Annotated in this window: 60 protein-coding genes and 3 pseudogenes; 11 read left to right on the top strand and 52 right to left on the bottom strand. The window is 35.7% G+C overall.

Going from position 1 to position 54,306, the window contains the following annotated elements; all coding sequences use genetic code 11:
• The 8 genes and pseudogenes from AC1DTM_RS03900 to spoVFB all read right to left on the bottom strand — a co-directional run.
• Positions 1–326 (bottom strand): annotated as a pseudogene (locus tag AC1DTM_RS03900) (cell division protein FtsK); the annotation flags it as partial.
• Positions 327–540: 214 nt separating this feature from the next.
• Positions 541–744 carry a YlzJ-like family protein gene (locus AC1DTM_RS03895; protein ID WP_002111349.1) on the bottom strand — a complete coding sequence of 68 codons (204 nt, stop codon included), beginning with the start codon at positions 742–744 and terminating at the stop codon, positions 541–543.
• Positions 741–1,490 (bottom strand): translocation-enhancing protein TepA, encoded by a 750-nt coding sequence (tepA, locus tag AC1DTM_RS03890; protein ID WP_002146116.1) that lies wholly within the window; start codon positions 1,488–1,490, stop codon positions 741–743. The genes AC1DTM_RS03895 and tepA overlap by 4 nt, the downstream gene beginning before the upstream one ends.
• A gap of 102 nt (positions 1,491–1,592) precedes the next feature.
• On the bottom strand, positions 1,593–3,263 hold the full coding sequence (locus AC1DTM_RS03885; protein ID WP_016105958.1) for a ribonuclease J: 1,671 nt from the start codon (positions 3,261–3,263) through the stop codon (positions 1,593–1,595).
• A 608-nt stretch (positions 3,264–3,871) separates the two neighbouring features.
• Positions 3,872–4,750 (bottom strand): 4-hydroxy-tetrahydrodipicolinate synthase, encoded by an 879-nt coding sequence (gene dapA, locus AC1DTM_RS03880; protein WP_002160752.1) that lies wholly within the window; start codon positions 4,748–4,750, stop codon positions 3,872–3,874.
• An 11-nt stretch (positions 4,751–4,761) separates the two neighbouring features.
• Positions 4,762–5,994: an aspartate kinase gene (dapG, locus tag AC1DTM_RS03875; protein WP_002160751.1), complete on the bottom strand. Its 1,233-nt coding sequence runs from the start codon at positions 5,992–5,994 to the stop codon at positions 4,762–4,764.
• 23 nt (positions 5,995–6,017) lie between these two features.
• Positions 6,018–7,064: an aspartate-semialdehyde dehydrogenase gene (gene asd, locus AC1DTM_RS03870; protein WP_002014577.1), complete on the bottom strand. Its 1,047-nt coding sequence runs from the start codon at positions 7,062–7,064 to the stop codon at positions 6,018–6,020.
• Positions 7,065–7,214: 150 nt separating this feature from the next.
• Positions 7,215–7,403, bottom strand: a pseudogene (gene spoVFB, locus AC1DTM_RS03865) (dipicolinate synthase subunit B); the annotation flags it as partial.
• A gap of 364 nt (positions 7,404–7,767) precedes the next feature.
• Here spoVFB and AC1DTM_RS03860 point away from each other — a divergent pair.
• Genes AC1DTM_RS03860 through AC1DTM_RS03845 form a run of 4 tightly spaced genes read left to right on the top strand, consistent with a single transcriptional unit; the run spans position 7,768 to position 10,300 of the window.
• Positions 7,768–8,043, top strand: a complete 276-nt coding sequence (locus AC1DTM_RS03860; RefSeq protein ID WP_016105960.1) for a TIGR04197 family type VII secretion effector — start codon at positions 7,768–7,770, stop codon at positions 8,041–8,043.
• 41 nt (positions 8,044–8,084) lie between these two features.
• Positions 8,085–8,441 (top strand): DUF3958 family protein, encoded by a 357-nt coding sequence (locus AC1DTM_RS03855; protein ID WP_477000048.1) that lies wholly within the window; start codon positions 8,085–8,087, stop codon positions 8,439–8,441.
• A 3-nt stretch (positions 8,442–8,444) separates the two neighbouring features.
• Positions 8,445–10,061 (top strand): T7SS effector LXG polymorphic toxin, encoded by a 1,617-nt coding sequence (locus AC1DTM_RS03850; protein WP_477000047.1) that lies wholly within the window; start codon positions 8,445–8,447, stop codon positions 10,059–10,061.
• Between the two features lie 20 nt (positions 10,062–10,081).
• Entirely contained in the window at positions 10,082–10,300 is a 219-nt protein-coding gene (locus tag AC1DTM_RS03845) for a bacteriocin immunity protein (protein ID WP_003193833.1), read from the top strand.
• Between the two features lie 47 nt (positions 10,301–10,347).
• Here the strand turns inward: AC1DTM_RS03845 and AC1DTM_RS03840 are convergent, their stop codons facing one another.
• From AC1DTM_RS03840 to AC1DTM_RS03730, 23 genes are all read right to left on the bottom strand, one after another.
• A complete protein-coding gene (locus AC1DTM_RS03840; protein ID WP_016105963.1) occupies positions 10,348–11,421 on the bottom strand; it encodes an N-acetylmuramoyl-L-alanine amidase in 1,074 nt (357 codons plus the stop codon).
• Positions 11,418–11,657, bottom strand: coding sequence for a holin (locus AC1DTM_RS03835; protein WP_088099448.1), 240 nt, complete (start codon positions 11,655–11,657; stop codon positions 11,418–11,420). Before AC1DTM_RS03835 ends, AC1DTM_RS03840 begins: the two co-directional genes overlap by 4 nt.
• On the bottom strand, positions 11,657–11,893 hold the full coding sequence (locus AC1DTM_RS03830) for a hemolysin XhlA family protein (RefSeq protein WP_088099449.1): 237 nt from the start codon (positions 11,891–11,893) through the stop codon (positions 11,657–11,659). Before AC1DTM_RS03830 ends, AC1DTM_RS03835 begins: the two co-directional genes overlap by 1 nt.
• 55 nt (positions 11,894–11,948) lie before the next feature.
• Positions 11,949–17,138, bottom strand: a complete 5,190-nt coding sequence (locus tag AC1DTM_RS03825) for a phage tail spike protein (protein WP_477000046.1) — start codon at positions 17,136–17,138, stop codon at positions 11,949–11,951.
• Entirely contained in the window at positions 17,135–18,586 is a 1,452-nt protein-coding gene (locus tag AC1DTM_RS03820; RefSeq protein WP_016105967.1) for a distal tail protein Dit, read from the bottom strand. Before AC1DTM_RS03820 ends, AC1DTM_RS03825 begins: the two co-directional genes overlap by 4 nt.
• Before the next feature lie 41 nt (positions 18,587–18,627).
• Positions 18,628–22,206, bottom strand: a complete 3,579-nt coding sequence (locus AC1DTM_RS03815) for a phage tail tape measure protein (protein WP_199715257.1) — start codon at positions 22,204–22,206, stop codon at positions 18,628–18,630.
• Between the two features lie 232 nt (positions 22,207–22,438).
• The gene (locus tag AC1DTM_RS03810) at positions 22,439–22,801 is read right to left on the bottom strand and encodes a hypothetical protein (protein ID WP_002128744.1); all 363 of its coding nucleotides are present in this window, start codon (positions 22,799–22,801) and stop codon (positions 22,439–22,441) included.
• 4 nt (positions 22,802–22,805) lie between these two features.
• Positions 22,806–23,393 (bottom strand): major tail protein, encoded by a 588-nt coding sequence (locus AC1DTM_RS03805; RefSeq protein WP_088099453.1) that lies wholly within the window; start codon positions 23,391–23,393, stop codon positions 22,806–22,808.
• On the bottom strand, positions 23,394–23,723 hold the full coding sequence (locus tag AC1DTM_RS03800; protein ID WP_199715256.1) for a hypothetical protein: 330 nt from the start codon (positions 23,721–23,723) through the stop codon (positions 23,394–23,396).
• The gene (locus AC1DTM_RS03795) at positions 23,720–24,064 is read right to left on the bottom strand and encodes an HK97 gp10 family phage protein (RefSeq protein WP_199715255.1); all 345 of its coding nucleotides are present in this window, start codon (positions 24,062–24,064) and stop codon (positions 23,720–23,722) included. The genes AC1DTM_RS03800 and AC1DTM_RS03795 overlap by 4 nt, the downstream gene beginning before the upstream one ends.
• 1 nt (position 24,065) lies before the next feature.
• A complete protein-coding gene (locus AC1DTM_RS03790) occupies positions 24,066–24,416 on the bottom strand; it encodes a phage head closure protein (protein ID WP_070139875.1) in 351 nt (116 codons plus the stop codon).
• Between the two features lies 1 nt (position 24,417).
• Positions 24,418–24,711: a hypothetical protein gene (locus AC1DTM_RS03785; protein ID WP_078176046.1), complete on the bottom strand. Its 294-nt coding sequence runs from the start codon at positions 24,709–24,711 to the stop codon at positions 24,418–24,420.
• Positions 24,712–24,716: 5 nt separating this feature from the next.
• The gene (locus AC1DTM_RS03780) at positions 24,717–25,871 is read right to left on the bottom strand and encodes a phage major capsid protein (RefSeq protein ID WP_199715254.1); all 1,155 of its coding nucleotides are present in this window, start codon (positions 25,869–25,871) and stop codon (positions 24,717–24,719) included.
• Between the two features lie 3 nt (positions 25,872–25,874).
• Complete coding sequence (locus tag AC1DTM_RS03775; RefSeq protein ID WP_199715253.1) at positions 25,875–26,621, bottom strand: head maturation protease, ClpP-related; 747 nt, start codon at positions 26,619–26,621, stop codon at positions 25,875–25,877.
• Positions 26,621–27,763 carry a phage portal protein gene (locus tag AC1DTM_RS03770; RefSeq protein ID WP_206771785.1) on the bottom strand — a complete coding sequence of 381 codons (1,143 nt, stop codon included), beginning with the start codon at positions 27,761–27,763 and terminating at the stop codon, positions 26,621–26,623. The genes AC1DTM_RS03775 and AC1DTM_RS03770 overlap by 1 nt, the downstream gene beginning before the upstream one ends.
• 11 nt (positions 27,764–27,774) lie before the next feature.
• Positions 27,775–29,442 (bottom strand): terminase TerL endonuclease subunit, encoded by a 1,668-nt coding sequence (locus AC1DTM_RS03765; protein ID WP_199692814.1) that lies wholly within the window; start codon positions 29,440–29,442, stop codon positions 27,775–27,777.
• A complete protein-coding gene (locus AC1DTM_RS03760; protein ID WP_000301149.1) occupies positions 29,439–29,750 on the bottom strand; it encodes a P27 family phage terminase small subunit in 312 nt (103 codons plus the stop codon). The genes AC1DTM_RS03765 and AC1DTM_RS03760 overlap by 4 nt, the downstream gene beginning before the upstream one ends.
• Before the next feature lie 124 nt (positions 29,751–29,874).
• Positions 29,875–30,210 carry an HNH endonuclease gene (locus AC1DTM_RS03755; RefSeq protein ID WP_199692816.1) on the bottom strand — a complete coding sequence of 112 codons (336 nt, stop codon included), beginning with the start codon at positions 30,208–30,210 and terminating at the stop codon, positions 29,875–29,877.
• Positions 30,203–30,376, bottom strand: a complete 174-nt coding sequence (locus AC1DTM_RS03750; RefSeq protein ID WP_199692817.1) for a hypothetical protein — start codon at positions 30,374–30,376, stop codon at positions 30,203–30,205. Before AC1DTM_RS03750 ends, AC1DTM_RS03755 begins: the two co-directional genes overlap by 8 nt.
• Before the next feature lie 6 nt (positions 30,377–30,382).
• Positions 30,383–30,601, bottom strand: a complete 219-nt coding sequence (locus AC1DTM_RS03745; protein WP_199692818.1) for a hypothetical protein — start codon at positions 30,599–30,601, stop codon at positions 30,383–30,385.
• 16 nt (positions 30,602–30,617) lie between these two features.
• Positions 30,618–30,863: a hypothetical protein gene (locus tag AC1DTM_RS03740; protein ID WP_199692819.1), complete on the bottom strand. Its 246-nt coding sequence runs from the start codon at positions 30,861–30,863 to the stop codon at positions 30,618–30,620.
• A 66-nt stretch (positions 30,864–30,929) separates the two neighbouring features.
• Entirely contained in the window at positions 30,930–31,262 is a 333-nt protein-coding gene (locus AC1DTM_RS03735) for a hypothetical protein (protein ID WP_199692820.1), read from the bottom strand.
• Between the two features lie 1,846 nt (positions 31,263–33,108).
• A complete protein-coding gene (locus AC1DTM_RS03730; protein ID WP_477000045.1) occupies positions 33,109–33,828 on the bottom strand; it encodes a hypothetical protein in 720 nt (239 codons plus the stop codon).
• A 341-nt stretch (positions 33,829–34,169) separates the two neighbouring features.
• Between AC1DTM_RS03730 and AC1DTM_RS03725 the strand changes: the two genes are divergently transcribed.
• Positions 34,170–35,087 (top strand): excalibur calcium-binding domain-containing protein, encoded by a 918-nt coding sequence (locus AC1DTM_RS03725; RefSeq protein ID WP_048517245.1) that lies wholly within the window; start codon positions 34,170–34,172, stop codon positions 35,085–35,087.
• A gap of 196 nt (positions 35,088–35,283) precedes the next feature.
• On the opposite strand, the gene AC1DTM_RS03720 is transcribed toward AC1DTM_RS03725, so the two are convergent.
• Together AC1DTM_RS03720 and AC1DTM_RS03715 are read right to left on the bottom strand one after the other, a co-directional pair.
• Positions 35,284–35,826, bottom strand: coding sequence for a site-specific integrase (locus AC1DTM_RS03720; RefSeq protein WP_088099465.1), 543 nt, complete (start codon positions 35,824–35,826; stop codon positions 35,284–35,286).
• Positions 35,823–36,293, bottom strand: a complete 471-nt coding sequence (locus AC1DTM_RS03715; RefSeq protein WP_016105984.1) for an ArpU family phage packaging/lysis transcriptional regulator — start codon at positions 36,291–36,293, stop codon at positions 35,823–35,825. Before AC1DTM_RS03715 ends, AC1DTM_RS03720 begins: the two co-directional genes overlap by 4 nt.
• A gap of 282 nt (positions 36,294–36,575) precedes the next feature.
• Between AC1DTM_RS03715 and AC1DTM_RS03710 the strand changes: the two genes are divergently transcribed.
• Entirely contained in the window at positions 36,576–36,875 is a 300-nt protein-coding gene (locus AC1DTM_RS03710; RefSeq protein WP_016105985.1) for a hypothetical protein, read from the top strand.
• A gap of 118 nt (positions 36,876–36,993) precedes the next feature.
• Here AC1DTM_RS03710 and AC1DTM_RS03705 read toward each other — a convergent pair whose 3' ends face one another.
• The 3 genes from AC1DTM_RS03705 to AC1DTM_RS03695 form a co-directional block, all read right to left on the bottom strand.
• Positions 36,994–37,179, bottom strand: a complete 186-nt coding sequence (locus AC1DTM_RS03705; RefSeq protein ID WP_016105986.1) for a hypothetical protein — start codon at positions 37,177–37,179, stop codon at positions 36,994–36,996.
• A gap of 1,029 nt (positions 37,180–38,208) precedes the next feature.
• Positions 38,209–38,511, bottom strand: a complete 303-nt coding sequence (locus AC1DTM_RS03700; RefSeq protein WP_088099820.1) for a hypothetical protein — start codon at positions 38,509–38,511, stop codon at positions 38,209–38,211.
• A 166-nt stretch (positions 38,512–38,677) separates the two neighbouring features.
• On the bottom strand, positions 38,678–38,845 hold the full coding sequence (locus AC1DTM_RS03695) for a hypothetical protein (protein ID WP_165762460.1): 168 nt from the start codon (positions 38,843–38,845) through the stop codon (positions 38,678–38,680).
• 849 nt (positions 38,846–39,694) lie between these two features.
• Here AC1DTM_RS03695 and AC1DTM_RS03690 point away from each other — a divergent pair.
• On the top strand, positions 39,695–40,054 hold the full coding sequence (locus tag AC1DTM_RS03690; RefSeq protein ID WP_002142892.1) for an FtsB family cell division protein: 360 nt from the start codon (positions 39,695–39,697) through the stop codon (positions 40,052–40,054).
• A gap of 335 nt (positions 40,055–40,389) precedes the next feature.
• On the opposite strand, the gene AC1DTM_RS03685 is transcribed toward AC1DTM_RS03690, so the two are convergent.
• From AC1DTM_RS03685 to AC1DTM_RS03640, 10 genes are all read right to left on the bottom strand, one after another.
• Positions 40,390–40,581 (bottom strand): DUF3954 domain-containing protein, encoded by a 192-nt coding sequence (locus tag AC1DTM_RS03685; RefSeq protein ID WP_002192662.1) that lies wholly within the window; start codon positions 40,579–40,581, stop codon positions 40,390–40,392.
• Positions 40,582–40,650: 69 nt separating this feature from the next.
• Positions 40,651–41,013, bottom strand: a complete 363-nt coding sequence (locus tag AC1DTM_RS03680) for a hypothetical protein (RefSeq protein ID WP_002192661.1) — start codon at positions 41,011–41,013, stop codon at positions 40,651–40,653.
• Entirely contained in the window at positions 40,988–41,176 is a 189-nt protein-coding gene (locus AC1DTM_RS03675) for a hypothetical protein (RefSeq protein ID WP_002128777.1), read from the bottom strand. Before AC1DTM_RS03675 ends, AC1DTM_RS03680 begins: the two co-directional genes overlap by 26 nt.
• A 2-nt stretch (positions 41,177–41,178) precedes the next feature.
• On the bottom strand, positions 41,179–42,501 hold the full coding sequence (gene dnaB, locus AC1DTM_RS03670) for a replicative DNA helicase (protein WP_002192660.1): 1,323 nt from the start codon (positions 42,499–42,501) through the stop codon (positions 41,179–41,181).
• A complete protein-coding gene (locus AC1DTM_RS03665) occupies positions 42,498–43,448 on the bottom strand; it encodes a DnaD domain-containing protein (protein WP_016105988.1) in 951 nt (316 codons plus the stop codon). The genes dnaB and AC1DTM_RS03665 overlap by 4 nt, the downstream gene beginning before the upstream one ends.
• Before the next feature lie 278 nt (positions 43,449–43,726).
• Positions 43,727–44,011 carry a hypothetical protein gene (locus tag AC1DTM_RS03660; RefSeq protein WP_002088134.1) on the bottom strand — a complete coding sequence of 95 codons (285 nt, stop codon included), beginning with the start codon at positions 44,009–44,011 and terminating at the stop codon, positions 43,727–43,729.
• A gap of 178 nt (positions 44,012–44,189) precedes the next feature.
• Positions 44,190–44,411 carry an RNA polymerase subunit sigma gene (locus AC1DTM_RS03655; protein WP_199714947.1) on the bottom strand — a complete coding sequence of 74 codons (222 nt, stop codon included), beginning with the start codon at positions 44,409–44,411 and terminating at the stop codon, positions 44,190–44,192.
• Between the two features lie 13 nt (positions 44,412–44,424).
• Positions 44,425–45,012 carry a sporulation sigma factor-processing peptidase gene (locus AC1DTM_RS03650; protein WP_199714948.1) on the bottom strand — a complete coding sequence of 196 codons (588 nt, stop codon included), beginning with the start codon at positions 45,010–45,012 and terminating at the stop codon, positions 44,425–44,427.
• Between the two features lie 90 nt (positions 45,013–45,102).
• Positions 45,103–45,351, bottom strand: coding sequence for a hypothetical protein (locus AC1DTM_RS03645; protein ID WP_199714949.1), 249 nt, complete (start codon positions 45,349–45,351; stop codon positions 45,103–45,105).
• A 52-nt stretch (positions 45,352–45,403) separates the two neighbouring features.
• Positions 45,404–45,592, bottom strand: coding sequence for a helix-turn-helix transcriptional regulator (locus tag AC1DTM_RS03640; RefSeq protein ID WP_098448364.1), 189 nt, complete (start codon positions 45,590–45,592; stop codon positions 45,404–45,406).
• A 154-nt stretch (positions 45,593–45,746) separates the two neighbouring features.
• Here AC1DTM_RS03640 and AC1DTM_RS03635 point away from each other — a divergent pair, with 154 nt between their 5' ends.
• From AC1DTM_RS03635 to AC1DTM_RS03620, 4 genes are all read left to right on the top strand, one after another.
• Positions 45,747–46,181 carry a helix-turn-helix domain-containing protein gene (locus tag AC1DTM_RS03635; RefSeq protein WP_098448363.1) on the top strand — a complete coding sequence of 145 codons (435 nt, stop codon included), beginning with the start codon at positions 45,747–45,749 and terminating at the stop codon, positions 46,179–46,181.
• A 13-nt stretch (positions 46,182–46,194) separates the two neighbouring features.
• Entirely contained in the window at positions 46,195–46,623 is a 429-nt protein-coding gene (locus AC1DTM_RS03630) for an ImmA/IrrE family metallo-endopeptidase (protein WP_199714950.1), read from the top strand.
• A gap of 42 nt (positions 46,624–46,665) precedes the next feature.
• The gene (locus tag AC1DTM_RS03625) at positions 46,666–47,661 is read left to right on the top strand and encodes a hypothetical protein (protein WP_246907755.1); all 996 of its coding nucleotides are present in this window, start codon (positions 46,666–46,668) and stop codon (positions 47,659–47,661) included.
• A gap of 137 nt (positions 47,662–47,798) precedes the next feature.
• Positions 47,799–49,346: a recombinase family protein gene (locus AC1DTM_RS03620; protein ID WP_199714952.1), complete on the top strand. Its 1,548-nt coding sequence runs from the start codon at positions 47,799–47,801 to the stop codon at positions 49,344–49,346.
• Positions 49,347–49,378: 32 nt separating this feature from the next.
• Here the strand turns inward: AC1DTM_RS03620 and dpaB are convergent.
• The 6 genes and pseudogenes from dpaB to AC1DTM_RS03590 all read right to left on the bottom strand — a co-directional run.
• A pseudogene (dpaB, locus tag AC1DTM_RS03615) lies at positions 49,379–49,804 on the bottom strand (dipicolinate synthase subunit B); the annotation flags it as partial.
• The gene (gene dpaA / locus AC1DTM_RS03610) at positions 49,801–50,703 is read right to left on the bottom strand and encodes a dipicolinic acid synthetase subunit A (protein WP_002160749.1); all 903 of its coding nucleotides are present in this window, start codon (positions 50,701–50,703) and stop codon (positions 49,801–49,803) included. The pseudogene dpaB and the gene dpaA, both read right to left, overlap by 4 nt.
• 267 nt (positions 50,704–50,970) lie before the next feature.
• Entirely contained in the window at positions 50,971–51,222 is a 252-nt protein-coding gene (locus AC1DTM_RS03605; RefSeq protein ID WP_002160748.1) for a YlmC/YmxH family sporulation protein, read from the bottom strand.
• 135 nt (positions 51,223–51,357) lie between these two features.
• A complete protein-coding gene (locus AC1DTM_RS03600; RefSeq protein ID WP_002111360.1) occupies positions 51,358–52,599 on the bottom strand; it encodes a M16 family metallopeptidase in 1,242 nt (413 codons plus the stop codon).
• A gap of 86 nt (positions 52,600–52,685) precedes the next feature.
• Positions 52,686–53,585: a polysaccharide deacetylase family protein gene (locus tag AC1DTM_RS03595; protein WP_002111361.1), complete on the bottom strand. Its 900-nt coding sequence runs from the start codon at positions 53,583–53,585 to the stop codon at positions 52,686–52,688.
• A gap of 154 nt (positions 53,586–53,739) precedes the next feature.
• A partial coding sequence (locus AC1DTM_RS03590; protein ID WP_477000044.1) for a S1 RNA-binding domain-containing protein occupies positions 53,740–54,306 on the bottom strand: 567 nt, incomplete at its 5' end.

Below are 54,306 nucleotides of genomic sequence, written 5' to 3'. Positions count from 1 at the left end.
AGGTTAAATAATGTAATATGACTAAACATTAATATTGCTAGTACAATTAAATAAACACCTATTAACCGTTTATTTAAAAGGTTTGGCCATCCACGCTTTATTACAAATGCAACAGATAAAGCTATTACACCTAACACACCAATTATGTACCACTCACCAAAGAAGAAGCGAAAAAATAACACAAACGATTTACCTACAACACCTAGCTGTAAAATCGTAATAATTGAAAGTGCAAAAAGAGTCAACCCGACGATTTCATAATACAAAGTTGGCTTTATCGTACGTCTTGCCTTTGCCTTCGTCCCTCTTTGCTTTTGTTTTGCCATTTCTTCACCTCGTGTTCTAAAAATTAAGTACAACTTCCTTATAAAAAAGTTCTACTTATATGTCTTTCTCTCTATTTTTCAGGTCTTTATATCTTCTATTTTTACACTTCTTGTAAAATGTTAAATAAACAGAAGAAAGCAGCCTACTCATGGCTGCTCAACCGTCTTGTTTTGTATATTATACCATAGCTCCTAAACAAAATCCTTCTTTTTGCTAAAAGGTAATTTTCTGTCCAGGCTCAAAATCTAGGTAGTGAGACGGATTCGTACTTAATACACGTACAATAGAGTAACATTGATTATCCTCCTCAGAAACCACTAATTCCACGCCATTTATATTCACAACTTTTTGGCTTTCGCATTGTGAATAATCGGCCGGATACACAAGTTGCTCCGGCATAATTGTATATAAAATCATTGTAGCATTGTCCCTTCTGCACTATTATCCATGCGTTCATCAATTAATTCGTTTAATTTTCGAAGTGCGCTACCAATACCACCGACACCATCTATAAGACCATACTTCACTGCATCTCCACCTATTACATTCGTCCCAATATCTCGCGTCAAATTCCCTTTTGCAAACATAAGCTCTTTAAAACGATCTTCCGTTACTTTCGAATGCTTTGTCACAAATCGAATGACTCTTTCTTGCATTTTATCCAAATACTCAAATGTTTGCGGCACACCTATAACAAGACCTGTTAAACGAATCGGATGAATTGTCATCGTCGCTGTTTCGGCAATAAATGAATAATTAGTCGAGACCGCAATCGGTACACCGATTGAATGCCCTCCTCCTAAAACAAGAGATACAGTTGGTTTTGAAAGCGAAGCCACCATTTCAGAAATCGCTAACCCAGCTTCAACGTCACCTCCAACTGTATTTAATATTAACAGTAAACCTTCAATTTTTGGATTTTGTTCAATCGCGACAATTTGCGGAATGATGTGTTCATATTTTGTTGTTTTATTTTGTGGTGGCAACTGAATATGACCTTCCACCTGCCCAACAATTGTTAAGCAATGAATACGCGATTCATTCATTTGTGGTACATTCGTCTGTCCAAGTTGCTGAATTTTCTCCACTATAGAAGCCTCTTTTGGAACTTCTTTCGGCTCAGCTTCTTTTTCTTCATTTGTATAACGATCACGTTCTGTCATATCGCATCCCCTTTCACTCGTATATAACTATTATTTCTTAAGTTATAAATTTCATTCGATAGGGTTAAAAAAGAAAAAGATCACCTGTAAAGGTGACCTTCTTTATACTTCCATAATAATCGGTAAAATCATTGGCTTTCTCTTCGTTTCTTCGTACAAGAACTGGCCTAATAATTCACGAATATTTTGTTTCAACATAGACCATTCAATTGTATACTCTTTAATTGATTGTTCAACAATCATACGTACAATATCTGTGGATCGTTCGATTAATGCTTCTGATTCACGAACATATACAAAGCCGCGTGAAATAATTTCTGGACCAGAGATTATTTTCTTTTCATCCTTACCTAGTGTTACAACAACAACTAAAATTCCATCTTGAGATAACATCTTTCTATCTCGAAGAACGATGTTACCGACGTCACCTACACCTAATCCATCAATTAAAACATTGCCAGCTTGCACTTTACCAACTAATTTTGCTTCATCGTCACCAAAAGCAATTACATCACCTTTTTCTACGATAAAGATATTCTCTCTCGTAATACCTACATCTTCCGCTAAATATGCATGTGCTTTTTGCATACGAAACTCACCATGTACGGGTACAAAATACTTCGGCTTCATTAAATTTATCATCAGCTTTAATTCTTCTTGGCTACCGTGACCTGAAACGTGAACTTTTCTTTCACCGTAATAAATAACCTCAGCACCAGCTCTAAATAACAAGTCAATAATTTTTGATACAGATATTTCATTTCCTGGAATTGGAGAAGCTGCAATAATAACAGTATCACCTTTACGAATTGAAATTTGTTTGTGAGCTTGCTTCGCCATTCTAGAAAGGGCTGCCATCGGTTCCCCTTGACTACCAGTCGTTAAAATAGCTACCTTTTTTTCCGGGAAATTGTCTATTTCTTGTAATGAAATAACCATACCTTCTGGAACATCTAAATAACCAAGACGTCTTGCAATATCTACCACTTTTACCATGCTACGTCCTACTACTGCTACCTTCCTTCCAGTTTCRGCAGCTGCATCAAACACTTGTTGAATACGATGTACATTGGAGGCAAATGAAGCAACAATAATACGTCCTTCTGAACTATAGAATACTTTAGAAATCTCTATACCAACTTCTTTTTCCGAACCTGTATAACCAGGACGTTCAGCGTTTGTACTATCAGATAACAAGCAAAGCACGCCTTCATTTCCAATTTGCGCCATTTTCCCAATATCTGCTCCACTATTTCCGATTGGAGTTTGATCAAATTTAAAGTCTCCTGTATATACTACAGCACCTTTTGATGTATGGAAACAAACACCCACAGAATCCGGAATACTATGTGTCGTTCCGAAGAATGACACAGTTGTTGAATTAAACTCTACTGTTGAATTCGAGTCAATTGTTTGTAAGTCTACACGGCCTAACATTCCTGCTTCGCCAAGCTTTTCTTGTATAAGTCCTACCGTTAATTTCGTCGCATATACTGGAATAGATAATTTACGAAGCACATAAACAATTCCACCAATATGATCTTCATGACCATGGGTAATAAATAGTCCTTTTACTCGCTCTTGATTTTCTACTAAATATGTAATGTCAGGAATAACAATATCAATCCCAAACATTTCATCTCCCGGGAACATCAATCCTGCATCTACAATAAAGATTTCAGAATCAATTTCAACACAGTACATGTTTTTTCCGATTTCACCTACTCCGCCAAGCGCAAATACTTTAACAGACTCATTCTCTTTTCTCTTCATGTTGTTGCCTGGTTTAAAAATCTTGCAAACACTGATTTCACTAAAATTGCAGAGACACCAGGGGAAACTCTACAACCACCATATATTCACCGTCCAAGACGAATGTCCTTACCGTTATGCGATATCATGTCCTTGTTAATTTTTTAAACCAGGTTTCACCTCTCTTTCATTATATAAATCAAATATCTTATTCGATATGATATGAAAATTTCATTGAATCGTAATTTTTACCAATTTTGCTAAGCATACCCGTACTAAGCTACTTAGCCATATTATACCTGATACAAGAAATAGAACACAAGTTAAATTATGCGAAAGACAAGAGAAGACGCTAAAGTGAGGCTGTAATTTTCGGGGGGGATTTTCATATCATACTCACTATTTTTCCTACGTAATAGGAGTTTAATGGAAAAATATTCATGTAAGTTCTTTACATAAACATGAAACGATATTCACTAAAAAAATCTTATCTCTGTACTCCGTTTCTAACTAATCCTACACTCTGCCATCGCCTTCTTATTACAGCCTATTAACTATAGCTAATTTTCACCACTTACATATAGTTAGTCAAAATAAAAATGACCTAGTTTCACACTAGGTCATTTTTATTAACGAGGAATAGATTGCATTACAGATTGTAACGTTACTCTTTCTTCTTCCGTTAATGGAAGAAGTGGTAAACGTACAGAACCTACATCTAATCCAACCATTTGTAATGCTGTTTTTACTGGTGTTGGGCTTGGCGCCATAAATAGTGCATCCGTTACTTTTACTAGTAATTGATGTAATTTCTGCGCTTTTTTGAACTCTCCAGCTTGGAATGCAGCAATCATTTCTTGCATTTCATTCCCGATAACATGAGATGCTACAGAAACAATACCTTTTGCTCCAATTGCCATAGCTGGTAATGTTAAACCATCATCACCGCTGTATACTGCAAAGTCGTCCGCTGTTTTTTCAATGATTTCTGTCATTGTTAACACATCGCCGCCTGCATCTTTAATCGCAACAATGTTTTCTATTTCTGATAAACGAACAACTGTATCAACGGAGATTTGTACAATAGATCGCCCTGGAACATTATATAGCATTACCGGAAGCGGCGTACTTTCAGCGATTGTTTTAAAGTGCTGGTACATCCCTTCTTGACTCGGTTTGTTATAATACGGTGCCACTAGCATAACTGCATCAACACCAACTTCAGTTGCCTTTTTTGTTAAATCAACAGAAGCATGCGTATTATTGCTACCTGTTCCAGCGATTACGGGCACCCTTTTATCGACAACAGATACGACATGGCGATATAACGCTACTTTTTCTTCTGATGTTAATGTAGGAGATTCTCCAGTCGTTCCTCCTACCACGATTGCTGTTGTACCGTTATCAATTAAATAATTTACCAATTTCGTTGTCTTTGCAAAATCGATATTATCGTTTTTATCAAACGGTGTTACCATCGCGGTTGCAATTGTCCCAAAATCTATCATGATCTCACTCCTTATTGTTCCAGTTGCTTTTCTTTTGAAAGCTCAAATGCACTATGTAATGCATTCACAGCCTCCACTAAATCGGCTTCTTTTACAAGAACCCAAATTGTCGTATGACTATCTGCTGATTGCAGAATTTGAATACCTTTTTCCGCTAAAGCTGTGACAATTTTCGCTGTAACCCCTGGAATACCTGCCATTCCAGCACCAACGATAGAAACCTTCGCACAATGCTCTGTTACAACTGGATCATATCCAAGTTGCTTTAAAACCTCAACTGCACGCGCTGATACACTATCCTTTACTGTGTAAGCTACACCGGTAGGAGAAATGTTAATTAAGTCCACACTAATCCCTTCATTAGCCATTTCTTTAAACACGTGTTGTTGTAAATCATATGCAGTTTCTTTTGCAAGCACTTTAATTTGCGTTACATTTGACACATGGGCAATCCCTGTAACAGGACGCTCTTCTACATCCTGCCCTTTTGTAGCACCATCATATGCCGCAATAAGCGTACCTTCACTATCAGAATACGTAGAACGTACACGAAGTGGTACTTTTGCATGCATCGCAATTTCAACCGCACGCGGATGAACAACTTTCGCACCTTGATAAGCCATGTTACAAATCTCGTTATATGTTACAGTTTGAAGATGACGCGCATCTTTTACGATACGAGGATCCGCAGTCATAACACCTTCAACATCTGTGAATATATCGATATATTCAGCATGAAGCGCAACACCTAATGCTGAAGCTGAAGTATCACTACCTCCGCGGCCAAGTGTTGTCGTATCTCCATTTTTCGTTTGACCTTGGAATCCAGTAACGACGATAACATCTACATTTGCTAACTCTTCATGTATACGATCGCAATTCATTTCAATAATCTTAGCATTCGTAAAGTCATTATTCGTTACAAAACCAGCTTGTGCACCATTTAATGCTGCTGCTTTTATACCATTCTCATTCAACATGTTAGAGAAAACAATTGCTGAGATTAATTCTCCGCATGATAATAATAAATCTTGCTCACGTTTAGAAATATTAGATTCCTCTTGATTTACAAGACTTAATAACGTATCAGTTGCGTACGGTTCACCTTTACGGCCCATTGCTGATACGACAGTAACTACTTTATAACCAGCAGCTAACGATTTTTTTATATGGTGAAGCGCATGCTTACGCCCATTGTCATCACGTACTGATGTTCCACCAAATTTTTGAACAATAATTTTCATATTTTGCACCTTCTCTTAGCCGTTTACACTAATTGTAATTTTACTAAGCGCTCTGCAATTTGAACAGAATTCCATGCAGCGCCTTTTAATAAGTTATCAGATACGACCCAAAGATGGAATCCTTTATCATTATTTAAATCTTTACGGATTCTTCCAACGAATACTTCGTTTTTACCTACTGCAGTAGCTGGCATTGGATATAACTGCTCTGCTGGATTATCTTGCAGTACAATACCTTCTGCATTTGCAAGTAAGTTTTTCATTTCTTCTACTGTTACGCCTTCTTTATCTACTTCAATGTACACAGACTCGGAATGACCCGATACAACTGGTAAACGTACACATGTCGCAGCTACTTCTAATTCAGGCATATGCATAATTTTTTTCGTTTCATTAATCATTTTCATTTCTTCAAATGTAAATCCATTATCTTGGAATTTATCAATCTGTGGAATAGCATTAAAAGCGATTTGGAAATGCTTTTCGTCACCTGATACAGGTAAAACATTCGCCTTTACTTCTTCGCCATTTAAGATTGCTTGTGATTGTTCATGAAGTTCTTCAATAGCTGCCGCACCAGCACCTGATACAGCTTGATATGTGGAAACGATTACTCGTTTTAAACCATATTGCTGGCGAACTGGCTCAAGAGCTACTACCATTTGAATTGTAGAACAGTTTGGATTTGCAATAATACCATTATGTTCTTTTAAATCATTTTCATTTACTTCAGGTACAACAAGTGGCACGTTTTCTGTCATACGGAATGCACTTGTATTATCAACAACAATTGCACCGCGCTTTGCTGCTTCTGGCGCTAATTGTTTCGATACAGATCCACCTGCACTAAATAGTGCAATATCTACTCCTTCAAAACTTTCAGGAGTTGCCTCTTGAACTGTAAATTCTTCGCCTTTAAATACAAGTTTCTTACCTGCAGATCGTTTAGATGAAAGTAACGTTAACTTCCCAATTGGAAATTCTCGTTTCTCTAAAGTATTTAACATTTGTTCACCAACTGCGCCGGTTGCTCCAACTACAGCGACATGAAAAGTTTTTTGCTTTTCCATCACTATGCCCCTTTCTAGATACCAATCCTTCTATAACTTAGAATTAGAAGGAGCTTACAATGCCCCCTCTAATCTTAATAACGTTAATTTTATCATATTCTACAGTAAGAATGATGGTTTCAACAAAAATTGTACGTTTTTTTTCGTTTTTTAATTCATATATCTGAATTTTTCTACAACAACAGGTTGTAATTGTTTTCCTTGTAACGCTTCTAATACTGTATCTTCAAGTAACTCCATACGAGCTACCATTGAGTTCGGTTTTTTCTCTGGTGCATCTTGGCCGAATGGTACGAAGTAAATGTCTTTTGTAGCCATTAGGCGCATTAGGTTGACGCCAACATGGTAGCGACAATGAAAATGTGTAGTTTTTTCATTACCTTCTATTATATATGTAAACAACATGAGAAATTAGATTTGTTTAATTCCCTAAATTGTACATATAAGTCATTAGCATCAATTTATTAATTTCCCCTTAGTGTTTTACCTCTACGTTATACTACATTACCTATTGAGAACTATAACAAACACATTTGTTGTAAAATACATTTTTTTTGAGGAAACTTTAACCATTCATTGTTATAATTATATCTGCAATATTTTCCCAGGAGGGTTCCCATAAAGAGCAATAGGATAATGGACATACATACTAGGCACTCCCCTTCTTTAATACGTTCATAGAAATATAGAAAGGGTTTATACGATGGGACAATTTCAAAGTAATTTTCAATCGGCACAACAAATAGCTACGCAGATGAGAGCAGCTTCGGATACAATTCAAAGTGCAACAAATCGTCCTATAACAAAGGCGACGCGTACAACACTATCTGTTAATTCCAAAGCACAAGAAGCGAATCAACAAATGTTAGATTTTACGAAACAATTTTCCACTGCCTTTCAACAAGCGGTCGATAATATTCATTCGGTAGCCAAAGAGTTCGAGAGAATGGATTACGAACTTCACAACATTTTTCGCTAATGTGACCATCTTTGTAAAGATAGAATGGTAGGAGGAAAAAGATGGATCGAGATATCGAAAACCAAATTAAACAGTTAAATCAAAAGTTACGAAATGTATTTGAAGAGCAGGACCGAAATCAATTCGCGATTCAAACTCAGGAACAAGTGGAAGCAGATTTTTTTGAATGGAGAGGTCGAAACCGTCGTTTGTTTGATCGAATTTTAGGAACTTGGCATGGTGATAGAGAAATGTCTCAGTTTTTTATGAATACGTATCAAGATGCACAACATATTGAACGAAAAGTYACATTTGAATTGGAAAACAAAAAAGAAACATTGCTTAAAGAAAGACGAGAYCTTAGTGATTTAGAAAACGACCTTTCCTATCARCAACAACAATTAGYAARGGAGGTTTAATKCATGAGTTTAAATATGTATTTGGGAGAAGTACAAARCCARACTCAAAGCATGAAYGCTGTATGTACCGCTACCATTCAAGGTATGGAACAAGCCATTCAGTCGATTGACGCTTTTGCAATTGATACTGTTCTACAAGGACAAACATATAGCAGTGCAAAAGCATTTTTTGTACAAACCTTTCGTCCTTTAGCACAAGGGATCATTTATTTATGTGAAGAATTAATTGTTCAGAATGATGCCTTTCCAAGTCAATTTGCATCAAAGGTAGCTTCAACTGATGTTATCGAACAAGAAATAAGAGAACAAATACAGAAAATCAATCAATCGATTGCAAGTATAGAAGCGATAGATGTAGCTATGCCAATGCCAATGTCTGGAATAGACGCAATTGTGGCTGTTTTAGTTGCGATGAGAAAAAAACTTGAAGAAAAACTAGAGCATTTATATGAATTCAATTATACTTCTAGTAGTAATTATGATACTGCACTCCAACTAGCCGCTAACATTGCGACGGGTTTAGCGGAAGTCCAAAGTGGAAAAGGTTTTAGTCCCGTAAGTGGTACATTTAGTACACAGGGATTGAATATGGACTGGACGACTTCCATTCAAAAAATGACAGAAGCTAAGGCACGCGAAGCGGATAATTTTGTAAATAACAATTTATCAGATGATAATATCGAAGAAGGTACAATGTATGATACCCCCCCTGAAAAATCTATGCTTAGAAAAATTTGGGATGGTATATACGTTGGTTCTGGGGAAGTTATTGGAGGTATTGTAGAAGGGTTTGATTCATTAGATGATACAGTAACAAAAGAAAATATTAAGTATGCTATAGGTCACCCTTTAGAGACGGCATATACTATGTGTAATACTTTTTCGGATTCATTTATGAATGATGTTTGGCATGGTGATTTAGAAAGTGGTACAAAGTGGGGAACAAATATTTTTATGGGATTTGGGTTAGGATGGATTGGGGATAAAGGGATAAGCAGAGTAGGGAAAGTAACTACACTCGGTGAAGGTACGAATCTAGCAAAATTCTCAGAAGGTATCTCGTCTGTTTCGAATCAAATACCATTGAAAGATAGATTTGCTTTTGCTGGTGGAAATATCATAACCAAGATACCTCAAAGCGAACTAAATCAAGCCTATTATAATTTTGCAAAGACTACAATTTCTAGTGCGGAAAAAAGAAAATCTCCAGGAACAGTAACTTCAAGTTTTAATCTTGAACGAAGTTTAGGGACTCAAAAGAAATTAATGTATAATAATGGTTCAATTGGTGTTATTCCGCAAGAAATTCGAAATAAGTTGGTTGGAAAGGAATTCAAATCATTCGATGAATTTAGAGCTGAGTTTTGGAAAACAGTTGCTGATTCGAGCTACGCAAACGAATTTAATCGCATGAACAGGATGAGGATGCTGGAAGGTAAAGCGCCTTATACTCCCGGATCAGAGCAGTATGGAGCACATAAAGTGTATGTCTTACACCACAAGCAACCTATTCATCAAGGGGGCGATGTCTATAACCTTGATAACTTAATTATTGTATCTCCTAAGACTCACCAAACCATCTTAGACCCTGCTTATCATTTTGGAAAAAAAGGGTTATAAATTTATAAGGGGTAGATAACATGAACAGTAAAATGACTAAAGATGAGCTTATTAAACTTGTAGAACAAATATGTGATCCTAAATTACCAGATGAGTTGGGTAGTAAGTATATTGATATCTTAAAGGCGAATGTGCCTCACCCAGCTCCGAGTGACTTGATTTTTTGGGATTTTAGAGACTTAACTCCAGAAGAAATAGTAGAGATTGCTTTGAACTACAAAGAAAAAGAAGAGAAATAAAATATTAAAGGACAAGCTGCCCACCTAAAAATGGGCGGCTTTCTTCATTATCTAAATCTAAGCCAACTTACATAAAAATCACTAGCCGTAATATAGTACTTATGCCCCTTCGAATTATAAACACGATACTGTGGATACCCATTGACATTTACCTTTGCGTCGATTGTAAATCCAAATCCTACGTCAACTGTACCAGCAGCATCTTTATCCTGCCAAGAAGGAGCATCATAGAAACGTAGATTGTTAACTTTTGAAACAACACGCTTTCCAACAATAGAAGAATCTACTGTGCTTTTCTTATTAAACTTCACATAAGATGGATCGTTTTTAATCCATTGTTCACCGCCAAGGTTTAACCAACCATCCTTTTCAGCCCACACAACATAAGCTTCTGGTTTGTTTAGCTGACGAATCTTAGAATAGCTTGTATCTGGTCCTTTACGTAAGTTAACGTTGTAACCCTCAATATAAGCAATACCGTCTGTTACAGCCGTTGGGACCTCTGCTGGTTTAGACGGCTTTTCAGGTACAGAAACTTCTGCATTAGAATTATTGTATGCACGTTGTACATCTGCTCTAAATTGAGCTTCTGAAACGCCATGAGATTTTAAGTAATCAAGTGGATCTTCATGATCTGTTCCACCAAGGTATTTCGTTACATCGTAGTGAGTCCATAATCCTTTTTCTACAGATAAATTGTTATCTTTTAAGATTTTCGCTAAAAGTTTTACGTATTTTTCATATGAACGCTTGAATTTTGTATAGTCTGCTGTTTCACATAACTCTACATGTACAAATCTTTTATTTGCTCCTGGTCCTGCGCCATAAGCAATGTATTTCGTATCAGCAATTTGGATTGTTTCATTCCAATCAACTGCATAATGTACGAATGCTGAACGCCATGTACGAGACTCATATTTTTGAATATTAATAGCTGGTGCTTCTGGTGTTGCTGTAGAATGTGCTACTACGCCCTCATAAGCACCTACACCATTACGATATGGTTGTTTAGGTAAATCAGGAATAATAAGTGTTCTATCAGCAAAAGCACTTGTTGCAATAGATAAAACTAAAATAACCGCAAAGACTACAGAAGAAATATGTTTTAATGTCTTTTTCATTTTACATCAACATCCTTTTTCATAATTTTTGTGTGATCAAATAGTCCACTTGCTGACAATCCAATGATGATTCCTTGAAATACATTTGTTTTGATATCTCCGCCCAAAAATAAAACGCCTAGCACAATGCCAAGCGTTACATTCAATAACGGAACGTATTTTGTTTGTAATCCAATTGTTTTCGCAATCTGTGAAAGACCAACTACAATTCCAATCATTACAGTGATTTCAAACATTACATACCACCTCCTTTCATTAAGAAAGTGAGCGCTGCGCCTATAATACCACCAACAATAAGGCGTAAAATCCATGTAGTATTGGCGCCGATTTTATCAAGAAGCTTAGTTATATTTACAATGTCCTTTTCATTGACTGTAGTACGTGTTTCTAAGTTTCTGATATCACGCTGCATATCTTTTTGGTCTGATTTAATTTGTTGGATTTCTTGCTTTAAATCTTGTAATCCTTCCACTTTGACCACCCCTTTTAGGCAATAAAAAAAGACCAGCTTATCGCTGCTCTGGTTTCTAATTTATTAATTTTTGGATTAATAACTCTTCTAGCCGTGCGATTCTGTCCTCTTGTTTTTGAATCGCTACTGCTTGTACTTCTAACTTCTCAGCTTGAGTCTTAACAGTTTCCTCAAGAACTAGGTGCTTCTTGTAGACTTCCTGAGTACCTGCAATACCTATTGTGATAAGAGGATACATGTTGACTGTCTTTTTATGCTCAGTAGCGAATGGCTCAGGGACTTCCTCAGCAACGAATCCGTATTGATGCGCAATGTCCTCGTAAGTTGGCATTTTCTCACCTGAGCCACTGTTAATTATCTCCTGGCGCTTCTCGTACAGCTTATTTACATCAGCTTTCATGTAATACTGGCGAGGTGTAAGCTCCATAAGTTTGTCTAGTGGATTAATAGCTTCAATGTCTTTAATTGCAGTCTTGAGTTGACGTGTAGAGCGTTGAGATAGTGATCCGTAAGTTAAAGTCCCGCAAGATACTCCAGCGTAGTCATTACCTTTATTGTTTTTAACCTGCAAGCCTTCCATAGTGTACGGATACGCACGAGCTACACGGAGAGTTAATTGGTTACCTATATTTAAGTCTACATCACCTGAGTTGATACCGTTCTCCGACATCTTCAATGTCCACTTATCGACAATATCTCGTCCATTATTAAACAGGTAAGTAGCGGTATTTGAGTTAAAATTCATATAAGTAGCAGAGTCTATCGATATCCCATTAGAGCTATTTGAACGTATTTTGATATCGCCTTTAATGGCGTTCATTTCAATAGGTCCTTGTGAGCGTATCTCCATCTTGTCCATGTAACGGTAAAAGTTAATGTATGAGCTCTTATTGATGTCATTGCCAGTTTTACCGCCTGAAGCGATACCAATAGATGCTACTGCGTTTGTCCATGCAGTTCCTTGTACAACGTGGTCAATTACAAGAGATCCCTCAAGTTGTTTATTTACCGCATAGTCATTCCCAAGGACTAAAGCAGATTGGATTCCGCTATCTGTACGTGAGATAAATCCAAAGTATCCACGGGGCTGAGTGCCATTCATTAACGTTAGATGTTGTTTCTCTAGCTTCAGATAGTTCCCCGATGTATCTGCATTCGTGTAAATCTGCGTCCCTCTCAAGATACCTGAGTTGATGGACTCTGCCGTCACGGCACCAACAAGGTTTATCTTATTAGCTTGGATCAAAACGGCTTGAGCTGTTTGGTTAATCGTTGAAGCTATGTCTCCTGATTTAACTCGTGAACTTATTTCTTCGGCTTGTAACTTTATTTCTGACTCATGACGTTCTACTATAGCTTTACTTCCAAAGCGTCCGTCTGAGTCAATTTTGTTGTACACTTCAGTTTTCTCAGCTCGTAAGGAAATAGCTTTGGTGTTCTGATTGATATCAGTCTGCATCGTAGTTACTTTTTGATTAAACTCAGAAGTAGCAACTTTCTTAGCGACTTCCCCAATGAGCTGATCGTAGTTAGTAATGTCTTTAGGGTTTTCCATGAAGGTAGACAATTCAGAGCCTTGTACTACCATCGGCTGAGATAACCATACACGTCCATTCTTCCTTACATATATACGGATATTAACCTCATTAGCTGGCTGTGTAGGAGCTTCTAACTTTACAGATAATTGAGTCCATGTGTTACTTGGTAGCTTCTTATCAAAGTAAGTAAGCTTGGTTGCAACTTGAGTGCTACCATTACGGAATGTCATCTCAATAGCTCCACCTTCATCGATACCGTTTGCATTGTCAGTGAATATCCATACTGAGAAGATGTAAGCTCCTGAGCCATCTACAATAGGCATCGATTGGCTAATGTTTGTAAAATTAGCGTCTGTCAACCCTGAGCATTCTATCTTTACAGAGTTATAGCCTTCATGATGTCTAGCATTCACAGCCATAACTGTAGCGTTTGCGTTGGTCCCACGAGCTTCCCATTTAGCTATAGACGGCTTAGTAGATGTTACTATTCCCGTAGTAGGATGAATAGTTCTATCTTCAAAGGCAGAGTTAGAAATCATATTGACTTTTCCAATATTTCCGATGTAGTCTCTCATCTCAGTATCTGTTACGCTAGAGCTAATCTCATTGCTCAGTTGAGTTATCTTACTTGTATTGGTTTGAATCTGAGCTCCTTGTGTACCTTGAGTTTTCCCAATAGAGCCAATTTCAGCGGTGTTCTTGTCCACTGTTTGCTGTATAGCGTTTGTTTGACTTGATAAGCTTCCAACTGATTGATTTAATGATGAAATAGTAGCGGTATTGCTATCTACAGTTTGCTTAATCTCATTAGTCTGCTTTGTAGTAGCTACTTCTGAGCGGTTTCTGTCCCATGCTGTAGAGATTGATCCGTGCTCAAGTTTTAAATCCTTGAAGGCAAGCTTCTTCCCTGTTGAGTTTGCACCCATAGGATATCTAACTCGTAGTATAATCCCTTTAGCGTCAGATTTAAGCTTGAAAGTATATGAACCTCTAGTGAATCCTGTATTGTCTACCTTAATAGGGAGTTGCCCTGACTCGTTCCATCCCGTGCCGGTAGATTGAAATACTACTAAATGAGCATATCCTGAGTCACCTTTAAGGTCTGCTGAGAAAGTGAACTCATCTCCAGCGTTGAGCCCTCTTAGGTCAGTTAACTTATAGCTACCAACTTGATAGAATGAATCAGCTCCGTCAATAGAAGTCAGCTCTATATAATTATCTTTGAAGACGTGAGAAGAACGTCCAAAAGAGTGACCTCCTACATCGTTCGGAAACTCAGGATACTCGTTGTTTGCTGAAGAATTAACTAGAATGTTTTCATTTCCATTCTCGACGGCTACTTGAAGTTTTGTAATCGTAGCAGTATTGCTCTCAACTGTCTGTTTAATCTCATTAGTAGTCTTAGTGAAATCTCCAGTTGAGACAGCTTCTTCAATAGCAGGATTCCATGCAGTGGGAATTGTTCCCTCTTCAAGTTGAACATGAGAGATATTGATATTCCCAAAGACGTCACGTGAGCCTGTAGTTATCATTAAAGATTTTACGTCCTTATCCTTAATAGTAAATGTCTGACTCTGTAGAGCATCCAACCACGTAGTCCCTATTGCACTAGCGTCACGTCTAATAGATAAATACTGTGCTTCATCATCAGCATAGCGCACTACGATTTCAGCACCCGTCCAAGGATTAGTCCCTTTTCCAGTGATATTACCTGTTAAGATATAGCTAAGAGTCACTTTTTTGTTACGGAAATTTACTTTGCTGGAAGTCTTTAAGGTTTTAATTGATGAATAGTTAGCAGTAGCATTTTTAACATCACAGATAAACTCAGACTCTATAGCTAAGTTAACTGATCCAATCTTCATATTCTTGAAGTCGCCTTCTACTTTCTCAATCTTCTTAGAGTTTTCATCAGCAGATATTTTAACGTCATTGACTGTCTTAGTTACATTGGTCACATTTGTATCTGTCTGCTTTAGTTCTTCCTTAGTAGCTGTTAACTTTAGAGCTTCAGCCGTTTGCTCATATTTAGTATTCATATCAGAGAAAGCTTTAATGTTGGTTTGCTTGTCCACCTCATAAGTTTGCTTGCCTACTAAGTTTTTATCTACATAGTCTTTTGTGTAGACATCATCCGTATTAGCTTTCTTTTTCATTTCCTCATCTAGCCAAGTCTGGTCCACTTTAGAGTTAATATCTATCTGGATATCAGAGATTTCTTGCTCTACAGCTTCGACCTCTTGTTGCAAGTCAGCAGTGGCTCTCTCTAGCTCTCCAGTATCAGGCGTGATACGAGTCCATTGACCACCACTCCATAGATACATTACTTTATTGTTTGGATCTGAATTGTTAACCCAAATAGTTTTACCATCTTTTAAGTTCTCAGTAGGGGCAGTCGGTTGCTCAATAACTTCTGCGGTGTTCTTCAATACATAGTCAACTGTAGCTTCTGCAAGGTCCTTTGCAATCTTACTTTCTTTCTCTGCCTTCTCTGCTGCTTTCTTAGCATCTTCAATAGCTTGGTCCTGCTCGTTTACTTTGTTCTGTAATTGGTCGAACAAGTCCTGAGGAACCTTGTCATACAATGAGCTAAGTATCTTTTGGTATAATCTGCGCAACTCATCGTTTTGGTCAACAATTTCACGATAATCACCAAACGCATATTTATCTTGTGTAGGGTCTTTAAAAGATTCATCACCAGCGATAGCACGAGCTTCAAGATATAGCTTAGGTGTAAAGCCCGTATCTATAATTCTGATAGTATCGCCTTCATTGATTAGTTCGTGTGCTAGTCCAAATATTCGTCCTATACTTTGAGCTTGAACTTCGTATGAAACAGAAGTATTCACAAGCTTATTCATTTCTGTTTTCATGAGAGTCATAAGTCTCTGTGGAGACATATCCTGGTCTTCTGTTTGTGGAGTATAAAAAGCGAATTTATGTTTTCCTTTTTCATTCCACCGTTGAAAAGCTGCATCATCCACAAGATAAGGGACACCATTATTTATTTCTGAGATCGTAATGAACTCTCCGTTATCTTTTGTTACGTAACCTAATAAGGCGGTACAAATGTTTTGAGAGTTTTCGATACGTTTAATTCCCATCAAATCTTTACCAAGAGTTATTTCTTTCCTTGTATCTCTTCCTCGCTTTTTAACCATGTCCACATAACGAGCAACTATTTGGGAACCTACAACTTCGGCGCGGTATTGGATTTCTAATTCAAAAGAAGCGGAAATTTTTTTTAGTAAATTCAATGGATCAATAAATTCTTCAATTACCATTGAATGCGCTCCATCATGTTCTGTTTTACCTATTTCCCACTTCGTCCCTTTAAGGGCTATTTCCATACATTGTTTCAATGTTTTACTTTCGATTTTTTGCGGTTCGATAATTCCTGCTTTAGCAAGCTGAATCCATTCACCAGATGCATAAACTATTAATGACTTATCATCAGAATTTTTTTCTGCTTCTGTAATGACATAAGGAACGATTCTACCACCACGTACTTCTTTTAACACTAAATTTTGTTGTACAAGCGTTGCCGCATGATCTGTATTCTCAAACACTCTAAACTCTAATGTATCGATATTATTCTTAATTTCCCAATGCCGTTTATCATCCCAATAATCTTTTGGTTGTATAGCTGAAACGATTTGACTTGTTTTAAAATCAACAACATGTAAGTCCCCACTTGGTGTTCTCATCTAAATCGCTCCCTATACGTTAATTCCGCTATTCCCACATTGGCTGGACGTACTATAATTTCATTTTGTCCCCGTTTTACAACAGGAAATGAACTGAATATATCTTTTAATGCAATTGCATTTGTTCCGTTGATCGTTACAAGTGAACGTTCTGTATCTATTTGGATTTTGTCTCCAACATCGAAAATATAAGGAGTTTCATCTACGTTTACACTGTAAAGCTTCCATACTTTTAAATCCTCAATCCACATATCCATAGGAGTAGATAAGGCTCCGTATTGTAGGAAAGCAATTGCTACTTTCGCTATTGACTTAGACGTTGCTGGATTCTCCTTAGCTACATCATTCCAACGTTCCACAAGAGAAGTGCCGTCTACTCCGTTTAGCCCATCTGCTTTAGCAAAGTAAACACTCCATTCAGTGCCTCGCCTTGCTATAGAATAATGACCTCTGAAATCGTTAAATGTATCCGCATAGAATCCAGTTGTATCCACCAGCGTTTTAGTGCCCCCAATAACCGAATTAGCTTTCGTCATAATATGGCTAGCGTAATCATCATTCATGTTTAACTCGGAGATAACTGATCCGTCCTGAGCTAGAAACATTAAGACTACTTTTCCGACCTGGTTCATATAAGAAGAAAACAGCTTTACTCTCATATCCGCTCTAAAGTCGATTAATGGACCAGTGGGGATGTCTCTTGTGTATATAGGACCGTGCCAGCCAGTGCCGTCTCCGTAGAGCTTAGTTTTGAAGTAGGCGTTGTTGACAACTTCCATATCTCCAGTGCCCGTATAGTTGCCAATCTTCCCCGTTACTTTAGTCCAAGGAGTTAGCGTGTTCATTTCATCTTTAATAACCATGTCTTCCATTTTCACTATCTTGTTTTGAACCCCAGTAGGATAGCCTATACGAAAATACTCATCGCCGTTCCATACATCAAGGAAAGGACTCATCGCCCCTACAGTGATATCTATAATTGGATAAGACTCTACGGAGCCATTGTTACGGAATTCAGCTTTTAAGTCTCCATTCTCAATAGCCATGGTTTTCTCTTGTGCAGCTCCCAACTTGTAAGGCATTGGGCAAATGAATTTCAAAGTACCTTTACCCAGAGTAACGAATTCATCTGGATCAAACCCCTCGTCCACAACTGCTAAATATGTTCTGTTGGGCTCTACATCGAAAATAAGCTCTACTGGCTGTTCTGTAATAAGCCAATCAGCTACTTCTTCTTTCAGTGTTTCTAAATTTGATTCATCGGGGACGATAATTCCAACAGGAATCGAAAGAACACGGATGTCAGTTTGTGTGTTTAATAACCTTGCTCCCGGATAACCTGGAACACTTAGAAAATTCCTTTTTAATGGTGCCCATGTAGGTCTTTTCCATCCTTTTTCTATCTGAACAAAGGTTTTTCGTTGATTGTTAAATGTAAAAGAACTCATGTTAACACCTCTTTTCTTTATAAAATAAAAGAAACCCAAACCTAAAAGGCTGAGTTTCTTGCTACTTCTCTATCTTGATACTCGGTTGTATATCTATAAGTACCACGTGCTACATCTCGTCCTTCCAAAGTAACAGGAACTTCAATTACTAAATCACCACCCTGTGTTGGTATCGCTCCATTAACGCCAGATTGACCAGGTGAATAATTGAATGTTTGGTTTGCAATACCGCTACTCATAGACTGCTTACTATTAGCCATATTGCCATACACACCACTCATTACACTCTTTAATCCTGATAACTGGCTCATAGAACTATCCATCATGCGACTCATATCACCCATTAATTGACTCATAGATCCGGTAGTACCAATCATAGTTTTAGCAATACCTTCACCAATAGCCCCAAGTGTCTTTTTATTTAAAGGTAGAACCGCTTCTGGTCCAGCTTCACCAGCACCTTGCAAGTTACCACCATTCATTCCAAAGATAGTTGGTTTAGTGAAGATACCGCCTTTAGCGCGCCATTGTACATCGAAACCGGTTGGATACTTAACTTCTTTACCCATGATAGTTTTTGTATCAGTTGTTAAACTAAAGTGTGGAAGCTTAGGCATTTCAGGTTTAGGAATTTTTAATTTCAAGTCACTAAAGAATCCCTTAATCTTCCCAATAAACTTTTCTATGCTGTCAACTGCATCTTTTATTGGATCTACAATAAATCGTTTCGCTGCTTCAAATTTTTCTTGCGCCGCATTCTTTACCGCATCAAACTTTTCTTTAGCTGAGTTATATAAATCGGTGAATTTTTGCTTGGCTTGATTATACGTTTCAGTTACCGGATCGATCACATATTTCTTCACTAAATTCCAAGCTGTAAGTGTATAAGATTTTATTTTTTCCCAATTACTTAATATCCAATTTGCTAAATCTCCAAGTTTTTCTTTCGTTGTATTCCACAAGTCTTGAACAGGTTGAATAACATATTGTTTTACCAAATTCCAAGCCGCAAGAGTATATGATTTAGCAAGTTCCCATTTTGAACTTAACCAAGATATCAAATCACCAAATTTTTCTTTTACAAAGTTCCAAGTATCTAGGACGGGTTGAATGATATATTGTTTAAATAAAGACCAACCAATTTGTGCCGCTAACTTCGCAATTTCCCATTGTTGACTTAGCCAATTAACTAATTCGCCAATTTGTGCACTTACCCAATTGTAAGCTTCTTGGATTGGTTGAATAATATATTGAGATATAGCTGCCCAAGCAATTTGTGCACCTGCCTGTATTAATAGCCACCCTGCTTCAAGAACCGTAGAAATTAACGAGATAATTGGATCTAAGAATGTAAGAATAGATTGCCAAGTTTCCATCCATTTTTGGAACAATTGCATAAAAAATTGAGATGCTGTTTCGACCATTGAAGAGAACCAACTTGATACAGTCTCAACTAATGAAGACAACCATCCTGTTGCTGTATCCACTAAAGAAGATAGCCATGAAGAAGCTGATTCAACTAAAGATGACCACCAAGTCGATGCTGTTTCTACCATTGAGGATAACCATGTTGTCGTTATTTCTACTAGAGAAGACCACCAACCAGATACCGTTTCGACAAGTGAAGATAGCCAAGTTGACGCCGTTTCGACTATTCCACTCCACAATTCAGATAAATATTCCCCAATAAAATTGAAGGTATCTATCGTCCACTGTTTTATAGATTCCCAGTTTTTATAAATAGCAAAACCTAAAGCGACTAAAGCGGCTATGATAATTGGCACAATGGCAACTATCCCGGCCGCTGCAGCCGCACCAATTCCAAATATGCTCATTACCGTCACAACTATAGGTGCAAGTGCCATAATCGCACCTGATATTATACCAATGGCGGTTGCTACGGCTGCAAGTGTTGCTGCCAATGCTGGATTATTTGATATCCATTCAGCAAATTTAGAAATAAGATCGGCTACAACACTAAGTACTGGTTGGAGAGCGACTTGTAAATCTTGCATTGCTTTTTGGAACTTAATTGCTGGGTTTGCATCCATCTTTTTAATAGAATCATTTAATTGATCTTGATTATTTTTGAAATCGACCGTTTTTTCTTTTGCACCTAGCAATGTATTTATTATATTTTGCCCTTGGTCTTCGTACATTGTACCGAATAGTTTTGCACCTAATTCGTTTTTCTTCGTTTCATTTTCAACTTGTGATAACGCTAGAGCAATATCAGTCATAGCGGCTGAACCTTCTTTACCGCCATTAGCTACAGCTTGTCCCCATTTTTGCAATTGTTCAGCTGAGATATTAGTGCCTTCTAAAGTTTCTTTCATAGCTTTATCGACACCTTGACCGAATTCAGCCGCTTTAATACGTCCTTCTTTCAATCCATCTAAAAGGTTGTCGATATTCCAGGTACCTGTTTCGACCCCAGCCGCCATAATCGCTTGTACTTCTTCAGCGCTGTATCCTGCTCTTGTAAGCTGCCCACCATATTCAGCAATAATGTCTAATTGCTCAGGTGGAAATCCCATTTTTAATAAGGCGTTTGTTAATCCAAGAGCACCTTCTTGCGAAATACCTAGTTCATTACCAATTTCATTTGTTTCTTGTATTAACTCAGTAAAATCAATACCTTCATATGATTGCGCGATTGCCGCCGCTCCTTTAACAATTGCTGCATTCGCTTCATCACTAACATTTTTATTCAACGCCCACTGCCTGCGCACACCTTCTAAAGAAGCTTCAGCATCCACACCATAAGCAGTAATGCCCCTTACAGCTTCTTCAACTGATTTTTTGGAGGACTCAGGGACATCAAAAGTGATATCGATTTTTGTTTTTAACTTTGACATATCAAGTGCTTGTTCGATTGTTCCGGCAATACCACCACCAGCTACCATAGCTCCAAGAACGTTTTCTAAACCAATATCTAATTCTTTGAATTCTCTTTGTGTCCTTTGGGCCTCTTGCTGTAAATCTCTTAATTCATTTCGAACTTGTTGTATTGAATTACCATCATCCACAGATCGAAGCGCACGTTGTAATTTCTCAATATCCGCTTCTGTTCCTAATGCTTCACGACCAATAAGTCCAATCGCTTGTTCTAACTGCCGACTTGTAGCTGTTCCGCTTTTAATTGCATTCACAAGACGATTTCCTAATGCCCCTGCAAAATCATCAACACTTTTTCCTGTAGCGCTAAACAACATTTCTAATTGCCTTGTGGAACTTGCCACATTTTCTTGCTCAGCTTTCATGTTTCCAAGCTTATTTTTTAACCCATCAAGTGATCCTTGTGTAAATTCAATTTCACGCCTAAACGAGCGGTATTGTTCTTCAGAAATCTTTCCATTTTGAAATTGTTCCTGAACCTGTTGTTCCGCTGCTTTCAATTTATCTAGCTTTTGCGTTGTATTTTCTATTTGTTGTGTAAGTAATTTTTGCTTTTGAGAAAGTGCCTCAATATTCCCAGGGTCAAATTTTAATAGTCGCTCAACATCTTTAAGCTCCTTAGTTAAATCATTACTACGTTTATTAACATCTTTTAAAGCATTTTGAAGCCCCGTGGTCTCTCCACCAATTTCAATCGTAATCCCTTTAATTCTTCCTGCCATATTTTCACCCCTCTTTCTTAGAAAGCATTAAAGTCTTTTTGAGTCGCTTTTCTTACTTTGTCTTTCTTCGGATTTTCCATTTCAGCAAATTCAGCAATATAATCAAAGCAATCACCAACAGTCATAACTTCTAAATCTCCATGTGTCAGCTTCGCTTTATAACAAAGAGCAAGAAACGTATCAGTGGATAATTCTTCATCACTGAAAGTCCCTTGCTCTCCATTATTTTTCGTTATTTTTTTTTTGCTCCCATTGTACTTTGAATCATGTCATTAATTTCTGGCATGATATCGTAAATAGGAAACTCGTCAAATCCATCTAGCCATGTAATTGGATCAGGAAGATTTGGATCTGCTGTTTTTGCATATAACCAAACTAAATCGTAAATAACTTCAAAATCGACGTTCTTAAAATCTGCGGTTGATAGATCGATAGTGCCTTGTGACTCATCTTGCGAGGTAAATGTACCGATAGCTCCTAATGCCATCATATCTGCGAATAAATCACGTCTGAATTGTGCCTTATAGCGTTTAACTGTTGCTGCTGTGCCTTTTAATCGGACTTGTTTTCCATCTATTGTAATTGTCTTTTCCATTTACTTACGCTCCTTTTGGTGCTGCTGGTGTTTTTACATATACTTTTTTGTACCAATTATCATAAATCGCTGGTGTTGTCTTAGATGTAGTTTTTGTTTTAACCATACGCTTTCCATTGATATCGATAGGACTAGATACAAATTTAAGTTCATTTGTATTAGGCTCTGCTGAATTAGTTTTTGTTTTAGATGCAATAGTTGGTCGGCTTGCTGAGTTGTTAAACATAACGTGTCGAGTTGCATTCACATCACCATCAAACTCAAATAATAAAGCGAACGTTTTTCCTTTTGCATCAGCTAACTCATTTAATACACCGTCTGTTTCATCTAATTGCTCACCTAACGCATCGATAGCAAATTGTTCTGGAATAGTCGCAATGGATAGCGTTCCATCATAACCTTGGTTATTACTTGCTGCATAGTAAAGCATGTCGTCCGCATAGAACTCAATTAAATCCCCACGTGGATCAAATGTTAATTCAACCGCTCCTGGAATTGGAATTGGGGTTTTAAATGTTACTACTCCATTCAAAGTTTCATAGAGAGCATAATAAACATTCTTCAAACCAAAGCTTACTTTGTTTTCATTCATTTACATCAACCTCGTTTCATATATTTTTTGAAATAATTTTTCAGATTCAATAAAGGTCCCATAAGAGTCATAAGTTATTTCATGATCGTCTAGGACTTTTTCAAGCTTGGCTTCTGTAACCAAGTCTTTTTTTGTGGTATAAAGCTCTATATTTAAATCATTTACCTTGTGATAGACCTTGTTATCAGCCATCAAGTTTGATGAGCCATCCACAAGGAAACATATATAAGGTGGCGCTGGTACTGGATTACTTGGTGTTGCTGTGAAATGCGAATAAGCCACAGGATAACCTGTAGCTTCAAGAATTTTTGTTAATTCACCTAATGTCATTGCCCAATCGTCCTTTCGATACGTCTTGGCAATTCATCGATTACATATTCTTCAACTGGGCGAATATGCACTTGTGCTGGTACTCGACCACCACCTACTTTCGCATGTCCATTTTCTAAAAGATGTGTTAATTGTCCTTTTGCATTATGAAGAACAACGCCCTTCCCTTCTTTTTTCTTACGCCATCCTTTACGATAACCACCCGTTTTTTTAGGACTACCTTGCTTTAATTTACCTACAGCAATATCTCCTATTTCATCAATCTCATTTTCTAATTCTTCTTCCACAACATCTGCATATCTTTGTAATTCTCTAGCAATCTCACTCGCAAAATCATTCATATTAAACATGCTCCTTTGCGATAATGGTCAATGTTTGATTCATTTCATCATCATTCATTGGCGGTTCGATAATATCAAAAATACGACCCTTCATATTAATTCGCATTTCTTCTGTAATGCCCGATGTATAAGGAATCACAAATCGATAAACTCGTGTCGCCTGTGAAGCTGAAGCTTCAATATACTCGGAACCTTTCACCGTTTTTACCATTGCCCAGGCTTTTTTTAATTCCTGCCAAGATGTTTCTATTACTTGATTTAATTCATCTTTTATTACTATAGGTTGCTCAATAATAATTCGATTCCTAAAATCACCTGTATTTAAAGGTTTTTTGTATTGAAAAGGACGCATATTATTCACCGTCCAATTTGATTGCTTCTAATGCTTTATCAATGCTCAAACTGTTAATCTGACTTAAAAAGTTCTGATCAAAATATTCTAGAGCATCATTATAAACATAACGAGAACGTTCAAAGACTAATTCTTTGAACTCCTCGTTATCATTTAAATCATAATCCCCACAAACCCTAAGTAAAGCCTTGTTAGACGTAGAAAGGATGCGCTTTAGGTTATCATCTTCATCATCACCTAAGTGCATCCTTTCTTTAAACTCCTGTAATATTTCATTTGAAATTACTGTATTCATTCACATCACCCTTGAGCTGGTGGGGTTGGTGTTTCTACAAGTTTTAATTCGTAAACTTGTGCTGCATATTTGTCTTTTGGCTTACCTGTAGCATATTGCTTGGCAATATAAAGCGTTGCATCTTCTAATGCTAACGTTTGGTCAAACTTTTTAATCGGCTCCGTTCCACCCATTGCCGCAATATACTCTCCTTTAACAAAAAACAGTACTTTACCTTGAGGTACAAATACTGATTCTGTAGGCGTTGGATTGAAAGGTAAGCTCGTTACATAAACTCCAGCCGCATTTAAAGTTGTTGCATTTGCTTGAACATCAAATGTATCGAACGGATTCGTCACCATAACTACTTTTCCAGCAATATTCTTCGGTTTATCTGCATCTTTACCATCAGCTTTTAACTTTTTAGCAAGTAACTTAACAACATTTTTTAATTCATTAATCGTTTTACGCCCTGGTTCAAAAGTTAAAGTACCAGCAACTTTTTTATCCGGATATACACCACCAACAACATTTCCACTTGGATCTTTTAGCAAACCGATAGGTTCATTCTTACCTGTACCAATTACAAATCCTCGCTCTAATCCAACCGCCATAGCTTCTGTAATCATTGTACGAACATAACGTTCCACCCAAACTGGCCCTAGATTTAACATATCATTTGATAATGGGATAAACGCTGTTAATTTAAGTTGAGTAATAGGCTCTTTTCGGAATGTAGCATTTAACTGTCCTTGAATGTCACCAAATAATGGTCCCCATACTGCTGCGCCTTCTGGATCTCCATAGATAAATTCTGTGACAGCTCCTAAGTTTTCTAATCCAACATGTTGTAAGAACGGATGCCCGTCTACTAAATCTTCAAAGATTCGCTCTTGTGTTGTTTTAGGTAGAATCTCAGTATCTTTAAATCCACCATCTTGAACAACCGCATTAAAGAATTTCATTTCTTCACTCGTTAATACATTGGAACCGCGCGATTGCATAATTGAACGGTCTACAATCGATTCATTCACTTGATTCAAAATATCTGAACGAACATCTGTAGCAAGTGCTTCAATCATGGAATTTAATGCTGTTGATTGTTCTTCTGGTGTACCTTCCTGTGTCGCTTTCGCAAAAGCTAGTTTTTTCTCTTCAAAATTATTAAATTTAATCACCATGTTTTATTTTCCTCCTAGATTTAAAAAGAGCGTACTCAGATTCTGTTTCATATTAACAGGCTCTTGAATAAGCTCTTTTGGATTTTGATTATTTGGTTGTTTCGTATACTTAGCTACTAAATCTTCTTTGAAATTTTCTACAACTTCCTCTTCATCATCATCTTCTTGCGTATCATCTATTTCAATTTCATCAGCAATTTCATCGGCTAAACCAAGAGCAACCGCTTCCTCTGCTGTTAGCCAAGTTTCATCCTTTAAAAGTTGTTTTAATTCTTCATCTGTTCCAACAAAACGTTTCTTATAAGATGCTGCTAAAGCTGAATCAATCTTTCGTAAATCTCGTGCTGTTTTTTCAAAAAGGTCTGCATTTCCATATTCAAAAGTACTCGCTTGATGAATCATCATCATAGTATTACTAGGCATAATGATTTTATCACCTGCCATTGCAATTACAGATGCGGCACTCGCTGCCCAACCATCAATATGAACTATAACTTCAGCATCATGTTGTTTCAGCATATTGCAAATTGCTACACCATCAAATGCGGAACCTCCACCCGAATTAATATGAACGTGAATTTTTTCTGCTTTAACATCTTGAATTTTTCTTCTTACAGCTTCAGCATTATTTTCACTAAACCAACCACCGATTGAACCGTAAACAGTTAATTTATACTCATTTTCACCTTTAACTTCAAAACGAATATCTCGTTTTAAATTTAGAAGCTTATTCATATTCACATGCTCCATCATTCCTCACCTCCTTTTTCTCCATTCATTTGAGTATAGTTTTTTGTAATATAGTGTTTGTCCAAGTTCGGATCATTAGATGATTCATATCCTCCCTCCAATCTAATTTCATTGCCTGTAAAGGCACCAGAAGAAATAAGCTTATCAATGCTCGTTGCAAGATCAAAAATACTTTGATAAGAAACAGATTTAATTTCTATCCTTTGTCCTCCGAGATAATCTTTCATCTCAAAGAACTTCACATTTGATTCATCAGATAGTTTCTTTAGTAAAGGATTTACAGTGAATAACATGTAGTTTTTCGTTTGTTTTTCTACATCAGCCATTTCTCCATATAACAAAGCTGTTGGAATGCCAATAGACATAGCTACTTGATTTAAGAAACCATTTGTTACTTTGTTGATTTCTTCCACACTTGGACCATTAGCGGAGCCATTATATACTTCATCGTATTTTATCCCTTTTTGTTGCGGCACAATAGCTATATCTTTCGTGCCTATCGCCTTATACATGTTGTCTATGAATTCTTGTAACTTTGCTATTTGTTCCTCAGTTTTAGCACCAATCATATCCATGTCAACTGTTCCGCGAACTTGATTTTTACGTTTTTGAGAGTTTAATATCCTACCGAACAAATCCCCATAATCTGCAAATAATCCATCAATAAGTGGAGATAATTTATCATTCCGATACTTCAAATGAATAACTTCACTTTGCTTAAAACTTCTCTTAAACGTATAATCTTTTACTATTACATCGGTAAAAGTATCTTCAAACACAGCATACTCATTATGTTGAAATCCATCTGCAATAAGTAAATCACCATCATCTGCTTGTATAACTAAACACTCATTATCATAAATAAGTTTACGAATAAACCTTTCCCAAAAGGTACTTGCGGTCATATTCTTGTTCGGTCTAACGTTTAATCGATAATAAAGCTCATTTTTCTCAAATGCTTTACCGTGTCTTACTCTGAATTCAGATTGACTAATTGTTCTTCCTAAAAATGATACACATGTATCAATTGCCAATCGTTTCATATGAACCCTGTTTGCTGTATCAGCAATCAAATCCAGATCAACCATAAATTCTAACTCTTTATTTCTTTTGAATACTGAACCTAACCATCCAATGGTCATCACCCCCTTTATTAGAATTTGATATCGCTTAGTATAAAGTCGGTTGCTTCTTGTATCTCGTCCGCTCGATAAAGAGCATGAACGAAACATTGGAATCCATCAGTCTTTCTACGAACCGGCTCTTTCTTTTCGTATATTTTATTACCATCACCTTTGATAACAACCAACACGTTTTGCGTATACCAACGCATTAGCGGATTATCATCAAAAATAATTTGTTTATTTGCAAACGCCATTTCAATACGAGGTGCTAGTAAACTATGAATTGCTTTTGGATTCCTTATAACTTCTATTTCAAAACCTTCTGCTACCAATAAAGGCCTTATCGCTTCCATTCGGAAGTTATCAGCTATAATTTTCTTAACCCCAAATTGCTCACGCATTTCTACAAACCAATCAACGATATGCTGAGGATTAATAGTCGGCTCGTCCACAACTGTAAGTAAGCCTTGTTCCTCCCACTCTTTAATTGGTGCAAACTTTTGTTTTTTATACTCGCCAGCCTTTTTAGAATAACCATAATAAATATCAACAAATTCCTTTCGCACAAAGGAATGAGTTTTAAAAATGTACTCACCATTTTGTCTGAATAAAAGACCACATGCTGCAAAGTCTCGAATACTTGCAAAGTCTAACGCCCCAATACATTCTTGAGCATATAAATCAGGAAATGGACGATTTGTAGCAAGAATCTCTGACCATTTTGCAACAGAACGTTCTAAGTTTGTAACAGGTAAGTTCATACGCTTTGTCATGAACTCTTCTCGGTTACTTGGATCATCCTCTAAATCTTCATATTCTTCCTTTATCGTTTCAAGTAATCCCTCAGCATACTCGCTTAATGGTTGCGATAACATAGGATTTGCCATTTCCCAATTATCAGAATCATCAACTTCTTTTTCATCATTCAATTTACAAATGAATGGGAAGATAGCATTTGGACGCGCTTCGCCATTTAATACTTTCATTGCTTTTTCTTTTTGTTTATCTAAGAAGCCATCACGGACATATCCATCTGTACCAATGTAAAATTCTCGCGGGTTTTTCTTTTTCCCTAAACCACTAATATGGACTCGAACATCTTTATTGCTTTCATATTGATGTATTTCATCAAATACAACCGCGCCATCACGCAAACCATCTTTCGTGTCTCCGTTTGATGTTCTAAACTTCAATACACTTCCTGTAGCCTTAGAAACAGTTTGAGTTAATGTTGTTTTAAATGCTCTTTGCAATATTTCATTTCGTTTAACACATTTGTGAACTTCATCAGGACTTGTTTTCGCCTGCTCTTCACTATTTGCAACAACGGAAATGTTATACTCCGGAATACCATGCATTTCACTAATTAAAAAATGAATGATGACTGATATTAATCCGTTTTTACCGCCACCACGTCCAAGCATCCACAAGAATTTACGATAAAATACACGTCCGTTTTTCTTATAAAACAAAAAAACGAATGCTATTAAGAATTTCTGAAATGATTGTAACGGGAAGTACCATTTCTCCCCAAAGCGGATACACTTCTCAATCATTTCATCATCAAAATACAAATCGTCTCTGTTCAAAACGTATTTTTCTAGATATTCAATTAACAGTTCTCTTTCTTTGTTGAACTTTATTTTCCCACTTCTATAAAGCTCAATGTATTCATCTACATACTTTTGCCTGGTCATATTAAATCACTTGGACTGTATCCCGTATTAGAAGCACCAACTTTAGGAACGAATTTTATATCTCTTCCTAAAGCAATTAAAGAACTGTTAATTTTGTTCCTCTCACTTATAAGAGGATGGGCTTTAACAAAAACTTGAGAACCATTTTTTACTGTTACAGATTCGCCTTCTTTATTAATGGTTTTATTTATTTTTCTAAATGCTTTGACCAGATCAATGTATCTTTCTACTTTTTCAACTTCGACTAAATCTGTAATATCAATACTATTCATAAGCTGTTCTTTTAACCTCACAATACTAACAGCCATCTACCCACCCCCCCTTACGTGCGTAATTTCGAAAAAAACCTGACAGTTAACCCCCTCCTCCGGTGCCCCTTAGAGCAAATTTTGCTGAAATATTTTAAGGGGGGGTGTTATTACTGAATCATTTTTACCACTTTTCATCGTTTTCCCATTTATTCGGTTTCTTTTCAAAGAATCTTCCATGTTCTTTATTATGGCAATCCACACAGACTGTTTCTAAATTATCTTTTTCTAATGCAAGTTCTGGATGATGTTCGAGTTCTTTTATATGATGGACAACGAGTTGTATCTTCTTACGCTTTGCACCATCACTGTATTCGTTCGTGTCTGTTTGAACTCGACCATTACGCTTACACTCTTGGCATTCATAGTTGTCTCGCTTCTTTACTTGTTCACGAATACTCTTCCACTCACCACTGTCGTAGAACTTACGCTTCTGTTGTTTGGTTTTATATTCATTCACTATCCGTTACCTCAATCACACCTGTATCAATCCGCTTCTCTCGATGTTGAATGTCTAAACACTTCTCACAATAAAAAGTAGCTGATACATCCACACCATACCGCTTAGCATCAGAATAAAAAGAAGTAGTTTCACTAGCTAACACTTGATACTTATGCTCACACATCTATCCTCACTCCTTACTATTAATGAATTCATCCATTGCTTTACCAAGCAAACTGAACATCGCTTCTCTCTTTTGCTTTGGTGTTGTATTGTCTTCCAACTCATTAAAGATTGGAATTACACTTTCTAATTTCTGTTTATCGATACGCTCATTTACAAGGTCCTGTCCTAACATTGAAATGAATGTACCAATTACAACCGCTTGTTCTTGTTTAGTTAGTTTCATTTATTATCACCTCAGGTTAAAACCTTTCCTTAATTTCGGTAAACTCACTGACTTTTTGAGCTATCGTTTTACCATTTAAAACAACAGGTACTTCTATAAATAAAGGATTTATTTCATTCGTAAATCTACCCATAACACTTTCTAACTTCTCGAACGCTTCCACGCATTCATTAACTGCAGCAGTCAATTCCTTAACATTCTCTTTCGCTTCTTTTGTATCAACTTCTACCTTCACTGATAATGCGCTCTTTTGTTCACTCATTTTTCATCCTCCTCCAAAATAAAAAGCACCCGATTGGATGCTCTTTTCACTTTATTATTTATTAAATCATTTATGTTTTTCGGGTAATTGGACAACTACCTTATACGAATCCTCCAAATATTTTCCGGACAAATGGACTATGTCATCTTTCTCAAAGTATTCAATATCTACTGGATACATACTAGACATTCCGTAATAATCTCGATATTCAGCAGGAACAACATAATCTTTTGGCCAATCTATAGTCAATCTACTATAGTTAGTTTCAATAGTACAGTTTATTTTGTAGTAACCGTTGAAAACTACTTCTCCATTTTTTCTTGCAATAACATGAACCTTATCTCCTAAAAGTTGTTGATTACGATAGTGTAATAATATTTCTCTTAAATTTTTTGACATGCTTTTCTCCTTTTTTGACCTTTTTTAAAATAAAATTAACCAATCAATATATTCGACAAAAGGAGATAATTCCCTGTAATTTTCACATAACAAAAGAGCAACCATGCATCAGTTGCTCTTTCATCAGAACTTTCTATTTACTGTTATGGAACAGTAACGCCCACGATAATTGCTATTGGTTAAATTATCTTGGATCTATCTTTTCTCCATTTTACTCAATTAAATCTGAAGCTAAAAATTTCCAAAGTGTTACATATAACTCTTTATGCTCCCGCTTTCTCATCTCCTTATACAAACTTATAACGTCCGAAAGTTTTTTGAGAACAGAGAACACTTTCAGATGTTTTTGTAAACTTATTATTAAATCCAAATAAACATATGCGTTATCTGGATTTATTTGCTATAATTCTTTTGGTTAGGAGGTGAATAATATGAACAAATCTTCATATTCTTTAAAAGATTATGTAAACGCTATTATCTGGCTTGTGTTACCTTGTGCTGTTATTTTTGCGCMTGCATATCCAACTTTCTTATTAATTTTCATTCTATTTCTCTCAATATTATTTTCGTATTATGGGTTTACTATGAGATCTCTAATTAATAGTTTGGGTTTGAATCTGATAATTCCAGTCTATCGATTATTGGCTTTTTGTCTTTCAATAATTTCTTTTACAACATTTATGGTGATAGTACTCAACCACAAAATTGCTTATTTATCTTTTTTAGCAACAAAGTACATGGAAGAACTATCTTACTTACTAATCATATATATAATTTCTACATTCCTATTTTCTCTATTCGAGATAATATTTTATCTTTATAAGCATATTAAAGGCCCAAAAAATATTACAAAAAAAGTTGATCGGTTAAAATTCAGTTTACAGCTCTTCATAGCCATCTTTACCACATTAATACTACCTGATATAGTTTTTGGAGCGCTCTATATCTTCACATTTAGTTTTTATGATGCCGCAATGTCTGAAAAAAGCCTTTGGGAATTTTCATATTTTAGTTTCCTTATCCATTTTGCATTACCTATAAATTCTAATAGTATCCAATACTACGTGCAATTTCTTAATGAACACACCTTGTCTAGAATTCTTCAAGTAGTACACATTATTACATGTAAATTTCTTGATTTAACATTTTTAGCTGTTCTAATTCAATATTTTTTAGGTTTTATAAATACGTTCCATATTGAAAATAAAAACAATAAAGATTCATAGAATATTTTGCTCAGGTTATTATATTAATCTGAGCAAAATTTAATAAAAGAGCAACCGTGCACCAGTTGCCCTTTCATCAAAATTTAATGTTATTACTATACATCCGGTAAATGAAGTTTTATTCTTCTTCCAACCACCTAATGTTGTTTATATTTAACTTTCACAACATTATTAAGTAACTGGAAGAAGAGCAAAAGCTCTCCTTAATAACGGTATCATTCAATCATTACCATCTGCTGGTTTCGGATTTTATGTGCCGTCATAATGAAGCCGTTTAGAAATTTAGAAACAACATAGTGAGTTGTGTTTTCCGCCACTTCTCACAATACAAATATATCACGTTGCTTCCAAAACAACCGGCACATTTCCTGCCAAAAAGCGGTCACGACTCTGCCATATTTTTAAAGTTCAGCATCCTTTACATTAAAGTATCTTAATACTAAGGTGGATTTGAGTAATTGAAATAACTTTAATATATCTTCCTTGGTGATAGAGTCATAATCATGGAATCCATGCGCTATTGAATTTCGATTAAGTTCTTGACATAATTCCTTCGGAACACCTACAAATGTTTTTCCTATCATCCGAAGAACAGATAGTGAAAAAACTTTAATATATTGTTATTGTTCTATATCAATATATTCTTCAGGTTTAATTTTCGTGACCCTATACCTTTCTGGCTTTTGTCTGACTGATACCAGGTTAGTATTTATTTTACCATCACTCCAAGTTGCAATAACATGTTCAAATGCAGCAAATAACGGCATAACACACAATTTATATAATCCTCCTTTATACGCTTCATAAGTCTCCTTAATTAAAGTTTCATGAAGTTCATAAATAGGATCTCGTGTTATAACTTCTACATAAGATTCGAGATTCTGATTTATATATTCTAATATATCTTCATCAGTTACCTCTCCGCCTTCAAGCGCATCAAAGATTTCCATATCTAGACACAAAAACTCCTTTTCTAGTTCCTGCAATAAATTATCAATTCCTTTTATTTTTGTTGCTATTCTAGCATCAATTGCTTCCCAATCGATGCTGTCCATCATTTCTTTAATATGTACGTTAAACTCTTTAAAGATTTGTGAATTATCTATGCTCTGTTTTAATGCACGTTGAGCAATTTGTTGCATTACTTCAATATTAGTTTTATATGTACTCTGAATGGTTTTGTACATTTTATCTACAGATTGATTAAATGCAAGTATATCTTGCAAGGGGTTCGTTATATTTTGTTGTAGTTCCTTAAACTCAAACTTATTATTTTTTAACTCTTCTAACACCCTTTTCTTTTTAATTTCAAGTTCTTTTTTTCTATATTCCTCTTCCATTTATGACACTCCCTTCTATATTTAATATTCTATCATTAAAATAAAACAAGGTAGACATCCTCTCTGTGCAAGTTACTCATATCTTATATTTTGTATAACTAACTGAAATACCAGCTCCCTTGATACCAGTAACTTTATAAACCTTTTTCAAGTTTTATAACCAAGTAAATCTATAATTATATACCTTATAAACGAAGAAACATCTTTCTTTTTTATTAACATGCATAATTAACAGTATCTTCACCATTACCTTTTAATAGATTATTCGCACTGGAATTAATCTTACATTCTGATAATATATACATTAGATATCATGTAAAATTTGAGAGGGGATCTACATAATGAGTAAGAAAAAGAAAAAGCCTAGTGAATCTACCCTTGCTAAACAAGCAATTGCTAAAAAGTATCAAAAAGAGTATGGAAGCACACCCATTATCGTTTCTACCAACTTAGAAAGTATGCAAACTGGTTATGCTGCTGTAGCAACTGACCATATTCAATTATTCAAGTACAATAAAGATGTAAATGATGTTGTCAGTATTGCTAAATACTACTTTATTAATTATTCCACTGTTCTAGTAGATCACTTTGCTATTAAATCCCTATTCGAGTTTAATGGATCAGGAACACCATTTCGTTTTATCCCAACAGAACAAGGAAAAGATATCGAGCGCTTTATTGAAAATAACACATCCATTGAAATACATAAGGTACATCGTAAATGGTACAGTAAAATTCTTGGTTTCCGTTCTAATACAAAATGGAAAATGGTTGTGGCATGTATAATATATTTATTTATTCTCACGGCTGGAATTAGCGGAATGATAGATAATAAAAATGAAAATAAAGCAGCTTCAACAACAAAAGTTGTAGATACAGATGCTACTAAAAAAGATAACGAACAACAGAAACAAGAAGAGTCACAAAAACAACAAGAAGAGCAAAAGAAGCAAGAGGAACAACGAAAGCAACAAGAATTACAAAAACAACAAGAAGAGCAAAAGAAACAAGAATTACAAAAGCAGCAAGAAGAGCAAAAGAAACAAGAATTACAAAAGCAGCAAGAAGAGCAAAAGAAACAAGAAGAACAGAAGCAAAGCGTACAGCAACAACCAAACAATGATCTCCCTCAAGGAAATTACAATTTTAAAAGCTGTAAAGAAGCCAAAGCAGCTGGATTCTCAAATATCACAAGAGATCACCCTGCTTATTCCTCTAAGTTAGATAGAGATGGTGACGGATTAGCTTGTGATAAATAAAAAAGGAACCTGCATAGGTTCCTTTTTTTATACTTATAAATACCTTCTTCACCACTTACCCATATCTTATATTTTCTGTAACTGTCCCTATCGTTGAACCCCTTGATATTCATAGCTTCATAACACTTTCTTTTTTGAATTACACAACACATAAAAAATGGGTAACTATAAAACACAAAAAATAAAAAGGATGTTGCTATATTTTAAATTTAATCATAGCTTTATCCATTGCATCTTGGTTGACACCTATGTATCTTAACGTAACTCTTTCGGATGAATGATTAAATATCTCCATAAGTAAGGCTATATTCTTTGTTTGCATATACATGTGATATCCAAATGTCTTACGTAATGTATGTGTACCTATCTCATCTAATCCAAACTCTGATGCCGTACTTCTAAGTATCTTATATGCCATGCTGCGTCCAATCGGTTTATTCTTTCCTTCGCGACTCTTAATTAAATACTCATTGTCATCTCTTTCTTCAATGTACCAACGTAGTTCTCTTTTTAATGATGGAGTTAATTGAATACGTTTCTGTTTCCCTGTCTTCTTTTCTCTCATTGAGATGTGGCTTCCTTTTAAATCACTAACTCTTAGTTTTAAAATATCACTGATCCGCAAACCTGTATTAATCCCCATTACAAACAAAATATAATTGCGCTCATTGTTTTCCCTCAGATATTCTTTAATCTGTTGTATTTGCTCTGGATCACGTATTGGCTGAACAAAATTCATCGGTCATCCCCTCCGTAATGCTCTTCTGCCTCATATACTTCTAATCTAAGAGCAAATGCTAGTTTATAAAAAGCATTAGATTTATTGCGTCTGTATGTACGTTCACTCATTCCAACCTCGTTATAAATCATGTAATCAAAGACTTCTTCATCTTCTAAATATCGCTTTACAATGATGTCTCTTTGATTCTTGCTAAAGCGACTTAATGCCTTATCAATTTGAAAGGATAAGCGTTGTAATTTCACTTCTCTTTCACTCATTGCAACATTTGCTAAAGCAACATCTTCAGCTGGCTTGCCTACCATGTTTGTAGGACCGTGATATCTTATCTCGCAAGAAGCTGTGACCTTCATCTCATTTCTAATCATCCCAAACTGTCTATAAATACGAACGTTTTCAAGAACCTCTTCTAAACGTACTTGTGTTGCTTTACGATCAATTTTTGGTAAGAATGTTAATTGCGTCATATATAAACACTCCTTATCTGTTTTATTAATGAAAATAAAAAAACGGACACCAAACCATAGAACACTATCACTAATGCCCTTTATGGTTTGATGTCCGCTGGTTCTTCCAGTAGGACTAAATATTTAATTTTTATTTATTATACCATTTTTACAMAATTTATCTATTTTTCTATTCAAAGGATTATTTTGTTGAAAAATTCATTCTAATTTATAGCCACTATCTTTTTCTTATATTTTCCATTAAAATTTAATAGAAATATTTCGATAACAAAGGAGCAACCTATGAAGCATAATATAAATCTATGGTCCTTTATTTTTTCATTCGTTTGCATTGCTTTTTTTCTTTTATATCTTGAAGTATGCACACCTGAAATGAATGCATCTTTTATAAACGTCGTTTATTTTCACCCTTTATTTTTTGTACTCATTTTTTCAATAGGAACTTTTTTTGCTGGTATGAAAGGATTCTCTAAAGTAGATAATTTGATTTCAATGCTTAGAAGCATAGTAACAGTTCTACTAACACTTTTATTATCAGTGTTTTTAACACTAACTTTGATTGTGGGCTATGCATTAAGTTAAACGTATTTCTTCACGAATAAAACTCAACATTCCGTCAATACTGTAGATAGGCTGTTTAACAGCCAGAAATCTCTTATGTATAACCGTACTATTCGAGACTTCCTTCAAGACTGAGCAGTTAGCTTTTGCTGGCTGCTCTTTTAATTGGTTCGAAATCTCTGAAGAAAATATCCTCTGATATAGGTCTTATAACGCAATCTGAACATTTAACCCAGCAATACCAATCGTTAGCATTAATTTCTAATAATTGAACGACCGTTCCATCTTCTTTATGTTGATATGATTTAGGTGGATCTATAATCATATCCATTCCCCTTTTCTACAAAATGAAATTTTTATTAAGCTCATTTTCACTCCCACATACTATTTTTAATTCTGCTTATACTATAGCTGTAACTTAAAGTTACATATCATTTACTTGTAGGGCCTAATTTTCTTTTGTACAACAAGCAGTTAGCTAATTGAGCTAGCTGCTTTGTTTTTTAACCATTTTTGTAGGAATACAATTTATATGCATAATTTCTGAAGTGTGATCTATACTATATTTAGGTCTTAGGTCTTAACATCTAAAACCCTTATTTCAGCCTTAGACCTAATCAAGCGCTCCTCTCTCTTCCTTGGGGCTAAGCAGTTAGCTTTTGCTAGCTGCTTTTGTAATTTATCTGAATAAAATTCCAAAACTTCCACATAATATCTACAAGCTGTTCAATTCCTGAATAGCAACCTTTTTCTTTTGTTAACAAGTTGCAATGGATCAGTTAGCTTTTGCTAGCTGTTCTTTTGTTTTCACCATTTAAGCAGGGTTTGAATATATTAAATTCTACCTTTCTTTATAACGTGAGCTGGCCACTTACGCTATTTTTACAAAGGGCACTAATTGATAGTGCTCTTTTTAGTTTTGCCTGAATAAATCCCCAATTTCTGTCCATACTTTGAATACGCCAATCTGTAACAATTGATTTCTCCTTTAAAGCGGGGCAGATAGCTTTTGCTAGCTGCTCTTTTGTTTGAGATTAAAATAGCGTTTTGGTTTAAAATGATGCCCTATTCATTTGGACACATTTACCAGTATTTTTACCAAAAAATTCATGATATCGTTAATTAGTCGAGTACGTCATTACTTGACGATTACCCTTAGGAACCCCGCAGACAATCGGGGTTTCTTTTATTTAAATAACGATTTTGTTACACTTTTGTAACCCCTATGATTAAATGCGTGTGTTAGAATTTATAAGAATTTGCAAATTTCCCTTTGCAAACCCATATATCTTCTGCCCTTGTGACCCCAGAATACAAGGGCAGTTTTTAATAAAAAATAAGGATTTTGTATTAATTACCACTCATCATGCATACGAATAATTTCTAGTTGTTCCTGCGTTATTTCCATATCAACCGGATCATAGTGTTTCTTAATAAATTCCACATCATTATTAAATGGAAGGCTTGCCATGAACTTATAAAAGTTTTGTACATCCTCTTCAGTTGGCTTTTTAAAATCTGTTTTTATGATGTGAAGAGCATCAGTGATTTCTTGTGTGTCTAAAAACTCATCGCTCCAGTCACCGCAATCCGGGCCATTACATAAGTAACGGTTTTCTTTATTTTTAGCTTTAAATACAATTGTTGGTATTTTCATTCTTCATTCCCCCTTTGTTCATATTTTTGTAACACCTGTACAAGAATTTGTGTGTTAAACTAAGCTCATTCGAAGAAGTCATTCGTTATTGACCCGAAAATTCTTGATACCCTATCCCCTGCCCTAGCTTCCCTTGCTAGGGCTTTATTATTTTCCATTCAAATAACTATTTTGTTAAATCTACAATAGTGAGATTAATAGCTCCGGCTTGATCTAAACCTACTAATAAATTCTCTGCTACTGCCTTTGCCATATGAGTAGCACATGCGATTTCCTTACCATCCACAATAATTTTTAATTCTTCTCCGACATCTTCAATTTTTACATCCTTCATATCCATTCCCCTTTTCTACAAAATGAAATTTTTATTAAAAACCGAACATTATACTTAAACAGCAGCTGTCAATTTGAATCAAATTCCGAACATTAATATTCATAACTAATATTGTTTGCTTCCATCCAGTTTTCTCGTTCTGCTTGTGCGATCATTTCTTGTTCCACTTCAATATCTAAACGCTCTTGCTCATTCCAAGTGTCTTTCATTTCACACCCTCCTTTCTACTCAAATAGCGTTTTTATTCAATTTCCGTTTTTACTTTTTCTCGTTCTGCAATTCGATATGCAATATTCCATATTTTATTATCGCAATATCACTTTATTGACTATAAMCTTATATAAATGAGTTTCTATAACGCGGTAAATCAACATTTGTAATTTAATCCCTTATTTAAAACATCTATAATTTATTTTTAAACACTATATTCGGATAGTTATATTGGAATTTCCTGTTCTATACATCTATATAAGTTTTGTGTATTATGTATTAGAAGAGTAATTAAAAGACTTACTCTTTGCTATTGAGGGAAGAGCCTGAGAGCCATATCAGGCTCTTCTTTGTTTATATACCATGTAATCAAATAACGATTTTGTAACTTTTCCGTAACCATTTTAAGCTTATATACATGTTAGAATTTATAAGAATTTGCAAATTTCCCTTTGCAAACCCATATATCTTCTGCCCTTGTGACCCCAGAATACAAGGGCAGTTTTTAATAAAAAATAAGGATTTTATTTAAATTTCATAAAACCTATCTTTGCCTAAATAGGTTCAAAATTATCTATTTAGCATATATAATACTTTTAAGCAATTTAAATTCTATACATAAGTAATGGAGGCATTAAAATGGGGAGTGTCCCAAATTTACCATCACAACAATCAATCTCCAAAAAACAAATTAATCCTAACAAGAACCTACAAACGAATAAAAAGCTAAGACGTCGTCTTTTATTAGCGCTTGCTTTTATGCTACCTATGGTTATTTCCATTCAAATTTCCATTTATAAGCAAGAACAAATGATTCAAGAAAAACAAATTACACTTAATAAAGAAAAGAAAAGATTATCTGAATTAGAAATTACAGGACGTTATTTTGAAAACGATATTAAAACTTTAACAGAGAGTGAAGAAGGTATTTTAAAGTTCGCAAGGAAATTGTATGGATTCTCCAGACCTGATGAAACTATATTTCAAATAACTGAATAGCTTTTCAATACATAAGCGATTATCATTAATCATGGAACGATTTAATGATAATCGCTTTTTAACAAAATTCTATTAAATAACGCTTTTATATAAAATTCGTACACATTTTTGACACATCGAACATCACAATTACTTGAAAATTCGTGATAATATTAATTTGTCGAATACGCCAAATTTCGACACAGTACGACAATAGCCTCTCCCCTCCGAAATCCTTGCCCCCGCAGGGATTTCTCCTTATATTCATTAATTGTTCACTGAGTCTTCATCCTGAACAAAATTCAAGGTTTATTATTACCCCAATTTCCAACTTGTTTAAAAAAATAAAAGCTAGGCTAAATCAACTCTGATTCTCGTTTTTCAATACGAATTACTTTTTTATTCTTGTATATCAAGGACTGCTCACCATGACCACTTATCGGCGGCTCTATTTGACGAACTTGTCCATCTTTCACGATATAAACCATATTTTCAGCTAAAGAAATTTCCGCTCTCATTTCTGCAATATCTTCTTTAATAATCGCCACATTCACCACTCCCATGATATAATTACTTTGTCGAAAGTAGTCGGGAGTATTCTCGGCTTTTTTATTTGCTTATAAATACTGCACAACATTCTCCGGAACAAACGATTGTTCCAAGGATAGATGAAGCCGTATTGGAATCGGCTCTTTGCTATCCCTTGCTCGCTTACATATCTCTTCAGCTTCTTCCCAATCAAACTGTTTATCCTCCACTCGCTTATAACGCCAAATCCCAATTGTGTAATCCTCAAATAATTCGTAACGATCATCTGGCGCTGTCGTTGGTTTTAATTCGTCAATCGCCTTTGCTTGGCGTGGTATTTGTACAACAACGTCAGCAAAACGTAGTTTAGAATTTAACCGATGAACATGAGCCTTCTTAGGATCAAATGACACAACTCGTTCAACATCAAAAATTGTTAGCTGCTTTGTCATCGCTTGTTCCCTCCAATACCTGCAAGCTTGCAATTAAGATTCCTTCAAGCTGCGTTAATGTTAGTTGATCTAATGTTTGCCCATTAATTTCCGATAGTCCTAATCCCAATAATTTACGAATGATTGCTAGTTTTCTACGCTCTACTTCCTGACGTAACAACATGATTAGGCCTCCTGTTGGTGACTGAACTTCCGCTCTAAATTTACAAACTTACTAAACTCTTTAATGAATGCTAGTTCAACAACACCAACTGGACCGTTTCTCTGTTTCGCTAAAATGATTTCTGTTATGTTTTTATTTTCTGTTTCACGGTCGTAATAATCTTCACGATATAAGAATGCAATCAAGTCCGCATCTTGCTCAATTTGACCATTTTCACGTAAGTCTGAGAGTAACGGCCTTTTATCTTGTCTACTTTCAACAGCACGGCTTAACTGTGATAATGCAACCACACATACATTTAGCTCTCTTGCCATAAGTTTTAGCTTACGACTAATCTCACCAATCTCTTGCATACGATTTCCTTTGTGCTTTGGGTCACCTACAATAAGCTGCAAGTAATCAATTGCGACTAGCACCTTTTTGTCTGGGTATTTGCGTTTTAGTTTCCTAGTCTTTGCGTAAATCTCTTGCATCGTTACATTGGCTTTATCGTATATTTCTAGTGGTAAATCATTTATCAAGCCCATAGCCTGACTAATCTTTTCCCAATCCTTTAAATTACATAGCTTTTTAGGGTTTTTTAATTTCGTAGCATCTATATTTCCAGTACTTGAGATCATACGCTTAAGTAACTGTTCTTCTCCCATCTCTAGCGAAAAGACTCCTGTTGCTGTATGAGCACTCGCTGCATGGAAAGCAATGTTTAATACAAATGCTGTTTTCCCCATCGAAGGACGGGCACCGACAATAATTAAATCGCCTTCTTGTAGTCCAGCTGTCATTCTGTTCAAATCATCGTAGCCAGTATTTATTCCCGTTAAATCTCCAACATCAACTTGCATTTTTTTATATAAATCAACGAGTGTTTCCTTTAGGTTAAAATCATCTGAATAACCTGTTTCTTCAATTGCGCTTAATTCATCAATCGATGTACTAATAGCGCTCATATCTCTTTCTTGCTGAAGACGATTATATAAATTACCAGCAACCTCTTGAGCATGTCTCATTTTCCAAGCTTCGATAATTAAACCTTCGTGATACGAAAAGTTTTTCGTCGTTGGAACAACTTCGGTTAAGTTTACAAAGAACGCAATACCACCAATTTGATTCATAAAACTGTCTTCGAATTTCCCCATGAGAGCAACAAGATCTATTGGGACTTCTGCATCCTCTAGTTCTCTCATCGCTTTAAAAATCGCTTGATGTGTTGGATTAGAAAACTGCTTTGGCTTTAGTTGGCAATCTTTAATTAAATCGCCTTCTTGGATAATGCTACCTAAAACACTTTGTTCGGCTTCTGCGTTACGAATCATATCGTTACTCATTGAACAGCCCACCCATTTTGTTGATTAAATGCTGCAAGTTCTTCGTCTGTTGGAATGTTTTTCTCCCATGATTGTTGCTGCTGTATTACGTTCTTAGTAGATTCTGATAAGCCTTTTTGTTGATAAGGAGCTTGCATCGGCTGTTGCACCTTTGCTAATCGTTGAGTACGGAATGCTTTATCAGCTGCTTCAACATCTGCTACTGTTTTCAATCCTTTAAGATGCCAATCTCGTAAAATTGTATTTACGTAATTCATGTTTCTCGTATTCTTCTCTAAAGCAATTTCCATAGCTTTCACAACGAGCTCTGCATTTAAATCATCTATCCAAGCGTGAATACCATCTGCGATAAAAGGTGTAATGAATCCGAAGTTTTGCTCGTAAAAAGAAATTGGATTAACCTCAACAACTTCTTCCGCGCCTGCGCGTTCTTCTTGTTGTTGTTCTTTTTCTTTTTCTTCTTCTTTTTCTTCTTCCTTGCTAGGGTCTTGGAAGCCCCTTATAAGCCCCTCCAAACGTGCTGATAAATACTCCTTAATTCTTGGAATCTTAAAGTCTTGTTGCATTTCTAATTCCAAGCAAGTTTCATAGAAATCAACTAAAAAATCCTTATCCTTCACAGATTGAATTTCTTTTAAAACGCACTTTTCAATGTTCACATTTTTAATCGGATTGAATTTCAACCAGTTGATTAAGAACAATTCTTTTGTTTTTTGGTTGTAATTAATTTTCCCGTACTCTGCAAAGCGTTCTAATAACTTCATAACAGTTTCGCGGTTGTACCCTGTATCAGTTTCAATGATACGAAGTGGAAGCTCATAGATTCCTGATTGAGACGTCTTACTGTTTGTCATCAAATATAAGTAGAAATACTTTTCCTCCGGTGTAAGATCTAAAACAAATGAATCCTGCCAAAATGAAACATGTACTGGTCTATAAACTGCCATATTATTCATCCTCCCGTTTACATATCGCAAATCCGTCCTCTACACGTAATAAGCGATAATTCTTGTATCCTGTTTTGAGATATTGTTTTACTAAGTAAATTAGGTGTTGCTCTGATGTCGCTTGCTTAAGTATCTTAGGATTCAGCAACACTCTATGTAATGATTTGTCTAAAAGCATGCAACACACTCCGTTGTTATACGAATGCTAATTTGATATAATTAATTCAAATATTTTTTCCAAAGCTATTTATCTATCACTCTGCCAAGTGGTAGATTTTTTATTTTCTACGTGTTACTAAAGAGGCGTTAACTCCTCTTGCTCTTAAATCTTTAATCACTACACGATAACTCATCGATGCCTCATGTTCTTCTTTTGTATCACGAAGCATTTTAAATTCTTTCATACATCGTTCCAGTTCTTCTTCCCAATGATTTGATTCTTCGGCTGATTTTGCATAAAACATGTTATGAATACATGCAACCATACAGTTATGAAGTTTATTCGCAAATGAAAAGTCTCCTGGGAGAACTAGATCATGAAGACGATCGTATTTATGTGTCATGAATTACATCTCCTTTCTATTTGAGTTGATGCTGTACGCATCGTTACAACCAGAAAGGAGCATTGTAGGGGATGGAGGAACAATCCCTTTCTGGTTGTAACGACAAGCACAGTGGCTTGTCTAAATAATGAATAAAATGTTATAATTGCTTTGTAGACTTTATTGCTAGCTACTGTTCTCAGGCGGTAGCTTTTTCTTTTGCCCATTTATGTTTTAAAATGAATGATGCTTCGATAATTTTGATTCGAATCCCCACTAACTTCTTCTCTTGCTTTAACTCAACTGACTTTGAATCCTCACCTAGTATTTCCGCTATTTTAATTTCACCAGTTAGTTTTGCATCATAGCGTATTAGTTCCTTATATTCTCTTAAACTTGGTTTCTTATAATCTACTGTCATTTTTCTTCCTCCTTTACAGCACCTTTGTTAAAGTCATTAAGCTATCCACCGATTGAATAATAACGTTTTCCGCCATAGCCTTTTGCAACCAACTTCTTTGTGTTTGCTCTATAATGCCAAAATGTACTTGTTCCAAAGCTTGTACTACACATTGAGTAGCTTGGATTGTATCGAAGATTTCTTTTGCATGAACTGCGTATTCATGTTTCTTTTTTTCATCAAGCTTCCATGATCTTATGGCAACTTGTAAGTTCATGATTTCCTTTGCTGCCGCAATCCCCTCTTCAGCCTGTTTAATGTAGTTCATCAATTGTAAATTCACATCTTGAGTTAAACGTGGATCTGTAGGTGGTAAACCAACACCATAAATATGTTTAATCGCTTGTTGATTCAACTTTGCTCCTGTTGCATGACACCAATCCATCGCAAGCTCAAATTCTGGTTTAGAAAGTCCAGATTCAATACGAGTTAAGCGTTCATGTGTAATGCCAAGGTACTTAGATAGTCCTTTCTTCGTTTTCAGCTGAACATTGTCACAACATTCTCTAGCATTCTGTAACAATTCCCCTATTGCTGAATTGCAGTATATGCTTGTTCCCATATCTGTTCGCCTCCATATTTAGTTTTCAAATGGTTATAATGAATTTAGTACATACGTAACTTGTCTATTATTCATGTAAAAAGAGAGGAACTATTCCTCAATGTTTTCTTTCACTTGCATTTCTTTGATGATGGCCCAACCAGCCTTGTAATATGCTTGAAGGACTTTATCAATATCCTTTTGCGCTTTTGGCTCAGGAGCCACAACATGGACTTTCGTTTTTCCAAATTCATAAGTCGCTGCATATTCTTCTTGTTGGCTCATGGTGTCACCTCTTGAAGTGCTTTTTATATGTTTATGCGACTGATCTGTTGGTACTGCCATGTTAGTTGATGGCATTTTCTCACCTGCTTTCGCACTCGAAAGTATAAGAAACTTGTACTTATATACGTCAAATTAAATCTTTCACATCACAATTGAGAATGTCGGATAACCTTATAGCTTTTTCAAGATTTGGGTTGCTATATCCATTTTCCCAATTACTAATTGTAGATTTGGTGACTTGCATTTGATCCGCTAATTCTTGTTGCGTTAATCCTACTTTGTTCCTAGCCCTAATCAACTTTATGTTTTTATTCATTGTCTCACCACCTGTATAAGTAACTTGTACTCTTATTATAAGTATAAGATTCTTGTACGTCAATGCATTTGTACAATTTTCTTGTACAAAGTTTAATATCAAATCCATATAAGGTACAATGTTTTTGTACTTTTATTAATAGGAGGTGCTGAAAATGTTGACACAAAGACTAAAAGAAGCACGTAAAATGCGTAAACTTACACAACAAGGATTAGCAGATAAAGTTAATGCAACTAAAGGCACCATTAGTAACTACGAAAATGGTCATAGTACTCCCTCAAATGAAATGTTAAAGGATTTGGCAAATATTTTAGGAGTAACAACAGATTATTTATTAGGAAGAGCCGATAATTTAGATTCGTCTGGTCCACTTCCTGAATTAACGAAAAAAGATACCCGTGACATCGCTCGCGATTTAGAAAAAACCTTAGAACAATTAGAAAACAGCGAAGATGCCTTAATGTTTGATGGAGAACCAATCGATGAACATACAAAAGAAATGATTCGTATTTCTCTTGAAAACTCAATGCGAATGGCAAAACAGCTAGCAAAACAAAAATTCACTCCAAACAAATATAAAAAAGATTGAATGGAGCAACAGAATGGATATTAAAGAATATGTACTAAAAATCACACACAAACATGGCACAACAAATCCATTTGAAATTGCTAAACGAAAAGATATTATCGTGTTGTATGAAGACCTAGAGAATACTCTTGGCTTTTACAACACTTATAAGCGCTTTAAATTTATTCATATTAATAATCAAATCGATGAAACTATCCAACGATTTGTTTGTGCACATGAATTAGGCCATGCTGTACTTCATCCGAAAGCAAACACTCCCTTCTTACGTAACCAAACATTCTTTTCAGTAGATCGTTTAGAAATTGAAGCAAATACATTTGCTGTGGAGTTGTTGCTTACCGATGAAATGGTTTCTGCTTATGAAGATACTTGTTTGTCTATTCAAGAAGTTGCGGAAATTCATGGAGTTCCGAGTGGATTTGCTCGTTTAAAAACTTATTAATTTGAAACTAAAATACACTTTTATACGTTAGGAGTTACATCTATGAAAATATTTTTCTCCCTTTTATTAGTACTAGCTACTTTAGCTACTACTGTTTTATTAATTACTTCTCTTGTACTTCTATTTAAAAAGAGTCCAAAAATGAAGAAGTTCTTAAAATTCACTGGAATCGCTTTTGTTTTATCTATAATTTCATTTGTAGGGGTTGATATGAATATGACTCCTGAAGAAAAGCAAGAAATTCAGGCTAAGCAAAAAGCTGATGCAAAGTTAAGAAATGAAGAAGCACAAAAAGCTAAAGAACAAAAAGATGCTGAAGAGAAGCTAAAAGCCGAAGAGAAACAAAAGGCCAAAGAGCAAAAAGATGCTGAAGAGAAGCTAAAAGCCGAAGAGAAACAAAAGGCCAAAGAGCAAAAAGATGCTGAAGAGAAGCTAAAAGCCGAAGAGAAACAAAAAGCCAAAGAACAAAAGGATGCTGAAGAGAAGCTAAAAGCCGAAGAGAAACAAAAGGCCAAAGAGCAAAAAGATGCTGAAGAGAAACAAAAAGCTGAAGAAAAGAAATTAGCTGAGGAACAAAAAAAGGCTGAAGAAAAACAAAAAGAGTTCATCTCCTATGCCCAAAACATCAGAGGTGGAAATTTTATTAAGGATATGAAACTAAATAATAAAGAAGCTGAAATTACATTCCATGATTCGTTTGCATCTTATAAATCAGCAAAACCAGATAGCAACGTTACTGAAGAACAATATAAACAATATTTCTCAACTGGAGATGCTATTAAAAAAATGTTTGTAAGCGAACCAGCTAGATTACTAAGACAGTTTCCAGATTTAAATACGGTAAAAATGACTCTTCCGTTCGATGGGAAAACATATAACACTAGCTTGGATAGAAATTCTTTGAATACATACCTTGGATTTAAGATTGAAGATTTAAAGGTAGAGGATCAATCTTGGAATAAGAAATTTAACAATCCGTACGTGTCTGATAAGGCCAAGCGCAAAGCTTTATTCGAGAAATTTGTGACTGTTCAATAAAATATCATATTTGAAAGCCTTTATAGGCTTTTCTTTTTTAAGTAAAATAAGAACAAACGTTCTTTTGATTCGTAGAAAAACAGTGCTTCTATATTCATCATTAAAGCTTATAATAACTATTAAAAGGAGGATATGCTATGAAAACAGCAATCTATCTAAGAAAATCCCGTGCCGATCTCGAAGCTGAAGCACGTGGCGAAGGTGAAACTTTAGCAAAGCATCGCTCTACCCTGCTGAAAATCGCAAGGGAAATGAACTTAGATGTTTTAACCGTTCGCGAGGAAATCGTTTCTGGTGAGAGCTTAGTAAAACGTCCAGAAATGTTAGCACTCCTTGAAGAAATTGAAGATAACAAATATGATGCTGTTCTTTGTATGGATATGGACCGTTTAGGTCGTGGTGGTATGAAAGAGCAAGGAATCATTTTAGAGACGTTTAAACGCTCGAATACGAAGATTATGACACCTAGGAAGACTTATGACCTTAATGATGAGTGGGACGAAGAATACAGCGAATTTGAAGCCTTTATGGCACGTAAGGAATTAAAGATTATTACACGTCGTATGCAACGAGGACGTATCGCAAGCGTGGAGGCTGGTAATTACCTCGGTACCCATGCGCCTTATGGTTATGATATCCACCGTTTAAATAAGCGAGAGCGTACGTTAACGATTAATTCAGAAGAAGCCTCTGTCGTAAGAATGATATTTGATTGGTATGCAAATGAGGATATGGGTGCGAGTGCAATTAGGAACAAGTTAAACGATCTTGGCTACAAGAGTAAGTTAGGAAATGAATGGAACCCCTATAGCATCTTGGATATTTTAAAAAACAATATATACATTGGAAAAGTGACATGGCAAAAGCGAAAAGAAGTAAAACGTCCTGATGCTGTGAAACGTAGTTCTGCAAGACAAGATAAGTCAGATTGGATTATTGCTGATGGCAAACATGAGTCAATCATACCTGAAAGCTTGTTTGAGCAAGTGCAAGAAAAATTAAACTCAAGGTATCACATTCCATACAATACGAACGGGATAAAGAATCCATTGGCTGGTATTATTAAATGCGCTAAGTGTGGTTACAGTATGGTCCAACGTTATCCCAAAAACCGAAAAGAAACTATGGATTGTAAACACCGGGGCTGTGAAAACAAATCAAGCTATACTGAATTAATCGAGAAGCGTTTACTCGAGGCCTTAAAAGAATGGTACATCAATTATAAAGCTGATTTTGAAAAACATAAGCAAGATGACAAATTAAAAGAAACACAAGTTATTCAAATGAATGAAGCTGCATTACGCAAGCTTGAAAAAGAATTAGTGGATGTCCAAAAACAAAAAAATAATTTACATGATTTATTAGAACGTGGCGTTTACACAGTCGATATGTTTTTAGAACGCTCGAATGTAGTTTCTGATCGCATTACTGAAATTACTTCCACGATGGAAAACTTAAAGAAAGAAATTAAAACAGAAATTAAGAAGGAAAAAGTGAAGAAAGATACAATTCCTCAAGTAGAGCATGTTCTTGATTTGTACTTTAAAACAGATGATCCCAAAAAGAAAAACAGCCTCCTAAAGTCGGTTTTAGAAAAGGCTGTTTATAAGAAAGAAAAGTGGCAAAGACTCGATGATTTCGAACTTGTGCTTTACCCTAAGCTCCCTCAAGATGGCGACATATAAGCGTTTATGCTTTGTCGTCACCTTGTTGGTGTAATTAGATTTACCCCATTTAATCCTAAAGCATCATTCGTCGAAACAGCTAACACAACAGGCTTTCCATTTCTAAGCGTCGCTTTTGCTGCCATTAATACTGGAGAATCTGTCATCGCATTCGCAAATTTACTCATCGAATTTCCAGTTAAAGGAGCAATCACCATACAATCTAGCGGGATTTTTGGTCCGAGTGGTTCTGCTCCGACAATTGAATTAATTGCTTTAAACCCTGTTATTTCTTCGATCTTTTTAATCCATTCTTCCCCTTCGCCAAATCTAGTATTTGTTGATTGGACAGTATAAGAAACAACGGGACGTACTTCTGCACCTTCTGCAATTAACTTCTCTAAATGCGGCATAACTTCTTCATACGTACAATGTGAGCCTGTAAATCCGAAACCAATTCGTTTCCCCTTCAAACTCATTTCTCATCCTCCTCCTTTGCGATTGCATCTGCTATTAATAACTGAGAAAGAACATTCGCTAATATTTGTCCTGCTGTTTTCGGTGCAACAATCCCAGGAAGACCAGGTGCTAATAGTGCCTTCACTCCACGCTTCTCCGCATAGCGAAAGTCCGTGCCACCTGGCTTAGAAGCTAAATCAATAACTAGCGTATGAGCTGGCATTTTTGAAATAACATTCGCTGTCACAACGAGATGCGGAATTGTGTTAATAACAATATCGATATTACCTACTTCTTTCTCTATGTCTTGCATATGAAAAGGAGAAAACATCATTTCTGTAATACGAGCAATATGTTCCGAACGTCTTGCTCCAACTTTGACATGTGCTCCTAATGATTGAAAGGCTCTTGCAACACTCATACCAGTTCTACCAAATCCTAAAACCATTACATTCGATCCATGAATTGTGTAATCAGTATGTTGAATAACCATCATTAGTGTACCTTCTACGGTCGGAATAGAGTTATAGATTGCAACATCATCACGATCAAATAATTTTACAAGTTTGCGATTTGTAGTAGATACGAGATTTTCCAAGTAAGGTGTACCAATACCTGAATATATAGTAAAGTTTTCTGGCGTCTTTTCAATTTGTTCTTTCGTTATGGAAACTTTTTCATTTGAAAAAATAGTATCTACTTCTCCTTTGGCATTCGTCCCTGCAACCGGCAAAATAATCGCATCTAAAGAAGTGAAATTTAAATCTTGTATACTTTCTTTTGCTGCCCCTGTGAAGCCATGGTCTAACTGTTCAAACCCTATTAATGAAAGTTTTGCGTCCAGTTCGACTAGCTTGCGAATTACTTCTAGCTGTCGTGCGTCTCCTCCTATGACAGCAATATGCATCTCAGTCAACATTCTCTAATTCACCTTCTTTTTCTTTCATTTATAAGAAAAATGCCTACTTTTTCTTTTTCCTCCACATCATATGTAATGTACGGGTTTGAGGTGATTGAAAAACAAAAAGCACACGTGATTTAACTTCTTTATCCCGCTATTTGCGAGGAGTAAGACTGCCTCCTCAAAATTCGGCTGAAACAAAGAAGTTAGGAGGCAGTCACAGGCTGCTCGTAAAAGCCTTCACTTTATATAAAAATAAAAAAAGACAACCAAAATGGTCATCTTTCACTCCGATCTTGAATGGTTCGTAAGATCACAAAGTATCATATCATTTCCCACCTTCTTAATTTTGCTCCACTCTACTCTCACTTCTTGCTGTTCTCTTTTAAAACCTCCCCATTTCCCAGTAGGTATAATAAGCGCTTGTATTTGTCCATCTCTCTCATCAATTTCTAAATCTGCATGACCTAAAACTCCCATTTTTTCTGCTCTTTCTAAATCCACAATCTCTTTGCCACTTAATTCACTTAAACGCATTAAATCTCCCCCTATCCTACTTTTCATGAAGGTTATCCTATAATAAGTACCTATTCTGCATATATAAAAAAAATAACCGTATCTCATATAAAAGAGATACGGTTATTTCCGAAAGCGAATGAATTACAAAATTGATTAAAGTTTCATTCCTTTTGGCAGTTTTCCATCTGGACTAATAAGTGCCGCAGAGAATTCATCGGTAAACATATTGCGAATTAACTCGTCTACATTTTGCTTTGTTACAGTGTTTACACTTTCAATAATCTCATCAAGAGAACGATGTTTACGAAGAAGCAATTCGTTTTTACCATTACGGCTCATACGACTATTCGTACTTTCTAAACTTAACATTAAGTTTCCTTTTAATTGTTCTTTACTGTTAACAAGCTCTTTTTCTGTAATACCTGTATTTTTCAACGTATTTAACGTTTCTTGCATTGTTTCATACAGTGTATCTAATTGTTTGCTACCTGTTCCACCGTAAAGTGTTAACATTCCTGTATCTTCATAAGAAGAGTGATAAGAGAATACTGAGTACGCCAATCCACGTTGCTCACGTACTTCTTGGAATAAACGGCTACTCATACTACCGCCTAAAACATTATTTAATACAATTAAGTTATAAATATCTTCGTGACCCATTTGCAAGCCTTTATATCCTAAACATAAATGAGCTTGTTCTGTTTCTTTCTTACGCGCTACTTTATTGAAATGGAAGATTGGGCTATGTACTTGTTCACGATTTGTTGTTCCTTCGTAATTACCGAAATATTGCTCTACAGTTTGTAAAAATGCTTCATCAATATTTCCTGCAATTGATACAACAACATTTTCAGGTGTGTAATGATCTTTCATGTATTGACGTAACGTATCACCTGTAAATGTTTCAAGCGTTTCTTCTGTTCCTAAAATAGGATATCCAAGCGGATGCGTTTCATATGTTGCTTTCGTTAACATATCATGCACAATATCATCTGGCGCATCTTCGTACATTTTTATTTCTTCACATACAACATTCTTCTCTTTTTTCAGTTCTTCCTCATCAAATGTTGAATTAAAGAACATATCTGCTAAAACATCTAACGCGTATTTAGCATGCTCATCTAGCACTTTCGCGTAGTAACATGTATATTCTTTTGAAGTAAAAGCATTTACTTGTCCACCAATGCTATCAAATGATTCTGCAATCTCTCTTGCACTTCGCGTTTCTGTCCCTTTAAAGAACATATGTTCCAAAAAGTGTGAAACCCCATTATTTTTTTCATTTTCATTTCTTGAACCTGCGTGGATCCATATACCAATCGCAACCGAGCGTACAGTTGGTATATTCTCCATAACAATTCTTACACCATTTTTACACGTATATTTTTTAATCAAAAACTTTCCTCCTAATGCCAGTTTCTCTAAATAATTGCTATTATTTAATGATAACAAGTTTAGAGATGAATGTCATGCAAATGTATTTAATCCACACGTTTTTCATCTAGTAATTCTGTAATATTCCCCACTTTATATCCTTGTTCCTTTAAATTTTTAATCATAGTATCTAGCGCTTCTGTTGTAGATGAAGTAGGATGCATTAGCACAATAGCACCTGGATGTATTTTTCGCATTACTCTCTGCAATAACACACCCGGTTCTGGCCGCTTCCAATCAATTGTATCTACAGTCCACATAATCGTCCCCATTTGGAAATCATCCGCTATTTTTACTACCTCATCCCGAAAGCTTCCGCTTGGCGGAGCAAACCATCTCACTTTCTGATTTGTAGCTGCTTCTATCATTCGATTCGTTTTTTGTAATTGATCTCGTATTTCATCTGTAGACAGCGTTTTCATGTCAGGGTGTGTGTAAGAATGATTTCCTACTTCTTGATTTGCATCGACAATCATTTTGGCAAATCGTAAATTTTCTTTCACCCAGCGTCCTTCTAAAAAGAAAGTCGCCTTCACATCATGTTTTTTCAATACCTCTAATATACGTGGCAAATACTCATTACCCCAGGCCACATTAATTGTTAATCCCACCATTTTTTTATTTGGATGTCCTCGATAAATGGGAGCTGGTGGTAAATCTTCTAAGTGAACACTCGGTGATACTTCCTTAAATTCAAGTTGTTTTTGATCAAACTTCTTGATTTTCTTCATATTATTATAGGACGCTTCTATATCCACTTGTTTTCCATTATACCCAGGCGTCGCCTTCCAAATCTTATCAATCATCGCATTTTGCGGCATAATCTCGTACTGTTTTACATGTTTTTGAATCTCTTCATGCAAGTTATCCTGCGCAAAAACGGAATAAGAGCCAAAACCCACATATAAAGAAAATATAAATATGTACGCTAATATACGAGCTTTCATATAAACCCTCCCATTAACTATAAAAAAGAAACCATTTTCTTCTTATCTTTGTTAATTTGAGCGTTATGATGAAAACTATACCTATACTCACATAAAAATCTAAATGAATCACATTTTTTACATAACAAAAAAAGCCAGCTAAACTGGCTTTCACTTATTGTTGCTCTTGTGCGTTTTCTTCTTTAGCTGCTTCTTCTTTAGCAGCTTCTTTTTCTTGCTCTTCTTTTAGCAATACTTTTCTAGATAAGTTTACACGACCTTGTTTGTCAATCTCGATAACTTTAACTGAAATCTCATCACCGATTTTCACAACGTCTTCTACCTTACCTACACGCTCAAGTGCAAGTTCAGAGATGTGAACAAGTCCATCTTTACCGCTAAATAATTCAACGAACGCACCGAATTTTTCAACACGTTTAACTTTTCCTAAGTAGATTTCGCCTACTTGTACTTCGCGAACGATATCTTCGATAATTTTCTTCGCTTTTTCATTCATCTCTTGATTAATTGATGAAATGAATACTGTACCATCTTGCTCGATGTCAATTTTAACGCCAGTTTCTTCAATGATTTTATTAATCTGTTTACCACTTGGTCCAATAACATCACGAATTTTATCTGGGTTAATTGCCATTGTAATAATCTTCGGAGCATACGCAGATAACTCAATGCGAGGTTCAGCGATAACAGATAACATGTGATTTAGAATGTGCATACGACC

The sequence above is a fragment of the Bacillus sp. P4_D3 genome (assembly GCF_056401855.1).
The sequence above is the reverse complement of the archived record's forward strand: the minus strand, read 5'-3'. Positions and strand labels throughout refer to the sequence as shown.

Coding starts and splice junctions, on each gene's coding strand:
- AC1DTM_RS03700 (WP_088099820.1), bottom strand. CDS start 38,511: ATGAAAATACCAACAATTGTATTTAAAGCTAAAAATAAAGAAAACCGT.
- AC1DTM_RS03845 (WP_003193833.1), top strand. CDS start 10,082: ATGAACAGTAAAATGACTAAAGATGAGCTTATTAAACTTGTAGAACAA.
- AC1DTM_RS03730 (WP_477000045.1), bottom strand. CDS start 33,828: ATGGAAGAGGAATATAGAAAAAAAGAACTTGAAATTAAAAAGAAAAGG.
- tepA (WP_002146116.1), bottom strand. CDS start 1,490: ATGACAGAACGTGATCGTTATACAAATGAAGAAAAAGAAGCTGAGCCG.
- AC1DTM_RS03810 (WP_002128744.1), bottom strand. CDS start 22,801: ATGGAAAAGACAATTACAATAGATGGAAAACAAGTCCGATTAAAAGGC.
- AC1DTM_RS03680 (WP_002192661.1), bottom strand. CDS start 41,013: ATGACAAAGCAGCTAACAATTTTTGATGTTGAACGAGTTGTGTCATTT.
- AC1DTM_RS03765 (WP_199692814.1), bottom strand. CDS start 29,442: ATGACCAGGCAAAAGTATGTAGATGAATACATTGAGCTTTATAGAAGT.
- AC1DTM_RS03835 (WP_088099448.1), bottom strand. CDS start 11,657: ATGTTTGAAATCACTGTAATGATTGGAATTGTAGTTGGTCTTTCACAG.
- AC1DTM_RS03715 (WP_016105984.1), bottom strand. CDS start 36,293: ATGACGCAATTAACATTCTTACCAAAAATTGATCGTAAAGCAACACAA.
- AC1DTM_RS03750 (WP_199692817.1), bottom strand. CDS start 30,376: ATGTGTGAGCATAAGTATCAAGTGTTAGCTAGTGAAACTACTTCTTTT.
- AC1DTM_RS03785 (WP_078176046.1), bottom strand. CDS start 24,711: ATGAATACAGTAATTTCAAATGAAATATTACAGGAGTTTAAAGAAAGG.
- AC1DTM_RS03800 (WP_199715256.1), bottom strand. CDS start 23,723: ATGACATTAGGTGAATTAACAAAAATTCTTGAAGCTACAGGTTATCCT.
- dnaB (WP_002192660.1), bottom strand. CDS start 42,501: ATGAGTAACGATATGATTCGTAACGCAGAAGCCGAACAAAGTGTTTTA.
- AC1DTM_RS03815 (WP_199715257.1), bottom strand. CDS start 22,206: ATGGCAGGAAGAATTAAAGGGATTACGATTGAAATTGGTGGAGAGACC.
- AC1DTM_RS03775 (WP_199715253.1), bottom strand. CDS start 26,621: ATGGAGCATGTGAATATGAATAAGCTTCTAAATTTAAAACGAGATATT.
- AC1DTM_RS03690 (WP_002142892.1), top strand. CDS start 39,695: ATGGGGAGTGTCCCAAATTTACCATCACAACAATCAATCTCCAAAAAA.
- AC1DTM_RS03770 (WP_206771785.1), bottom strand. CDS start 27,763: ATGACCATTGGATGGTTAGGTTCAGTATTCAAAAGAAATAAAGAGTTA.
- AC1DTM_RS03805 (WP_088099453.1), bottom strand. CDS start 23,393: ATGAATGAAAACAAAGTAAGCTTTGGTTTGAAGAATGTTTATTATGCT.
- AC1DTM_RS03720 (WP_088099465.1), bottom strand. CDS start 35,826: ATGAATTTTGTTCAGCCAATACGTGATCCAGAGCAAATACAACAGATT.
- AC1DTM_RS03595 (WP_002111361.1), bottom strand. CDS start 53,585: ATGAAAGCTCGTATATTAGCGTACATATTTATATTTTCTTTATATGTG.
- AC1DTM_RS03825 (WP_477000046.1), bottom strand. CDS start 17,138: ATGAGAACACCAAGTGGGGACTTACATGTTGTTGATTTTAAAACAAGT.
- AC1DTM_RS03645 (WP_199714949.1), bottom strand. CDS start 45,351: ATGCCATCAACTAACATGGCAGTACCAACAGATCAGTCGCATAAACAT.
- AC1DTM_RS03745 (WP_199692818.1), bottom strand. CDS start 30,601: ATGAAACTAACTAAACAAGAACAAGCGGTTGTAATTGGTACATTCATT.
- AC1DTM_RS03640 (WP_098448364.1), bottom strand. CDS start 45,592: ATGAATAAAAACATAAAGTTGATTAGGGCTAGGAACAAAGTAGGATTA.
- AC1DTM_RS03760 (WP_000301149.1), bottom strand. CDS start 29,750: ATGGCTGTTAGTATTGTGAGGTTAAAAGAACAGCTTATGAATAGTATT.
- AC1DTM_RS03650 (WP_199714948.1), bottom strand. CDS start 45,012: ATGGGAACAAGCATATACTGCAATTCAGCAATAGGGGAATTGTTACAG.
- AC1DTM_RS03675 (WP_002128777.1), bottom strand. CDS start 41,176: ATGTTGTTACGTCAGGAAGTAGAGCGTAGAAAACTAGCAATCATTCGT.
- AC1DTM_RS03895 (WP_002111349.1), bottom strand. CDS start 744: ATGATTTTATATACAATTATGCCGGAGCAACTTGTGTATCCGGCCGAT.
- AC1DTM_RS03635 (WP_098448363.1), top strand. CDS start 45,747: ATGTTGACACAAAGACTAAAAGAAGCACGTAAAATGCGTAAACTTACA.
- AC1DTM_RS03620 (WP_199714952.1), top strand. CDS start 47,799: ATGAAAACAGCAATCTATCTAAGAAAATCCCGTGCCGATCTCGAAGCT.
- AC1DTM_RS03630 (WP_199714950.1), top strand. CDS start 46,195: ATGGATATTAAAGAATATGTACTAAAAATCACACACAAACATGGCACA.
- dapA (WP_002160752.1), bottom strand. CDS start 4,750: ATGATAGATTTTGGGACAATTGCAACCGCGATGGTAACACCGTTTGAT.
- AC1DTM_RS03710 (WP_016105985.1), top strand. CDS start 36,576: ATGAAGCATAATATAAATCTATGGTCCTTTATTTTTTCATTCGTTTGC.
- AC1DTM_RS03795 (WP_199715255.1), bottom strand. CDS start 24,064: ATGAATGATTTTGCGAGTGAGATTGCTAGAGAATTACAAAGATATGCA.
- dpaA (WP_002160749.1), bottom strand. CDS start 50,703: ATGTTGACTGAGATGCATATTGCTGTCATAGGAGGAGACGCACGACAG.
- AC1DTM_RS03625 (WP_246907755.1), top strand. CDS start 46,666: ATGAAAATATTTTTCTCCCTTTTATTAGTACTAGCTACTTTAGCTACT.
- AC1DTM_RS03840 (WP_016105963.1), bottom strand. CDS start 11,421: ATGAAAAAGACATTAAAACATATTTCTTCTGTAGTCTTTGCGGTTATT.
- AC1DTM_RS03735 (WP_199692820.1), bottom strand. CDS start 31,262: ATGTCAAAAAATTTAAGAGAAATATTATTACACTATCGTAATCAACAA.
- AC1DTM_RS03740 (WP_199692819.1), bottom strand. CDS start 30,863: ATGAGTGAACAAAAGAGCGCATTATCAGTGAAGGTAGAAGTTGATACA.
- AC1DTM_RS03725 (WP_048517245.1), top strand. CDS start 34,170: ATGAGTAAGAAAAAGAAAAAGCCTAGTGAATCTACCCTTGCTAAACAA.
- AC1DTM_RS03605 (WP_002160748.1), bottom strand. CDS start 51,222: ATGCGTTTAAGTGAATTAAGTGGCAAAGAGATTGTGGATTTAGAAAGA.
- AC1DTM_RS03860 (WP_016105960.1), top strand. CDS start 7,768: ATGGGACAATTTCAAAGTAATTTTCAATCGGCACAACAAATAGCTACG.
- asd (WP_002014577.1), bottom strand. CDS start 7,064: ATGGAAAAGCAAAAAACTTTTCATGTCGCTGTAGTTGGAGCAACCGGC.
- AC1DTM_RS03660 (WP_002088134.1), bottom strand. CDS start 44,011: ATGACACATAAATACGATCGTCTTCATGATCTAGTTCTCCCAGGAGAC.
- AC1DTM_RS03790 (WP_070139875.1), bottom strand. CDS start 24,416: ATGCGTCCTTTTCAATACAAAAAACCTTTAAATACAGGTGATTTTAGG.
- AC1DTM_RS03655 (WP_199714947.1), bottom strand. CDS start 44,411: ATGACAGTAGATTATAAGAAACCAAGTTTAAGAGAATATAAGGAACTA.
- AC1DTM_RS03820 (WP_016105967.1), bottom strand. CDS start 18,586: ATGAGTTCTTTTACATTTAACAATCAACGAAAAACCTTTGTTCAGATA.
- AC1DTM_RS03665 (WP_016105988.1), bottom strand. CDS start 43,448: ATGGCAGTTTATAGACCAGTACATGTTTCATTTTGGCAGGATTCATTT.
- AC1DTM_RS03695 (WP_165762460.1), bottom strand. CDS start 38,845: ATGAAGGATGTAAAAATTGAAGATGTCGGAGAAGAATTAAAAATTATT.
- dapG (WP_002160751.1), bottom strand. CDS start 5,994: ATGAAAATTATTGTTCAAAAATTTGGTGGAACATCAGTACGTGATGAC.
- AC1DTM_RS03780 (WP_199715254.1), bottom strand. CDS start 25,871: ATGGTGATTAAATTTAATAATTTTGAAGAGAAAAAACTAGCTTTTGCG.
- AC1DTM_RS03705 (WP_016105986.1), bottom strand. CDS start 37,179: ATGATTATAGATCCACCTAAATCATATCAACATAAAGAAGATGGAACG.